The organism is Microbispora sp. ZYX-F-249 (assembly GCF_039649665.1).
GTDB lineage: Bacteria > Actinomycetota > Actinomycetes > Streptosporangiales > Streptosporangiaceae > Microbispora > Microbispora maris.
Window position 1 is genome coordinate 111,489 of sequence record NZ_JBDJAW010000007.1, and the last position, 56,529, is coordinate 168,017.

A 56,529-nucleotide genomic window follows, 5' to 3' on the forward strand; every position below is an offset into this window, starting at 1 on the left:
CTCGGCCCAGCGGACGAGGTCGGCCTTGAGCCGCACCTCGACGCGGTGCAGGTCGATGACGGCCACCTCGACGCCCCACTCGCGGGTGCGGCGGCTGATCCTCGCCGACAGGTCGCGCAGGCTCTCCCCGGTCGGCTGCGCCAGCTCCACCAGGTCGCGCTCCGCGACGTGGGCGCGGATCTCCGCCTCCGTGGCCGCGAGGGTGGCCGGTTCCGACAGGCCGGGGTCCAGGGCGTACGCGGCCGGATCCCGCACGGACGCCAGCCCGGTGCCGTTCACGGTCACCGCGACGCCGTCCGCGGTCACGGCGTCGAGCCACAGCAAATCGAGAAGAGCCGGGCCCAGCGGGACGCGTACGGCGCGGTCGGCACCCGGCAGCACGGCGGCGAGGCCGGGCTCCTTGACCGCGGCGAGGCAGCCGAATCGGAACACCACCAGTCGTTCTCCCTCCTTGACGACGCGGAGCGCGGCGACGGCCGACACGACCAGCAGCACTCCGGCCGCGACCGCCCACGCGGCGAGCGGCGCCTGGGAACCGAGGCCCGCCGGCGTCATCGCGCCCCCTCTCCGTCCCGTCGTCTCCTGTGGCTCCAGTCTTCGAGACGGCGCGGGCCACCACCATCGGGTGCGGCACCCATATCGGGAGAGGTATGACATGTAGACAGGCCCGCGCGATGGGGGGCAGCCCGCATGGACAGCGGCGTACGAGAACGAGCAGGCTGTGAGCCGTGAACGAGCGCACCGACCCCCAGACCGGCCGAGCGGCGGCCCGGGCGCGGCACCCGGCCCGCGCCCTGTTCTGGCGGCTGTTCGCGATCAACGGGCTGGTCTTCACCGTCGGGACGTTCGTGCTCGCGCTCTCCCCCGCCACGGTGTCCTCACCGGTCCTGCTCGCCGAGGTCCCGGTCCTGACCGTGGGGCTGGCCCTGATCATCACGGCCAACGCGCTGCTGATCCGCAAGAGCCTGGCCCCACTCGGCGCCCTCACCACCCTCATGCGGCGGGTCGACCTGCTGAGGGGCGGCGACCGGCTCACCGACAGCGGCAACGGCGATCTCGCCCAGCTGATCGCCACGTTCAACGAGATGCTCGAACGTCTCGAAGCCGAGCGCAGCGCCAGCAGCGCGTACGCGCTGGCCGCGCAGGAGGGGGAACGGCGCAGGATCGCACGCGAGCTGCACGACGAGATCGGCCAGAGCCTCACGGTGGCCCTGCTGTCGCTCAAGCGCGTCGTCGACCGGGCGCCCGAGGAGCTCCGGGAGGAGCTGTGCTCCGCGCAGGAGACGGTCCGGGCCAGCCTGGACGAGGTACGGCAGGTCGCCAGACGGCTGCGGCCCGGAGTCCTGGAGGACCTCGGCCTGCACAGTGCGCTGAGCGCGCTGAGCAGCGATTTCTCGCAGGCGAGCGGGATCGCGATCACCCGTGAGGTGGACCCCGCCCTGCCCGCTCTCAGCGGCGAGGTCGAACTCGTCCTCTACCGGATCGCGCAGGAGGGGTTGACGAACGTGGCCAGGCACTCGCGGGCCCGCCACGCGGAGCTGTCACTGACGCAGAAAAAGGGACAGCTCACGCTGCGCATCGCCGACGACGGGCGCGGGGGCGTCCACAAGGAGGGCGCCGGGATCCGCGGCATGCGCGAGCGCGCCCTTCTCATCGGCGCCCGGCTGACCGTCGACTCCCCGCCCGGCGGCGGCACCGACGTACGTCTGGTCGTACCCCCACACGCGGTGAAGGAGAGCTGATCCGTGGGAACCCCCAGAACCCGCATCCTGCTGGCCGACGACCACGCGCTGGTCCGGCGCGGGCTGCGGCTGATCCTCGACGCGGAGCCCGATCTCGAGGTGGTCGCCGAGGCCGCCGACGGCGCCGAGGCGGTCGAGGCCGTCCGAGCGGCGGAGATCGACCTCGCCATCCTCGACATCGCGATGCCCCGGATGACCGGGATCCAGGCGGCGCGCGAGATCTCACGGCTCGCGCCCCACGTCCGGATACTGATCCTGTCGATGTACGACAACGAGCAGTACTTCTTCGAGGCGCTCAAGGCCGGCGCGTCGGGCTACGTGCTCAAGTCGGTCGCCGACCAGGACCTCCTGGAGGCCTGCCGGGCGGCGATGCGCGGGGAGCCCTTCCTCTACCCGGGCGCGGTCACCGCCCTCATCCGCGACTACCTCCAGCGTGCCCGGCAGGGCGAGCGCATGCCGGACAGCATCCTGACGCCGCGGGAGGAGGAGATCGTCAAGCTCATCGCCGAGGGCAACTCGGCCAAGGAGATCGCGGAGACGCTCTTCATCAGCGTGAAGACCGTGGACAGGCACCGCGCGAACATCCTGCAGAAGCTCGGCATGCGCGACCGGCTCGAACTGACCCGTTACGCCATCCGCGCCGGCCTCGTCGAACCCTGACCGGGGCCTGCCGCGATGTCAGAGGTTGACCACGACCGTGCCGGCCGCACGGTCGTGCAGGCCGCGCCGGTCGCGGTCCCAGATCAGCGCGGGCACGGCGAGGCACAGCAGCAGCGTGCGGACCAGCACGCCGAGGAGGCGCGGCCGCCCGCCGTCGAGCCCGGCCACGCGGATGCCGAACAGGCGCATCCCCAGTGTCATGCCGATCGTGCCGAGGAGCAGGACGTACTCCGCGGCGAAGACCCCGAGGCCGACCGCGCCGAGGTCGTTGCCCTGCACGCGCAGCAGGCCCCCGGCGATGGCCCAGGTGCACACCAGCCAGTCGACGACGACGGCGCCGATCCTGCGCCCCCACCCGGCGACCGCCCCGGGACCCTGCTCGGGCAGGCCGAGGCGCTCCCCCGGGTAGCCCAGGTCCACCCCGGCGGCCCGCGGGCCCCCGAGCCAGGTCTGCGTCCAACGCGGCTGCCGGTCACTCATGGTTTCCCAGCGTATCGGGGAGGGTCACCGGTCTGGCGTCCGGCCGCGAAGCCGGAGATCATGGGCAGGCCATCGCATGAAATCCCGGTATGGTGAGTCGCTTCCGACCTGAGCGTTTTGGAGGGAACCGTGCGGCCGGCGGACCCCGATGACATCGACGCGCGCTTCGAGGCGCTGGTCGCGCAGTTCGACGAGGACGAGATCCGGCGGATGACCGCCGCGGCCGGGACCGCCGCGTTCTCGCCGGCACGGCGGCGCCGTCCGGCCGCGCTGGCGGTGATCGCGGGCCTGGTCGTGCTTCTGGGACTCGTCGTCGTCCTGCGGCCCGACGTCCTGGAAAGGCTCGGCGTCGTCCGCCCGTCCGCCGGAGGCGGTGAGGACGTGGTCGTCTCCGGCCCGGTGGTCGCCCGGCCCGGGCCCGTGCTCACGCCGATCCCGGACGGCGAGGAGGGCCTGTTCGACCACGGGCCGGTCCCGGCGCCGTCCGCCGGCCCCTTCGCCGGCACCCCCGCCACCGGGTACGCCGACGGCGAGCAGGGACTGGTCATGCCCGCGGCGCAGGCGATCGGCGGGCTCACCGAGGAGGAGGTCGGCCGGGCCCTGCTGCGCGTACGGCGGCTGCTGTCGGCCGCGCACCTCGACCCGGCCACGGTGCGGGGCGAGCGCCCGGAGGCGTTCGCCCGCCTGCTGCATCCCCGGCAACGCGAGGCGTTCCTGCGCCGCCTCGACGACGGCGGCCCCACCGGCACCCGGTCCTGGTTGTTCAGCCTCGCCCCAGGCGCGGCCGAGCCGGTCGGAGACGTCGTGAAGGTCTCCGGCGAGACGACGCTCGCCAAGAGGGCCGGCGGAGGCGTCACGATCACGGCGGACTACCTGTTCGTCCACCCGGTCAGCCGCCCCGGCGCGCCCCTGGTCGTGGCGAGGGTGGTCGAGCACCACAGGAGCGAGTTCTCCGCGTACCGGGAGGACGGCAAGCTCGTCGTCTGGCTGGCCACGGATAATTCGGCCCTCTTCGGCGCCAATTGCGACGCGCATGACGGTTTCGTGCATCCGCGATTCCCCGGCGACCCCCAGGGAGCGCGGCCGTCCGGCGAGCCCGTCGATCCCTACGACCGCGTCTCCGGCCTCTCCGGCGTTTCCGGCGGACCGCGCTGTCCGGCCGCGTTGGGCACCTGACCTGCGGGAAAGCCGTACGATGGGAAGCGGGGAACGGCGGGCCGACGTTATCGCCGCGACCGCCCGGGTAGCGCTTTCCCTTAACACGCGCGAAACAGTCGAGACACGGGGCGGAAACGGCACCGGCCTACTTTCGGGTTGCTAGCCCATGCCCCTGGGAGGTTCGAGAGTGTTCAACTCCGCCGATGACGTCCTCAAGTTCATCCGGGACGAGGGTGTGCAGTTCGTCGACGTCAGGTTCACGGACCTGCCGGGGACGACGCACCACTTCACCTTCCCGTCCGAGAACTTCGGCCCGAATGTCTTCACCGACGGCCTCATGTTCGACGGCTCGTCGATCCGCGGGTTCCAGGCCATCCACGAGTCGGACATGCTCCTGCTGCCCGACCCGACGACGGCCGTGCTCGACCCGTTCCGTCAGCACAAGACGCTGAACATCAACTTCTTCGTGCACGACCCGCTGACCGGCGAAGCCTACAGCCGCGACCCGCGCAACGTCGCCCGCAAGGCCGAGGAGTACCTCAAGGGCACCGGCATCGCGGACACCGTGTTCTTCGGCCCCGAGGCCGAGTTCTACATCTTCGACGACGTCCGCTTCGAGACCCGCGCCAACGCCGGCTACTACTACATCGACTCCATCGAGGGCGCCTGGAACACCGGCAAGGCCTCCGAGGGCGGCAACCTGGGATACAAGCCCCGGTACAAGGGCGGCTACTTCCCGGTCCCGCCGATGGACCACTTCACCGACCTGCGCTCGCAGATGGTCCGCAACCTCATCGACGCCGGCATCGAGACCGAGATGCAGCACCACGAGGTGGGCACCGCCGGCCAGGCCGAGATCGACTTCAGGTTCGGCACGCTGCTCGAGACGGCCGACAAGCTGATGCTGTACAAGTACATCATCAAGAGCACGGCCATCCAGGCGGGCCGTACGGTCACGTTCATGCCCAAGCCGATCTTCGGTGACAACGGCTCCGGCATGCACTGCCACCAGTCGCTCTGGAAGGACGGCGAGCCGCTGTTCTACGACGAGGTCGGGTACGCCGGTCTGTCGGACATGGCCCGCTACTACATCGGCGGCCTGCTCAAGCACGCCCCGTCGCTGCTGGCCTTCACCAACCCGACGGTGAACTCCTACCACCGCCTGGTCCCCGGCTACGAGGCCCCGGTCAACCTGGTCTACTCCCAGCGCAACCGCTCGGCCTGCGTCCGCATCCCGATCACGGGCTCGAACCCGAAGGCCAAGCGCATCGAGTTCCGCGTGCCGGACCCGTCCTGCAACCCGTACTTCGCCTTCGCCGCCATGCTCATGGCCGGCATCGACGGCATCCGCAACAAGATCGAGCCGCCGGAGCCGGTCGACAAGGACCTGTACGAGCTGCCGCCGGAGGAGGCCCGCAACATCCCGCAGGTGCCGGGCTCGCTGGAGAAGGTGCTCGACGCCCTCGAGGCCGACCACGACTACCTGCTCGAGGGCGGCGTGTTCACGCCGGACCTCATCGAGACCTGGATCGCCTACAAGCGCGAGAACGAGGTCGACCCGATCCGTCTCCGCCCGCACCCGCACGAGTTCGAGCTCTACTACGACGTGTAACCGGCGACCGCGCGGTGCGCCGCACGTCGTGGAATCGGAAGCCCGTGGGAAGGTCCTGCACCTTGCCGCGGGCTTTCCGCATTGCGCGCTCAAGGCGGCCCGAAGCCGGGCCGCACGCGCCGCCGTCACGGCACGCCGCCGCCTCCCGCCGGCGCTCCCGGCGGTCGGCTGACACCACTCCGGACGGCTGGCGCGGACGAGTCGAAGCGAGGGCACTCCGTTCCGAAGTGACGTCCGAACCTACGCATGGGTTATGGGTGATCGGGGTGGGGTGACCACGGAGAGAGGCGCACTGGCGCACTATCACTTGCTACATCGCTGGGTCGAAACCGGTCTCGTGGCGTCCCACGCGTCGATCACAATGGTCTTGAATTCCTCGGCGGCCAGCGCGTAACCGCGGTTCGGAGCATCCCTCGACCCTGCAAGAAACATTCCGGCGACCTTGCCCCCGGGAACGACCAGTGGCGCACCGCTGAGACCTGGGGCGATGTCGGCACTGGAGAGTTCGAGGATGTTCCTGTCGACTTTGCGTTTCTCGTAGATGTCCAGGCTGCTTGCCAAGATGTGTCGTTCGATCTTCATCTGCTGTACCACCTCACGCCCTGTGCCCTTCGGATAGGCGAGCGCGTAAGCATTGCCGGGCGGCGCGTCGGCGATGATGAGCGGGGGCGCGGACAGATCCGGTACGTACAGGACCGCGACGTCAACACTCGGATCGAAAGCGACGACCCGTGCCGGAAAGGCCTCACCATCGTCGGTGGTGACGCTGAGGGATCTGGTGATGCCGGCTACCACGTGCGCCGCCGTCACCACCCGCTGGGGGACGTATACGAAGCCCGTCCCTTCGATCCTCTTGAAGCACGCCGGCGCTCGTCCCGAGACGCGCACTACGCTCTGCTTTTTGCTGACGATCTCAGGAGGGAGTGTGGCCGCGCCGGCCGGCGCCGAAGCGCGGATGGGCGGCGGCGAGGAGGGGATTGTGATCGAGCACCCGCCGAGGACAAGAAGAATCGGCAAGCACAGCCAGCGCGTCATGCCTTCCATTTCTTGGAAACCCCCTGATAGATCCCCTGTCCCGGCCAAGGTCACTCTCCGGGATAGTCCATCCGATCAAGCTATCGAGGTCTGATGACGGTCATGTCACGTCGCGATGCGTCTACTCAAAGACTTTGGGCGTCAGGCAGTTCCTCTCAGGATGTTCAACCGGACAAACAGAGGTGTGAACAGTTCGGCGTGCTCGGAAGCCGAGTTCGAAACGATGGCCTTTCGCATGCGCTTCCTCCCCGACGGCATCGGGTGTGTGTAGGAGCCACACGTTCGCGTAGGGCTATTTTGTGCGGGTGAGCAGGAGACGATACGTCGCCAGGGGCGTGCCCGGCGGCTACCGGATCTGGGACAACAAGGCCCGCCGCTGGTGGGGTGACCTCTATGAGCTCTGCCCCGACGACCTTCTGAACGAATTGAACGGCAGCAAGAACAGCGAGAAGATCACGGCACTGCTTCAGCGATACCGTGTTCAGAAGCGGTAGCGGGCAAACTGTGTACGGCAGCGAAGGACGTCCCCTCCCACAGGCATACACGGCCGAGCCGCACCCACTCGGAGGGCCCTCTACGTCGTGACCGGCTCCGGTTCGCAAGCAGGGCGTGCACCAGTGCTCAGGTTCGACGGTCCTGCCGACCTAATTCTGGTGCCATGCATGATCTGGCCGGTTAGGTTGAGGGGTCCGCGAGAAGGCTGGCCGAGGAATTGGACGAGTTCAACGCACACATCGTCGGGACCATCGACGTCGTGCGAGAGTTCCGGCCCGGCCAGGAGAAAGGGTGAGACGACGTCAAGGTCGTGGACGGCGCCAGGTCGGCCGGTACGGGCGCGTCCTCCCCATGACCAACCGCGCGGCAACCCTGCGCCCCCGGCGCCGGTTGGGCCAGGCAGTGGTCGCGAGGTCGGCCTGCGCGCCGTCGTCGCCGCTCGGGAGGGCTTCGAGACGGCCCCGGTCTGCTCCCCTGTCTCACTGCTCGAAGGTCGGCCGGGCGTCCTCTCTGATGACCTCCACCATGTCGTCGAACTCCGGCAGGCCACCGGCGGGAGCGCGGACGGCAGCGGTTTGAGACGGTTTGGGTGCCGTTATGGTCGCGGCCGCACCCCACGACTGGATTTCGGTTCTGACGCCACTCCTGCTGAAGGGCCTTCTCTGCCCTTGGCTGGTCCAGCTTGAAGTGACCAAGTAGGGAAGGCCCCGCCTGTCGAAGGTGATGCTCCACCTCAGGACCAGATTCGCGTAAGCGGGGTCGGGTCCTTTCCCCGCCACCTCCCGGAACGTGGGTGAGAGCCGGTAGAGCTCGGCGAACGTGGTGGTGCCGTCGTAGAAGCCGGTCACCTTGAGGTCCGGGGTTTTGCCGGCGGGATTCGGCAGGTTGAACTTCCGCCTGTCCGCATGAGCGATCAGCGCCCTGAGCGTCGCGATCTCGAAGATGTTGACGACCTGGTCGCCGAAGGCCGTGGCTCCGGCGGTGCGCTTGCCGCGCGCCGCCCAGGTCTTTCCCTTGGGCAGGCCCGCGGTCCACAGGCGCCCCGTGCTGTAGAACCGGCCGTCCGTGTTGACCCAGCGATGCGGCTGAGTCTGCGCGATCAGGCTCTGCGAGACCAGATCGCCTTCGGCGGCACGTTCCTTCGCCAGCGGAAGATCATAACGGTTGAATTGCACCTGGCGGGTGATTCCCGCAGCGGCGACGCCACGCCTGCCGAGAAGCAGCGTTCCGTTCTGCAGCACGTTGAAGCGGTACGGATTGGATTGGTGACCGTCATATTTGCTCCTGGCCCCGAGAAAAGCGCCTCCGTACTCTGTGAACCTGACGCTCGCGCCCCTGGCCAGCTGGTTCTGCACGGCTCGGACCACATCGGGGACGGCGGCTTCGGCCACGGCCGGGACGGAGAGCGTCGCCGCCGAACCGACGAGTACAGCGGATAGGAGAGCTGGTAATCGGCGCATGAACATATTCCTTCGACAAATCGGACCATAACGATCTTCAGTGGTCCCGCAGCGTAGCATTTCGGCAGGCGAGCACGACTCGGTTACGCCGGATTTCCTCCGGCCGCCCATCCACGGCCACGTGCCCGCCGATGTGCGACCACCGCTCCGGCGCGAGCCGAATGTTCAGCGGGCCCTTTCCCTGAGCCGCCGCTCGAACTTTTCGGGGTCGAGATAGTACTCATACATTTCGGTCGTGGTCTTGACGACGACGGGATCCCCGATGGGCGCGGGCCAGATCTGCAGGTAGTGGTCGTCGGCGGCGTCCTGCGTGCCCTCGGAATCCAGGCCCTTGACGTGATACCGGATGCGATAAGCCCCCGGCCCTGCCGGGAGAGCGGGCAGGGGGTGCATGACATGCTCGTCGAAGCTGAACCCGGTCAACTCCAATCGGCCCGATCCGGACACGTAGCTGACCTCCACGATGTCCTCATAACCCTCTCGGTCCGCCCCCGGATCCCGGTCGGCGACCGTCACGGTGAAATCGGCCGGCCCCCACTGGTGGGTGATGCGCAGGGTGACGCAGCTCTTCTCGACCTCGATGATCCCGGCGGAGTGGGCCGGTGTCTCCACGTCTTCGATGGATTCCCCGTCCGCCAGGTAGGCGGTACCGCAGTCCTCCACCTCGACCTGCAGGCGTACGGTTCGCTGGTGATCGTCGCGCATGAGCGGGATCGTAGACACCGCCACCGACAAGATCGGTCGTGGAGAGGTAACCGGTTGACGTGCGGCACTTCCGGCGGGCGGGTGCGTGTCACGGCTCCCGGTGACGGCGGAAGCGTCACTTCGTCAGGGCGGGGGTTCTGCGCAGCAGGAGCGTCAGAGCGCCGGTGGCGGCGAGCAGGAGCACGGCGAGCGCGACGACGCCCGACCACCCGGCGTCCGTCCAGGCGCGGCCCGCGAGGCTGCCGAAGACGGAGGACCCGAGGTAGTAGGTGAACAGGTAGAGCGAGGCGGCCTGCCCCGTGGACGCCCCGCCCGCGTACGCCCGGGCCGGGACCCATCCGCTGGCCACCCCGTGGACGGCGAAGAACCCCGCGGTGAAGAGCGCGAGGCCGGCGACCACGACCGGCAACGAGGACGGCAGCGTGGCCAGGACGCCGGCCACGGCCAGCAGGCAGCCCAGCGGCGTCACGGTCCGGCGTCCGTGGGCGTCGGCCAGCCGGCCGAAGACCGCGGAGCTGAAGGAGCCCACAGGGTAGACGAGGAACATCAGGCCGGCGGCGCCGAGACCCAGGTGGAACGGCGCGCCCGCGAGCCGGAAGCCCAGGGTGTTGAACACCGCGACCAGGGCCCCCATCGAGCAGCCGCCGATGCCGTACAACGCCAGCAGCCCGCGGTCCGACAGCGCGCGCAGGCTCCCGCGCAGGAGTGCACGGACGCCGGCCGGAGCCGCGACGAAGCGCCGGGAGGCCGGAAGCAGCACCCGTACGGTCAGGGCGCACAGGAGGCCGAGGACGGCGGCCGCGGCCAGGGCCCAGCGCCAGCCGGCGGCCTGGGCGACGCCGCCGGTCAGGAGGCGGCCGGCCATCCCTCCGAGTGCCGTGCCGCCGACGTACAGACCGGCGGCGCGGGCGTGCGTGGACGGGTGCAGTTCCTCGCGCAGGTAGGCGGTGGCGACGGCGGGGAGCCCGGCCAGCGTGACGCCCTGGAGCAGCCGCAGGACCATGAGCGCCGGCCAGCCGGGCGCCAGCGCGCACGCCGCCGCGACGACGGCGGACACCGTCAGCGACAGGTGGATCAGCCGGGTGCGTCCGACGACGTCGGACAGCGGACCCGCCACCAGCAGCGCGACGCCGAGCCCGAGCGTGGTGAGCGACACGCTCAGCGTGCTCTCCGCGGTGGACACCCCGAACTGCGCGGCGAGCTCGGGCAGGATCGCCTGCGTGCTGTAGAGCAGCGCGAAGGTCGCGACCCCGGCGGCGAACAGCGCCACGACGACGCGCCGGTACCCGGTGGTCCCCGGCAGGTGTCCTTCCACCGCAGCGGTCTCAAGAACAGCGGTCACCCCCACGACTGTGCACTCCCTGGGGATATGCGTCCAATGCGATGGAAGGCCGGATTCGATGCGTCATGCGTATGATGCGGGCATGCTGCTCCGGGACCTGTCCTGGCTGGTCGCCCTCGCCGACCACCAGCACGTGACCGACACCGCCGCCGTCCTCCGTACCAGCCAGCCGACGCTCTCCCGCGCCCTCGCCCGGGTGGAGGCCGAGCTCGGCACCCGGGTGTTCGAACGCGCGCCCGACGGCGTGCACCTGACGCCCAACGGGGCGGTCGTGGTGGCGGCCGCGCGCGACCTCACCGCACGCTACGAGCAGCTCCTCGCCGACCTCCGGAGCCTGCTCGACCCGGACACCGGCGTGGTGCGCCTGGCCTTCCTCGACTCCATCGCCACCTCTCTGGTCCCCCGGCTGCTGCGCTCCTTCCACGAGTACGCGCCCCGGATGCGGATCCTGTTGCGCCAGGAGCCGGCGCACGAGATCGTGCGGGACCTGCGCACGGGGGCCGCCGATCTCGCGATCGTGTCCCCGCGCCCGTCGGGGGACTTCGGCTGGCACCCGCTGCAGGAGGAGCGGCTGGTGCTCGTCGTGCCGCCGAGCCACCGGCTGCGCGACCGGAAGGAGGTGGAGCTGCGGGAGCTGGCGGACGAGGAGCTCGTCACCACGCCGGTCGGCTTCGGCTACCGGGCCCTGGTCGACGCGCTGCTGCGCGACGCCGGGGTGTCCCCCGCGGTCTCCTTCGAGAGCCAGGACCTCGCGACCATCGAAGGCCTGGTCGCGGCCGGGCTCGGCGTGGCCGTCGTCCCCGAGCCCTTCGCCGGTCAGTCCGGGACCGTCGGCGTCCGCATCGCGGCCGGGGCCGCCCGGCGCACCATCGGTCTCACGTGGCGTACCGACCACGCCCTGGCCGCCCCCGCCGTCCGGTTCCGGGACTTCGTCGTGGCGCCCGCCCTACCATGACCGGATGCGCGAGGCCGGCTCGAAGCCGTACTGGAACACCAACGTCGCCCGGCATCCGGGCATCCTCCGCGCCGTACCGGAGGGGTGCGGCGACGCGCTGGACGTCGGCTGCGGCGACGGCCTGCTCGCGCGGAGGCTCACCGGCCGGGCCAAGCGCGTCACCGGCCTCGACAGGTCACCGGAGATGATCGCCCGCGCCCGCGAGCTGTCCGCCGGGCGGCCGGAGCTCACCTTCGTCGAGGGCGACTTCCTCACCGCCGCCCTGCTCGTCAGGGGCTACGACTTCATCTGCTCGGTGTCCGCGATCCACCACATGGACTTCGACGCCGCCCTCACCCGGATGCGCGAACTGCTGCGGCCCGGCGGCACGCTGGTGGTGGTCGGGCTGGCTCGTGAGGCGTCCCCGGCCGAGTGGGCGGCGACGATCGCGGCCGCCCCGGTCGTACGGATCACCAAGGTGCTGCGCCGCGCGCGGGAGCCCGAGGGGATGCCGGTGGCCGTACCGCGGATGAGCTACGGGCAGGTGCGGGCCGCGGCACGGCGGTTGCTGCCCGGCGTGCGCTACCGCCGGCACGTGCTCCGCCGATACTCCCTCACCTGGACGAAGCCCGAGTAGGCGACACCGCGAGCCGGCCGTCACGGTCGCACGGGACGCTCCGGCTCACCGGTCAGCGCCCCGCCTCGCCCGTGCGCAGGAACTCGGGCCGCGAGCGGTCCCAGCCCGGCACGTCCAGCGCGTTGAGCGCCGCGACGATCCGCTTCTCCTCGTAGACGAAGTGCGTCTCCATCAGCGCGGCCAGGCTGTCCAGCTCGCGGCGGACCTCCGCCGGGTCCGCCGCCTGGTCCAGCCGGCCGACCAGGTCCCGAAGGCGCCGCAGGCAGTCATCCACCAGGCGGTGGTCGCGGCGCAGTTCCTCCAGCACCGGGCGCAGCTCGGGGAACCGCCGGGCGAGTTCGGGGAACGCCCCGTCGTCCTCACCGGTGTGGTGGCGGTCCAGCGCCGAGCAGAAGGCGAGGCAGTGGGCCCGCAGTTCGCGGGGGCGGGCGCCTCCGGCGAGGTGGGCGTCGATGTCCTCGCGCAGCGCCGCGAGCTCCTCGCGGAGCCAGATGTGCACGTCGATCAACTGGTTGCCGAACGCCCTCAGGCGTCCATGCGATGTCGTCAAGGTCGTCCCTTGTACCGGCGCCTCCATGCCCTCGGCGGTCTCCTTGCCGGGTGCACCGCGACGCTGGGAGAGGGTCTATCACCAGGCCGCCCGACGCGTCAACGGTGCGGGGACCGGCGGTAGCGGACCTCGGTCAGCGGAAAGCCGTCCGACTCGTCCCGCTGCACGGCCCCGTCGGGGCGCCAGCCGCCGCGCTCGTAGAACCGCCGGGCCCGGCTGTTCCCCTCGACGACCCAGAGAATGGCCTGCTCGTACCCGGCGGCGGCGAGGCCGTCCAGCGCGGCGGACATGAGCCGCCCGCCGACCCCGGCGCCCCACACCTCGGGCACCAGGTAGATCGCCGAAACCTCCGCCACCGAGGCGGGGTCGACGTCGTCGTCCCGGCCGGGGCCGAACGCGGCGAATCCGGCGACGGAGCCGTCCACCTCCGCGACGAGGACCTCCGTACGCCGCGGGGACTCACCCAGGAGCCGCTCCCACACCGGCAGGCGCATGGCGGGGGTGAGGCCGTCGAGATGGGCCTGGGGCATCAGCCCGGGGTAGGCGGCCTGCCACGACCGTACGTGTACGGCGGCGATCGCCCCGGCGTCCGCCGGTTCGGCGCGTCTGATGATGATGCACGCTCCTTATCCGCTTTCGGCCGCCGGTCCCGGCACCGGGTAATACGTCTCGCGGCACGGCCGGGCGAGCGACGGCTCTCCATAATGCGCCGCATCGTACGCAAAGGGCGAATCGTTATTGCTAAAAGCCTTTTGCGCGCACTTTGCTCTGGTTTACCCTCGTCGTCCGTGAAACTCGCCATCATCGCGCTCGCCGGTTCGGTGACGCTGGGGCTCGTCCCTGCCGTCTCCTCCCCTGCCGCCGCCCACCCCATCAAGAACAGCACCCTCACCGGCAACCGCCTGTACAAGGCGGGGCCTCTGCCGACCACCTCCTGCCGGGAACGTCCGGTGAAGAAGAACGACTCGGCGTCGGCCAAGAGCTATCTCGCCGGTGTGCTCAAATGTGTCGACCGCACCTGGACCGCCCAATTGCGTGAGGCGGGCCTGAAGCGGTCCCGGATGAAGCTCACCTACGCCGACAAAGTGCCGGCGAAGTTCTGCGGCCTGAAGTGGCGCAAGGACGATTTCAACGCCTACTACTGTGACGAGACCCATACGCTCCTGATCGTGCTCTCGAAGGAGCTCCTGGAGGATCCGGGGGACCTCTTCCTGTTCAACCTGGTGGCGACGTACTACGGGGAGCACGTGCAGAACTCCGCCGGCATCTACCGGGCCTGGATCAACCTCGACTCCCGGAACAAGGCCGAGCTCGCCGAGCAGAACCGGCGCTACAACCTGCAGGCCTACTGCTTCGGCGGAGCCTTCATCCACAGCGTCTGGAAGTCCCTCCACCGCGGCCCCGAGGACTGGGACGACCTGCTCTACTACCTGCGCGGGTGGGCGGGCAAGGACGGCGGCAGCAGGAAGTCGATCACCTACTGGGCCGGCGCCGGGTTCAAGTCCGGCGACCCCGGCTCCTGCAACACCTGGGCCGCGCCGTCCTCGAAGGTGGCGTGACGCGTGCTGCGGCATCGGCCGACCGGGCCGGCAGCCGGTCCGGTCAGCCGGTGCGACTCGATCGCCGGCCCGTCGTGACCTGACATTTCGCGGCGCTGTTCTGTCGTATCGGTGAGAACCCGGACTTGCACACCGAATCGAAGGGATGGGTGACGATGCCCACGCGACGCGAGGAAGACGAAGCCACGATCAGGCGGCAGATCGGCAGGATCGTCGAGGGGATCCGGGCCGGGGATCTCGAGGGCCTGCGGCGGCTCTACGCGACGGACGTCGTGTCCTTCGACGTCGAGCCGCCGCTGCAGCACGTGGGGATAGACGCGAAGTTGAAGAACTGGGCCAACGTGTTCGGGTTCTTCCAGGAGGTGGATTACGAGGTTCGCGACCTGACCCTCACGGTGGGCGATGAGGTGGCGTTCGGTCACTGCTTCGGCCGGCTCAGCGGCACGCTGAGGAACGGGACCGCGACGAGCGGCATGTGGGTCCGGGGCACTTTCTGCTTCCGGAAGACCGACGGCGAATGGTTGATCGCGCACGACCAGGTCTCCGTGCCGCTCGACATGGCGAGCGGCCGGGGAGTGACCGACCTCGAGCCCTGACGCGGGCGGTGCCGCCGGTGACGCCTCGGTCCGCGCTGACCGCGGCGGCACCGGAGCCGCGTATCCATGGCAGACGGACCGGGTTCCCGCCGCCGCCCGTCAGGAGGGGGTCGAGCCGGAGGTCCGCGCGCGAAGGCCGCTCACGCGGCGCAGGATGTCCCACCAGAACGGCGCGCCGAACAGCAGGGCCACCAGGGTGATGAGGAATCCCGGCCAGTGGCCCGGCGACGTGAGCCGGCCCCACCAGTCCCCGCCGCGCCAGGCCCAGGCCGGGCCACCGGAGGCGTCCATCGTGACGCTCACCGGGGCGTGCGTGAAGATCTGCACGAACGCCGGAGTGCTCAGCACGTCGGTGACGCACGCGTAGGGGTCCCGGCCCGGCTCGCACTGCTCGCGCAGGGGCTCCAGCGCCTGCGTGCCGGACTGGCCGAACGCGGTCACCGCGCTGCGGTAGGCGTTGTCACGCAGCAGGCTCTTGCCGTACTCCAGGGAGTCCATGCTGAACACCAGCGTCACGACGAGGCCGAGCGCGACGAGGACCCAGCGGACGTAGCGGCGGTAGAGCAGGCTGAGCCGCTCCATCTCGCCGTCGAACCAGTCCTCCACGCCCCGCCGGAACGCCTCCAGGTCGTGACTGGCCCTGTCCCACACGGCCTTGAGCGGCCGGGAGAAGGGGCTCTTGAGCGCGTCGAGGTCCCGCATGAGGGTCTCCACGCCGCCGTGCTCGGTGGCGATCTCCAGGACGGCGACGGCGAAGCGCGCGGGCGGGATGTCGGCGATGCTCGTCCGCCCGCGCTTGGCGTGGTCGATCTCCTGCAGGCGCTCGTGGAGCAGCTCGGCCATCGACTTGCCCTGGCCGGGCGGAAGCACGGCCGACACGTCCGCGGCGAGGACGGCCGCCTCCACGGGATCGGCCTGCTCCGCCGGATGCGCGGGGTCGACCCGCGCGTCCGAGGGGACCGGGTCCGCCGCCATCTGCTCGGCGGCCACGGAGCCCGCGGCGGCGGCGAGCGGCGGGCTCTCCACGGGCGGCGGCTGGCGGCTGAAGGCGGGCCGCGGGTCCCGGCCGAACGGCAGCCGCGCGAACACCCCCATGACACTGGCGGGCAGGCGCGAGCGGCCCTCCTCCGGCGTGACCGCCTGCGTCGGCCGCGGCCTCGCCCCGCGCCCGAACCTCTTCAGCACGTCGAGGACGCGGTCGAGCCGGGAGGTCCCGTCCGACGTCTCCGCGCCGTCGAGGGTGTCGCGCAGGTACGCCCACAGGAACTTGCTGCGGATACCGAGCAGCCTGACGATGCCCTCGTTGACGCCGCTGACGAGAAGCGACAGCAGCAGGAAGGCCAGGACCAGCCCGATGGCCAGATCGGCGTAATACGAGATCAAAGAGATCACCCGTACCGTTGATACAGCGTGCCCCCTGCAAGGGCAATGCTTTCCGCGACCCTCAATCTTGATCAAACGGCCCGGGCGCGATTGGACAAATGGATAAGATCAGATAAAACCACGTCCCTTTGGAGTACGGCAATGGCCGACGAGACGTCCCCTCCCACGAGGCTCAACACCTCGGTGCCCCATCCCGCCCGGGTGTACGACTACTGGCTGGGCGGCAAGGACAACTTCGCGGCCGACCGCGAGGTCGCGGAAGCGGTCAAGTCCGCTTCCCCCGGGGTCGTCCAGGGAGTCCGGGACAACCGCGCTTTCCTCGGCCGGGCCGTACGGTTCCTCGCGGAGGAGGGCATCACCCAGTTTCTGGACATCGGCACCGGCATCCCGACCCGGGGCAACACCCACGAGGTCGCCCAGGCCGTGAATCCGGCGGCCAGGGTCGTCTACGTCGACAACGATCCCATCGTGATGGTCCACGCCCGCGCGCTGCTGCGCAGCGCGCCGGAGGGCAGGACCGCCTACGTCGAGGCCGATCTGCGCGATCCGGACGCCATCCTGGAGCATCCGGACACGCTGGCGACGCTCGACTTCGGCCGGCCGATCGGCCTGGTGATCGTGGGCACGCTGATGTACATCAAGGACGAGGACGACCCGTTCGGCGTCGTCAAGCGCTACACCGACGCGCTCGTGCCCGGCAGCTACCTCGCCGTCTCCCACGTCACCGGCGACTTCGCCCCCGAGAGCCTGACGGCCTTCGCCGAGGCGTACAACGCCGGGTCCGTACCGCTCGTCCTGCGGACCGGCGCCGAGATCAGCCGGTTCTTCGAGGGCTTCGAGCTCGTGGAACCCGGCCTGGCCGCGCTCGGCGAGTGGCGTCCGGCCCCGGACGACGTCCCTCTCCCTGCCGACCACGTGCACGGCGCGTACGGGGTCGTGGGCCGCAAGCTCTGACCGGCCCACTCCCCCGCGCTCAATCCTCGTAGAAGACGCGCTCGACCACGGTCCTGGCCCGCCGGGTGGCGCGCCGGTAGTCCTCGATGAAGTCCTCGGTGCCCTCCGGCGGATAGCCGAGGGCCCGCGCGAGCAGCACGCGCTCCTTCACCGGGGTGGGGATGCTGTCGGCCGCCCGGCCGCGCACCAGCATGAGGGCGTCGCGGATGCGCGAGGCGAACAGCCACGCCTCCGCCAGCACCGCCTCGTCGGCCGGGTCGAGCAGGCCCTCTCCCGCCGCCGCGCGCAGCGCGTCCAGGGTGCGCGTGGTGCGCAGCGCCGGTACGGCTCCCGCGTGCCGCAGCTGGATCAGCTGGGCCACCCACTCCACGTCGCTCAGCCCGCCCCTGCCGAGCTTGGTGTGCAGGGCCGGGTCGGCCCCGCGCGGCAGCCGCTCGGCCTCCATCCGGGCCTTGAGCTTGCGGATCTCGCGTACGGCGTCGGCGGAGATGCCCTCGGCCGGGTAGCGCAGCGGCTCGACGAGCGCGACGAACTCGCGGCCGAGCTCGGCGTCGCCCGCGCAGAACCGGGCCCGCAGCAGCGCCTGGGCCTCCCAGTGCGAGGCCCAGCGGTCGTAGTAGGCCCGGTAGGAGGCGATCGTCCGCACGAGCGGCCCCTGCCGCCCCTCCGGCCGCAGGCTCGCGTCGATCTGCAGCGGCGGATCCGGGGCCGGCAGCGCGAGCAGCCTGCGCGTCTCCTCGGCGACCGCGTGCGCGGCGTCGGTCGCGTCCCGCTCGGCCACCCCCGGCAGCGGCGCGTGCACGAACATGACGTCGGCGTCGCTGGCGTAGGAGCTCTCCAGGCCGCCGAGGCGGCCCATCGCGATCACCGCGATCCGGGTCGGGAACGCGGCCCGCCGCTCCAGCGTGACCTTGTTGATCGCCGTCTCCAGCGCCGCCTGGATCGTGACGTCGTTGAGGGACGAGAGCGCCTGGCCGACCGCCTCGATGTCGATCAGCCCGGACAGGTCGGCGCAGGCCGTGCGGAGCAGTTCCCTGCGGCGCAGGGCCCGGACGGCGGCGACGGCGGTCTCGGCGCTCCCCGCGTGGCGGCCCACCGCGGCGGCGGCCTCCGCGGCGAGCGTCGCGGCGGGCCGTACGGCCAGCTCGGCGGGAGAGCCCAGCATCGCGACGGCCTCGGGCGCGTGCAGCAGCAGCCCGGTGACGTAGCGGCTGGTGCCGAGCAGGTGGGCGAGCCGCTCGGCCACGGCGGTCTCGTCGCGCAGCAGGCGCAGATACCAGGGCGTGGTGCCGAGCTTGTCGCTCACCTGGCGGAAGCCGAGCAGGCCGGCGTCGGGGTCGGGGGCGTCGGCGAACCAGCCGAGCATGACCGGCAGCAGCGTCCGCTGGATGGCCGCGCGGCGGGAGACGCCGCTGGTGAGCGCGGCGATGTGGCGCAGCGCGCCCTCGGGGTCGGCGTATCCGAGGGCCTCCAGCCGCGCGGTGGCCGCGGCCGTGGACAGGCGGGCCTCGGTCTCCGGCAGCCGGGCGACGGCCTGCAGCAGCGGCCGGTAGAACAGCTTCTCGTGGAGCCGCCGCACCTCCAGCGCGTGCCGCCGCCAGGTGGTGGTGAACTCCCCCACCGGGTCGGTGGTCATGCCCAGCCCCCTGCCGAGCCGCCGCAGGTCGGCGGTGTCCGACGGCACCACGTGGGTGCGGCGCAGCCGGTGGAGCTGGAGCATGTGCTCGACCTGGCGCAGGAAGGTGTAGGCCTCGGCGAGCGACTTTGCGTCGTCGCGGCCGACGTAGCCGCCTCTGGAGAGCGCGGCGAGGGCCGACAGCGTGGCCCGGCGGCGCAGCAGCGGGTCGGACCGGCCGTGCACGAGCTGCAGGAGCTGGACGGCGAACTCGATGTCCCGCAGGCCGCCCGGCCCGAGCTTGATCTGCCGGTCGGCCTCGCCCGCGGGCACGTGCGCCTCCACGCGGCGCCGCATGGACTGCACGTCCTCGACGAACTTGGGCCGGGCCGCGGCCTGCCACACCAGCTCGTTGACCGCGGCCACGTACTGCTGGCCGAGCTCCAGGTCGCCGGCGACCGGTCGTGCCTTGAGCAGCGCCTGGAACTCCCAGGTCTTGGCCCACCGCCGGTAGTAGGCCAGGTGGCTCTCCATGCTGCGCACGAGCGGGCCCATCTTGCCCTCGGGGCGCAGGTTGGCGTCCACCTCCCACAGCGCGCCCTCGGGGGTGCTCGCCGAGCAGGCCCGCATCATGCCCTGCGCCAGGCGCGTGGCGGTCTGCAGCGCCTTGGTCTCGTCCACGCCCTCCTTGGGCTCGGCCACGAAGACGACGTCGACGTCGGAGATGTAGTTCAGTTCGCGGGCGCCGCACTTGCCCATGCCGATCACGGCCAGCCGTACGTCGCCCGCGTCGGCCACCTCGGCCCTGGCGATCGCGAGTGCGGCCTCCAGCGCGGCCGAAGCCAGGTCGGCCAGCGCGGCGGCGACCTCGGCGAGCGTGCACTCGCCGGTCACGTCCCGCGTGGCCAGGTGCAGCAGGCGGCCGCGGTAGGCGACGCGCAGCGCGTCCATCGCCGGGCCCGGCTCGGTGGCCGTGGTCCCCCCGGTCGCGTCCGCGGCCACCGGCTCGGCGTCGTCCGGGTCCGCGCCGACCGCGAGCAGCATCTCCTCACGCAGCTCGCCGGTCGCGGGCCACCGGGTCCACCCCGTCGAGGCCAGGCACTCGGGGTGCCGTACGACGTGCTCGCCGAGCGCCGCGCTGAGCCCGAACACGCCGAGCAGCCTGCGGCGCAGGTCCGGGTCCGCGCGGAACGCCCCGAGCACGCTCGGGTCCCGCTCGACCAGCCGGCTCAGCGTGGTGAGCGCCAGGTCCGGGTCGGCGGCCCGGACGAGGTCGTCGAGCAGCGCGAAGTCGCCGACCGCCTCGGGACCGAGCTCGTCGAGCAGCCTCTCGGCCCGCGCGCCGTCGGCGAATCCGAGCGCCGCCAGGCGCCCTGCCGTCGTCTGTATCCGAGGCGCGGCGTTCACCGTTCCTTCCTCCACCCCGACGTCGATCACGTCGGCCCCCCGAGACAAACCCTCCCAGTAACGGTACACATGGGATGGAAGCCTCCTCGCAGAGATCGGTCCCCTCCGGGGAGCCGATCTTGACCGTCCGGCCCGGCGCGTGCCGGGCTCAGGCGCACACGCTAACCCTCAGGGTTGTGCGCGTCCTTAGCGGTTTCTCTGCGTAATCATCCCATCACGCGTTTTGGCCGCGCACCCGCGCACCGGCGCGCCGTCGGCCCAGGGAGGTCAGGACCGGGCGACCAGGGCCGCGAACGCCTCGGCCAGCGGCCTCCACGTGCGTCTCAGCTCGTCCTCGGCCGACTCGACCCGCGCGTTCAGCTCCGCGGCCCGCTCCGGCGGCAGCGCGCCGCCGGCGGTCCAGGAGGCGAAGATCGCGGGCGTGGCCTCGGGGTGGAACTGCACGGCCCAGGCGCGGTCGCCGAGCCGGTACGCCTGGTTGGCGTACATCGTGCCGGCGGCCAGCCGTACCGCGCCCGCGGGCAGGGACGTCATGGCGTCGTAGTGGTACTGGACGGCCCTGACCCGGCCACCGGGAAGCCCGGACAGCCCGGACAGTACGGACAGCCCGGGCAGCGCGGACAGCAGCGGGTCGGCGGCGGCCGCGGGCAGCGGCTCGATCTCCCCCAGCCCGATCTCCAGGCCCGCCGCGCCGCGCTCGACCGTGCCGCCGCAGGCCATCGTCATGAGCTGGGCGCCGAGGCAGACGCCGAGCGTCGGCACGCCCTCGTCCACGGCGCGCGCGAGCAGGTCCCTGGTGGCCGGGAGCCAGCCGTACCCCTCGTCGTCCCACGCCGCCGCGGAGCCGCCGAGGACCAGCAGCCCGGCGGGGGCACGGCCGGGCACCGGCTCCCCCTTGTACGGCCGGACGACCTCCGCCTCGACACCCGCGGCCTCCAGCCAGCCGGCGAAGAAGCCCAGGCCGGCGTCGGCCTCGTGCTCGATGACGATCAGACGTTCACCCATGGGGCAGAGCTTAAAGACGCATATCGGGACAGGCGATACCTGAGAGGGTCGTACCGTACAGTCCCCCCATGAACATCGACGAGGTCGCCGTCCCCGGCGGACGGCTGCGGATCGCCCGGTTCGGCGGCGGTCCCCGCGTGATCATCGCGGCGCACGGCATCACCGCCTCCCTCATGGCGTGGCGGGGTGTGGCCGAGGCGCTGCCGCCCGGCTGGTCGCTGGTCGCCGTGGACCTGCGCGGGCGCGGCCACAGCGCCGGCCTGCCCGGCCCGTACGGCCTGGACCGGCACGCCGAGGACCTGGAACGGGTGGCGGAGCACGTCGGCGCGGACGGCACGAGCGTGCTCACCGGCCACTCGATGGGCGCCTACGTCGCGGCCCTGCACGGCGCGCGGCGGCGCTACGCCCGGGTGGTGCTCGTGGACGGCGGCCTGCCGCTGCCGCTGCCGGACGGCGCCGACCCCGACGAGGTGCTGGAGGCGACGCTCGGCCCGGCCATCGCCCGGCTCTCCCAGACCTATCCGAGCGTGGAGGCCTACCTCGGCTTCTTCCGCGCCCATCCCGCGCTCGCCCGGGACTGGTCCCCGCTCGTCGAGGAGTACGTCCGCTACGACGCCACCGGGCCGGACGGAGCCGTCCGCTCACGCGCCCGCGAGGACGCCGTACGGCAGGACGGCCGCTGGCTGCTCACCGAGCACGAGGCGATCATGGCGGCCCTGAAGGCCGTGGAACCGGCTCCGCTCCTGCTCCGCGCGCCGCGAGGCCTGCTCAACCAGGACGTCGGGATGCTCCCGGACGACCTCACTGCGCGGTGGGCGGCGGAACTGCCCGGCCTGCGCGACGAGGTCGTGCCGGACTGCAACCACTACACGATCCTGTTCGACCCCCGCTGCGCCGCGGTGGTGGCCGCCCGCCTCACCGGATGAGAACCGCCGGGCGGTCACGGGTCACCCGCGGCCGCCCGTGGCGAAGTCACCGGGCGAATTCACTGGGCGAAATCACCGGGCGGGATCACTGGTGTCGGATCACTGGCGGGGCAGGATCCAGGTGGCCCTGGCGGCGGCGACGAGCGTGCCGTCCACCTCGTAGACCGCGCTCGTGCCGAACAGCTTGCGGCCGTCGCGGCCCTCGGCCCGGGCCACGACCGAATACCTGCCCATCGGGTAGACCCGGCGGAAGACCTGCCCGGTCAGCCGCCCGAGCAGCGGCGGCTGGATCGGCTCGCGGTCCGGGAAGCTGCGGTAGTGGGCCCATCCGGTGGCGCAGTCCAGCGCCGCCCAGACGATCGAGTCGGGCACCACGCCCTGCTCGTCGGTCACGTTGAACGGCACCCGCCAGCCGGCGGCCACGAGCTCGGCGCCCGCCGCCGGGTCCTCCACCGCGCCCTCGACCGGGTCCTGCACGGGGCCGGGGAAGATCCGCAGCCCGTCACCCGGCTCGCGCAGCCCGCAGGCGAAGCAGCCCGCGATGGCGTGGCCGTTCCTGCCCGGGAAACCCGCCTCCGCGCGGGCCGCGTCGGTGAACCGCACGAACGGCGGCGGCGTCAGCGTCTCGGCGACGGGGATCGCCTCGACGAGATGGCTGTCGCCCGCGCTGAGGACGACGGCGTTGCCGACGTGTTCGACCGCCAGGGCGGTCTCCAGCGGGACCGGTCTGCGGAGGGTGACCTCCACCGGACAGTCGTGACCGCCCCCGGTCAGCGTGCCGGCGAGGGTGCCCGCGATCCATCCGCCGTTGGCGGTGCCCTCCGGTCCCCGGAAACGCTTCGGTACGGTCAGAACGGTCTGCAGCCCCGCAGCCGCCGTCATATGGCCACGTCCTCCCTGAGTCACGCCTTGATACGGCTCACCGTAACAGTCGTAACAAGTGAGCCGATTTTACTGTTCCGGTGCAGGGACCAGCTAAACAAGGGCGAGTGTCAGGAAGATTTGCAGTCTGTAACGCCGCGGTGACGGATGACCTCCGTCACCGCACGGGCGTCACAGCACGGGCAGGTAGCGGCCGAGCTCGTACTCGGTCACCTGGCGGCGGTAATCCTGCCACTCCGCGCGCTTGTTGCGCAGGAAGTAGTCGAAGACGTGCTCGCCCAGCGTCTCGGCGACCAGCTCGCTGCGCTCCATCGCCGTGATCGCCTCGTCCAGCGACTGGGGCAGCGGCTGGATGCCGAGCGCCCGCCGCTCCGCGCTGGTCAGCGCCCACACGTCGTCCTCGGCGCCCGGCGGCATCTCGTACCCCTCCTCGATGCCCTTGAGCCCGGCGGCCAGGATGACGGCGAAGGCGAGGTACGGGTTGCAGGAGGAGTCGACCGACCGGAACTCGATGCGGGTGGAACCGCCCTTGTGCGGCTTGTACATGGGCACGCGCACGAGCGCGGAGCGGTTGTTGTGCCCCCAGCAGATGTACGCGGGGGCCTCGCCGCCGGCGCCGGCGATGGCCTCCGCGCCGCCCCACAGCCGCTTGTAGGAGTTGACCCACTGGTTGCAGACCGCGGTGATCTCCGCGGCGTGCCTGAGCAGGCCGCCGATGAACGACCGGCCGATCTTGGAGAGCTGGTAGTCGGCGCCGGGCTCGTAGAAGGCGTTGCGGTCGCCCTCGAACAGCGACATGTGCGTGTGCATGCCGGACCCGGGGAAGTCGGTGAACGGCTTGGGCATGAACGAGGCCCACACGCCCTGCTCCAGCGCCACCTCCTTCATCACGAGGCGGAACGTCATGATGTTGTCGGCCGTGGTCAGCGCGTCCGCGTAGCGCAGGTCGATCTCCTGCTGACCCGGCGCGCCCTCGTGGTGGCTGTACTCCACCGAGATGCCCATCGACTCCAGCATCATGATCGCGTTGCGGCGGAAGTCGTGGCCCGCGCTGTGCGGGGTGTGGTCGAAGTAGCCGCCCTCGTCGATCGGCTCGGGCCGCTCGCCCTTCTCCGGCCGGTTGCGCAGCAGGAAGAACTCCACCTCGGGGTGGGTGTAGAACGTGAAGCCCATGTCGGCCGCCTTGGCGAGCGTCCGCTTGAGCACGAAGCGCGGGTCGGCGTGCGACGGCGAGCCGTCCGGCATCAGGATGTCGCAGAACATGCGGGCGGCGCCCGGCGACTCGCTGCGCCACGGCAGTATCTGGAACGTCGACGGGTCGGGCTTGGCCAGCATGTCCGACTCGTAGACCCGCGAGAAGCCCTCGATCGCCGAGCCGTCGAAGCCGATGCCCTCGGCGAAGGCGCCCTCCAGCTCGGCCGGCGCTATGGCCACCGACTTCAGGAAGCCGAGCACGTCGGTGAACCACAGCCGGATGAACCGGATGTCTCGCTCTTCGAGCGTGCGGAGGACGAATTCCTGCTGGCGGTCCAAGGCGTACCTCACGGAGTTACAGGTCTGGTCGCCTACCAGTCTGCCTTGTGAGTGTTTCACAGGGGTTACGAGGAGGTGTGAGCCGGCCGTCCTGCGGATCACCACGGCGGGGGACGTGCCGCGCCGTCGCCACGCCGGCGGCGGGCACGGGAGCGACGTGACTAAGATCACACCGAACCAAACCCGCGGCCGGGGCGTCGTTGCTGTTGATCCGGCGTTGATCGGGCGTCGACTTGCGCGCCTTACCGTCCCCCCATGCCGGTGCAGAACCCGAAGGAGCCCCCGTCCGTGGCACGACCGCTGCTCGACACCGCGGAACCCCGGCGCGGCCCATCGGAGGAGGCGGCGCCCGGGTCCCCCCGCGCCGTGACCCGCCCCCGGGACGGCGTCGCGCCCGGCCGGGGGCCGGAGGCGGGCGCGGAGGGCGGCGTCGCGCCCGGCCGGGGGCCGGAGGCGGGCGCGGAGGGCGGCGTCGCGCCCGGCCGGGGGCCGGAGGCGGGCGCCGAGGGCGGCGTCGCGCACCCGCGCGCCGTCGACCGGCTGCGGCGGCTGCGCGCGCTCGACTGGCCGGGCCGGGTGCGGACGCTCGGGCCCACCGTCGCGGTGGCGATCGCCGGCGTGGCGATCTGCCTGGAACTGGCCGACATCTGGGTGACCGCACAGTTGCCGGACTCCCCCTCCACCCCGCTGCCGTTCGCGCCCGAGGACATCGCGGGCACCACGTTCCCGATCTTCGGCGCGCTGCTGGTGATCTCGCGGCCCCGGCTGCTGCTCGGCTGGCTGCTGTGCCTGGGCGGTCTGGGCTCGGCCGCCAACATCCTCGCCGCCAACCTGGCGGCCCTGCTCGTCCAGGACGGCGGCCATCCCCTGGTCCACCCGCTCTGGGTCTTCGCCGACGGCGTGTGGAACCTCACGACGTACGCGCTCGGGGTGCTGCTGCCGCTGCTGTATCCCACCGGGCGCATCCTGTCCAAGCGGTGGTGCGTGCCGGGGGGCGTGACCGCCACCGCCCTCGCCCTCGACTGGCTGTGCTCGCTGATCGCCCCGTCGAGCGTGCGCACCGGGTACAACGCGCTGGAGGTGGCGGCTTTCGCGCCGTACTACCAGGGCACCCGGCAGGTGCTGCACACGGTCGTCGCGGTGGGCATGGCGCTGGCGTTCTCCTCGCTCGTCGTCCGCTTCAACCGGGCGGACGGGATCGAGCGCCGCCAGATCCTGTGGCCGCTCGTGGCCATCGCCGGGGTGGTGGTCCCCTGGGTGATCGGCCCTCCGGTCTGGTGGACGGCCTCGCTCACCCTCCCCCTGGTGCCGGCCGCGATCGCGGTCGCCGTGCTGCGCTACCGGCTCTACGGCATCGACACGCTGATCAGCAGGACCCTGGTCGGCGCGGGCCTGGTCGGCGTCGTGGCCGCCGTCTACGTGCTCGTCGGGGCGGGCTCCAGCCTGATCCTGTCCGGCGTCGACCGGTTCGCCGGCCTGGCCGCGGCCCTGTTCGCCGGGGCGTTCTTCCACCCCATCCGCAACGTGCTGCAGCGCCTCGTCGACCGCGCGCTGTACGGCACGGGCGGCGACCCGCTCGCGCTCGCCGCCGGGCTGCGGCGGCGGCTGCAGCACGCCGACCCCGCGCACGCCCTGCTGGCCGCCCTGGAGGTGCTGCGCGAGGGCCTGTCGGTCACGGGCATCACGGTGGAGGTCGACGGGAACGTCACGACGTGCGGCCGGCCCGGGCCGGCCGCACGGGAGATGCCCCTGGTCTGGCACGGCGAGCCGGTCGGCCGCCTGCTGATCGGACCGCCGGGCGGGCGCCGCTTCCCCGCCGCCCACGACGAGCGTGTGATCGCGGTGCTCGCGCCGTACGTCGCCGACGCCGCCCACACGGTGTCGCTCACCACCGCGCTGCAGCGCTCCCGCGAGCGCATCCTGACGGCGCGGGAGGAGGAGCGGCGGCGGCTGCGCCGCGACCTGCACGACGGGCTCGGGCAGACGCTGGCCTCGATGGCGATGGCGATCAACATGGCGCGCCACACCCTGGAACGGTCCCCGGACACGGCCGACGCCCTGCTCCGGGACCTGCGGGAGGGCATGAACGGCGTCACCGCCGACGTCCGCCAGCTCGTGTACGGCCTGCGTCCCCCCGCCCTCGACGACCTCGGGCTGGCGGGAGCCGTGCGGGCCCTGGCGGAGGAGGCGCGTCCCGGGCTGGCGGCCGGCGAGGAGTCGGTGGCCGAGGTCGAGGTGACCGGCGACATGACGGGGCTGCCCGCCGCCGTGGAGGTGGCGGCCTACCGGATCGTCCAGGAGGCCCTGACGAACGTGCGCAAGCACGCGCGGGCCCGCCGCGTGCGGGTGGTCCTGCACCGGAACGGCGAGCTGCGGGTGACCGTGGCCGACGACGGCGTGGGGCTCCCGCCGGGCCGCAGGTCGGGCGTGGGGATGAGCTCGATGACCGAGCGGGCGGCCGAGCTGGGCGGCACCTGCGCCGTCACCTCGGAACCCGGCCGCGGGACGACGGTCACGGCCCGGCTGCCCGCCGTACCCGCCCTGCCGGACCTGAGGTGATCAGCAGACCGCGGCCAGCGACTCGCCGACCGGGGTCCGCCGGTAGAGCACCTCGCGGCCGAGCCGCCGCCGCACCACCAGGCCCGCGTCGGCCAGCACGGCGAGGTGCTGGCTGACCGCGCCCGGCGTGAGGCCGAGCCGCCGGGCGAGCCCGGTGGTCGAGCCGGGCTCGGCCAGCGCGGCGAGCACCTGCGCCCGGGTGCGGCCGATGAGCGCGGCCAGCGCCTCCGGGGTGCAGGGCGTGCCGTCCGACCACAGCGTCCCGACGCCCCGCGCCGGGTAGCACAGCATCGGCCGGTACGGCTCGTACATCACCGAGACGTCCGGCCAGCCGAAGGCGCTCGGCACGAGGACGAGGCCGTGCCCGCCGAGGTCGCCGTCGTAGGCGCAACTCTTGGCCGTGACGAGCCGGTCGCCGTGCCAGGCGACGGCCGGGTGCAGGTCGGCGAACAGCTCCCGCACTCCCCCTGCCGCCAGGGTGCGGGCCCGCCCCATGACGTCGGCCTCGAGCAGCGCGCGGATCCCGGGCCAGAACTCCTCGAACGCGACCGTCCAGTACTCCATCAGCCGGTCGGCCGCCCGCCGCACGCCCCGCGCCGGGTCGTCGGTGAACCGCCGCAGCGCCGCGGGATCGGGCGTCTCCACCCAGGCCGCCTCCTCGTACGCCGTGCCGGGCGGCGTGCCGCGCACCCGCTCCAGTTCGGCGGCGAAATCCGGCAACGGCGTGTCGGGCGGCGGAGTGAGGAAGTCGGGCATGTAGCCGCTCACCGGGACCAGCGCGAACAGGTCGGTCAGATCCACCTCGCGCAGGCGCGGCCGTACGGCCCGCAGCCACGGCAGGTGCAGCGAGTGACGGCCCGGGGCGCGCAGCACCCGGAGGCTCGCCACCAGCTCCCACATCGGGGAGAACGCGAAACGCAGCCGCGCCACGTCGTCGGGCGTGAAACGCCACTCCACCGGCACGGCCCGCTCCCCCCGATGTTTAAGCCAGGGCTAAAAGATTGGCACGGCCCGCCCCCGGTGTCCAAGGGTGGACACCCGTGACCACTGTGATCAGCAGGACCGGCTTCATCCAGTCGAAGGTCGGCGGCCTGCCCCGGCCGTTCTGGGTGCTGTTCGGCGGATCGTTCGTCAACCGGCTCGGCACGATGGTGGAGCCGTTCATCGGCATCTACCTGACCCAGGCGCGCGGCGTCTCCCTCGCCACCGCGGGACTCGTCATGACCATGTTCGGCGTGGGGTCCCTGCTGTCGCAGCCGATCGCCGGATGGCTGGCCGACCGCCTCGGGCGCCGGGTCACGCTGACGGGCGGCATGGTCGCCACCGCCGTCACCATGGTCGCGCTCGGCTACACCACCAGCGTGCCGGGGCTCGTCGTGGGCATGCTCGTGCTGGGCATCGTGGTGGACGCCTATCGCCCGGCCTCGCAGGCGATCGTCGCCGACCTGGTGCCGCCGGAGGACCGCCCCCGGGCGTTCGGGCTGCTGTTCTGGGCCATCAACCTCGGTTTCTCGGTCGCAATGGTGGCCGGGGGCTGGCTCGCCCGTTCGGGCTTCACGGTGCTGTTCTGGGTGGACGCCGTCACCTGCCTGATCTTCGGCCTGCTCGTCTGGCGGGCGATCCCGGAGACCCGCCCGGCCCGCGAGGACGCCGAGCCCGGCGGGTTCGCCGACGTGCTGCGCGACCGGCTCATGCTGGTCTTCGTGCTGGGCAACCTGGCGTACGCGCTGGTCTACCTTCAGGGGTACAGCACGCTGCCCCTCGCCATGACCGGGCAGGGGCTGTCCACGAGCGCGTACGGCATGGCGATGGCCGTCAACGGCCTGCTGATCGTGCTCGTCCAGCCGCTCACCAACGCGTGGCTGGCCAGGTTCGACCCGTCCAGGGTGCTCGCGGCGGGGTTCGCGCTCGTGGGGCTCGGGTTCGCGCTGACCTCTCTTGTGTCGTCGGCCGCGGGGCACGCGACGACCGTGGCCGTCTGGACGCTCGGCGAGGTGCTCACGGCCGGGATCCCGGGGGCGATCGTCGCGGCGCTCGCACCGCCCCACCTGCGGGGACGCTACTCGGGCCTGTACGGCCTGTCCTGGTCGGCCGGAGCCCTGCTCGCGCCCCTGGTGGGCACCCGGCTGCTGGCCGCCGCCCCCGGCCTGGTGTGGCCCCTGTTCGGCGGCCTCGGCCTGCTCGCGGCCGCGGGCCAGCTCCTCATCGGCCGCGCCGTCCGCCGCCGCTCCGCCCCACCACTGCCGTGATCTTGCAGTTTGTCGCACAGAAACCGCTGACGTGCGCGTTTATCGTCGGTGATCATGCAATTTCTCGCACAAAGCCCAGCCGACATGCGCCCTCTTAGTTCGTGATCTTGCACTTGCAAGATCACGAATAGTGTTCTCCGAGGTCAGAGACGGCACACAAGAATACGTGCAAGATCACGCAAGGAAAAGACGCAGGTAGGCCGCTCATCTGCGACAAACTGCAAGATCACGGGAGAGGGGTGGGGTGGGTGGGGATTGCTGGCAGGGGGGATCGGGACGGGACATAATCCATCTCAGGATGGACGAGAACCCCCCAGCCTTTCCCGCGCGGGCGGTGGCCTGGGCGATGGCGGCCGCGGCGCTGCTCCTGACCCTCCTGGGAGTGCTGGTCCAGGCCGGCCTCCCCGCGCAGTGGCAGCCGAAGCCCCCGCTCACGCCGGACTTCGGCGTCGCGCTCACGTTCCCCGTCACGGGAGCGTTCCTGGTGTCCCAGCGGCCCCGGCTCAGCCTCGCGTGGCTGATCTGCGCGGGCGGGCTGCTCGGCTCGGGAAACGTCGCCTTCACCGCGCTCTCCTTCCACTGGGCATGGCAGGGCGAGATGGGAGCGGCCAACGCGGGCCGCGTGATCGCCATCGTGTGCTGGGCGGTGGCGGGGCTCATGCTGGCGATCCTGCTCCCGCTCTGCTCGCCCAACGGACGGCTCCCCTCGCGCCGCTGGCTCTGGGTGGTCGTGCTGGGCGCCGCCGCCACGGTCACCGAGGTCGTCCTGGCCCTGCTGCGGCCCGACCCCGCCCGCGCGGCGTACGCCTGGCCCGAGGTGATCCACAATCCGCTGGAGGTCAGGGCCCTCGTCCCCTACTACACGACGGCGTGGACGGTGCTCGACTACACGGTCCGGACTTGTGTGGTCGCGGCGTTCGCCTCGCTCGTGCTGCGGCTGCGGCGCGCCGATCCCGTGACGCGGCGGCAGATCGCGTGGCCCCTCACCGCCTTCGCGGGGTATGTCGCGCTGTACCTGATGGGCGAGTCGTGGTGGGTGCCCGCGACGCTGTGGACGGCGCTCATCCCGTTCGCGATCCTCTTCGCGGCGCTGCGCTACCGGCTGTACGGCATCGACACGGTGATCAGCCGGACCTTCGTCACCGCCGGGCTCCTGGTCGTGGTCAGTGCCGTCTACTTCGGCGCGGGGGCGGTCTCCAGCCTGGTCGTCTCCGGATACCACCAGGTGGCCGGGCTCGCGGCGGCGCTGTTCGCGGGCGGGTTCTTCCAGCCGCTGCGCCGCGCTCTGCTGCGCGTGGCCGACCGCGCGCTGTACGGCAGGGTGGGCGATCCCGCGCTGCTCGCCGAACGACTGACGCAGGAGGTGCGGCGGGCCGACCCCGCCGACGCGCTGGCGTCGGTGGTGACGGTCGTGCGCGAGGGCCTGGCCGTGGAGGGGGTCGCCGTCGAGATCGCCGACGGCAGGCCCCGCTACGTGGAGAGCGGCCATGTGGGGCCGACGCCGCGCGAGGTGCCGCTGGTCTGGCACGGCGAGCCGGTGGGCCGGCTGCTCCTCGGCCCGCCGGGTGCCCGGCGGTTCGCCGCCGCCCACGACGAGCGGGTGCTCGGCACGCTGCTGCCCTACGTGGCCGATGTCGCCCACGCCGTACGGATGGCCGCCGACCTCCAGCGCTCGCGCGAGCGCATCCTCGCCGCCCGCGAGGAGGAGCGCCGGCGGCTGCGCCGCGACCTGCACGACGGGCTCGGCCAGACGCTCGGGGCGATGGCGATGACGATCAACATGGCCAGGGTCAACCTGGCCAAGTCCCCGGCCACGGCCGACGACCTGCTGCGGGACCTGCGGAGCGGCATGGACGCGGTGGCCGGCGACATCCGCGAGCTCGTGTACGGCCTGCGGCCCCCGGCCCTCGACGACCTGGGGCTGGCGGGAGCCGTACGGGCACTGGCGGAGGAGACCCTGCCCGCGGGGACGGACGGCGTCGAGGACGTCTCGGTGCGGGTGGAGGGCGATCTCACCGGGCTCCCGGCCGCCGTGGAGGTCGCGGTCTACCGCATCGTGCAGGAGGCGCTGAACAACGTGCGCCGTCATGCCCGGGCCACCCGGGTCAAAGTGGGCGTCACCCGCGCCCCGGCCGGGGACGGCGGCGAGCTGCGGGTGCGGGTCGCCGACGACGGCATCGGCCCGCCCGCCCGGCTGCGCGCGGGAGTGGGCATGTCCTCGATGCGCGAGCGCGCGGCCGAGCTGGGCGGAAGCTGCGTGGTCACCGCGCCGGAGACCGGCGGCACCGTCGTCGAGGCCCGGTTCCCCCTCGCCGCCTGACAACCGCAGGACCATCGCGGGCGGCCCCTCCCCGGCGAGGCCGCGGACGCGTCGCGAACCGGCCCGCGAGCGCGTGGCGCCCCAGCCCGGGCGCGCGTCACGAACCCGCCCGCGGACGTGTGACGAACCGCCCGGGGACGCGTCGCGAACCGGCCTGCGGGCGCCGCGAGCCGCGACCGGCGCCGGGTCCGCGACCGGCGGTCATGACCCGGCCGCCCGCCTCGTGACCCAACCGAGAGGCGGCCGGCACGCCCGGGGCGGTCAGTGCCCTTACGCTTACCGTGCGATGGTGACTTTTCGTGCTCTTGGGCCGTTCGAGGCGATTGCCGATGGCGAGACGCTCGACCTCGGCGGGCAGCGGCAGCAGGCCGTGCTCGCCCGGTTGCTCGTGGCCGGAGGGCGCGCCGTACCGGTGAGCGTGCTGATCGACGAGCTGTGGCCGGGCGGGCCGCCCGCCCAGGCGCTGTCCACGATCCAGGGGTACGTCTCCCGCCTGCGGCGGGCCCTCGAACCCCACCGCGCGCCGCGCGAGGAGGCGGGCGTCCTGGTGTCCGCCCCGCCCGGTTACGCGCTGCGGGCGAAGGTCGAGGACGTGGACTCCTGGCGCTTCGAGCACCTGGTCAAGAGCGACCACGACGGCCCTGCCGCGACGCTGGAGCGGATGGAGACGGCCCTCTCCCTGTGGCGCGGGCCGGCGCTGGCCGGGTTCCAGGAGCTCATGTGGGCGCAGACCGAGGCCACACGGCTGGACGAGCTTCGCCTGCTCGCCGTGGAGCGCCGCGCGGACGCCGCGCTGCGGCTGGGCCGCACCGGCCCGATGATCCCCGACCTGGAGGCGCACGCCTCGGCGTACCCGTTGCGGGAGGAGGCCTGGCGGCTTCTCGCGCTCGCGCTCTACCGCGCGGGACGGCAGGGCGACGCGCTCGGCGCGCTGCGGCGCGCCAGGGAGGCGCTGCGCGACGAGCTCGGGCTCGACCTCGGCCCCACCCTGCAGCGGCTGGAGCAGGACATCCTCGTCCAGGCCGGGCATCTGGACGCCCCGGCCCCGGCCGCCGGCGGACAGGTCGTGGGGGGCTCCGCGCCCGCGCCGTCCGGCCCGGCCGCGCCCGAAGGGCTGTCCGCCGGCCCGGGGGCGCTGCGCGTGGTGATCGCCGACGACCAGGCCCTGGTGCGCACCGGTCTCAAGGTCATCCTCGACAGCGAGCCGGGGCTCGACCTCGTCGGGGAGGCGGAGAACGGCGAGCAGGCGATCTCGCTCGTCCAGTCGGCACGGCCCGACGTGGTGCTCATGGACATCCAGATGCCGCGGCTGGACGGGCTGGCGGCGGCCCGGCGGATCCTCGCGGCGGAGGCGCCGCCGAAGGTGATCATGATGACCACGTTCGGCACCGACGAGAACCTCTACGCGGCGCTGCGGGCCGGCGTGAGCGGCTTCGTGCTGAAGACCTCCGCCCCCGAGCAGCTCATCGCGGCGATCCGCGCCGCCGTCGCGGGTGACGCGCTGCTCGACCCGGCGGTCACCACGCATCTCATCGCGGCCTTCGCCGGGCGGCGGGACCCGGCGGCCCCGGAGGGCCTGTCCGACTCCGACATCGACCTGATCAAGCTCGTCGCCCGGGGCTTCACCAACCGGCAGATCGCGATGACGCTGGCCGTGCCGGAACAGGAGGTCGCCGACGAGGTCACGGCGCTGCTGCGCGGCCTGGGCCTGGTCGACCGCGCCCAGCTCGTGGTCCTGGCGTACGAAAGAGGGCTGGTCAGCCCCGGGTCACCGGGCGACTGAGCCTTATCGTCGCTTTGACGACAAATAATCGGACACCTTAGGGTGGGACCGTGGCTCAACTGCGTATCGCTCTCGCCCAGACCAATCCGGTCGTCGGTGACATCGCCGGCAACGCCGACATGCTCGTCGAGTGGACCCGCAGGGCCGCCGGCCGCGGCGCGCACCTCGTGGTGTTCCCCGAGATGTTCCTGACCGGCTACCCGGCCGAGGACCTGGTGCTCCGGTCCTCGTTCGTGGAGGCGTCGATCACGGCGCTGTCGAAGGCGGCCGCGCGCCTCGCCGGCGAGGGCCTCGGGGACATCCCCGTGGTGGTGGGCTACCTCGACCGCGCCGACCTCGCCCCGCGCGTCGGCCAGCCCAAGGGCGCCCCGCTCGACGCGGTCGCCCTGCTGCACGAGGGCCGGGTGGTGACGAAGTCGGCCAAGCACCACCTGCCGAACTACGGGGTGTTCGACGAGTACCGCTACTTCGTGCGCGGCGACCGCCTGCCGATCTTCCGCCTGCACGGCGTGGACGTCGCCGTGGCCGTGTGCGAGGACCTGTGGCAGGACGGCGGTCCCGTCTCCGTGGTCGCCGAGGCCGGCGCCGGGCTGCTCGTCGTCCCCAACGGCTCGCCGTACGAGACGAACAAGGACGACGTGCGGCTGGAGCTGTGCGCGCGGCGGGCCCGCGAGGCGGGCTGCGCGCTGGCGTACGTGAACATGGTCGGCGGCCAGGACGAGCTGGTCTTCGACGGCGACTCTCTCGTCGTGGACGCCTCCGGGGAACTGGTCGCCCGCGCGCCGCAGTTCGAGGAGGACCTGTTCGTCACCGACCTGGAGCTCCCGGAGGGCACGGGCGAGCTCGGCGAGTCCCGCCACGACGCGCACGACGGCACGGTCATCACGGTCGAGCGGGTGCTGCTGTCCGCCGCGCCCGTCGAGCCGTACGAGCCGGAGACGCCGGTCGTCGCCGAGCGGCTGGACGACCTGGCGGAGATCTACCAGGCGCTCGTGCTCGGCGTGCGCGACTACGTGCGCAAGAACGGCTTCCGGTCGGTCATCCTCGGTCTGTCCGGCGGCATCGACTCCGCCCTCGTCGCCACGATCGCCGCCGACGCCGTCGGGCCCGAGCGGGTCCATGTGGTGCTCATGCCCTCGCGCTACTCCTCGGACCACTCGATCACCGACGCGGAGGAGCTGGTGCGCCGCCAGGGGGTCAACGCGCAGGTCGTCCCGATCGCCGACATCGTCTCGGCGTTCGAGAAGGAGATCGAGCTGCACGGCCTGGCGGCCGAGAACCTGCAGGCCCGCGTGCGCGGCATGCTGCTGATGAGCCTGTCGAACGAGCACGGGCACCTGGTGCTGACCACCGGCAACAAGAGCGAGCTGGCGACCGGCTACTCCACGTTGTACGGCGACTCGGCGGGCGGGTTCGCCCCCATCAAGGACGTCCTCAAGAGCGTGGTCTGGAAGCTCGCGGAGTGGCGCAACGCCCAGCCCGGGCAGCCCCCGATCCCGGAGAACTCCATCACCAAGGAGCCGAGCGCGGAGCTGCGGCCCGACCAGCGCGACACCGACTCCCTCCCGCCGTACGACGTGCTCGACCGGCTGCTGCGCGACTACGTCGAGCGGGACATGGGCCGGGACGAGCTGGTCGCCGCCGGCCACGACCCCGAGCTGGTCACGAAGATCATCCGCCTGGTGGACCTCGCGGAGTACAAGCGCCGCCAGTACCCGCCGGGTCCCAAGATCACGCCGAAGAACTTCGGCCGCGACCGCCGCCTGCCCATCACGACCCGCTGGCGCGAGCGGCTCTAGGGAGGTGTCCGCGAGCCGGGCCCGGGCCGCGAACACCGTGACCCGACCGCGAACACCGTGACCCGGCCGCGAACGCCGTGACCCGGCCGCGAACACCGTGACCGGTGCCGGGCAGGCGTCCGGCACCGGTCACGGCGTCACGTCAGGGCGTCGCCGGCGACATCCGCCGACGGGGTGAGGGGCCCGGTTACGGCTCGGGAGTGGAGGGCCGGGGCCGGAAGCCCTTGAGCGCCTCGTCGACGATCCGCTCGGGCAGGTCGGCCTGGTGGTCGCCGGAGTGAGACCACTTCGTGGACCAGATCATGGCCCCGCTGAGCAGCGCCAGCGCCATGTCGACGTCGAGGTCCGCGCGCAGTTCGCCGGTCTCCATGCCTCGGCGCAGGACGGCCGCCACGACCGCCCTGCGCGGCTCCACGGCCAGCTCGCGGAACCGCTCCGCCAGCCGGGGATGCCGCTCGGAGTCGCTCATGGCGATGTTCATGATGCAGCGGGTGCGGTGGTGGCGGGACTCCTCCTGGATCACCCGGAGATAGGTCACCAGGTCGTCCCGCACGGTTCCGCCCTGCGGCAGCGGGATCGGCGGCTTGAGCGTCGCCAGGGCGTCCACCACCAGGTCCTCCTTGTTGGACCACCGGCGATAGATCGTGGTCTTCCCGACACCGGCGCGGCCGGCGATCGACTCGATGGACAGCTCCGAAACCCCGATGCCCTCACCGAGCAGTTCGAGAGTGGCCTCGATGATCGACCGATCCGCCTTCTCGCTGCGCGGGCGGCCCGCCGGGCGGGCCACCCCTTCAGCCGTCTGCTGCGTCTTCATGGCGAGTTCACACTACCGCCGTCTCCTTTTCGGTCTCAGCCGTGGGGACCACGGCCTCGACCGAAGCCTTGCCCGGCATCCAGCGGGCCACCACGAGGGTGCCGACGAGGGCGACGAAGGCCGATCCGAGGGCCGCCCAGTGGACGCCGGTGACGAACGCGGCGTTCGCGGCGTCGAGCAGGCTCGCGCCCCGCGCGCCCAGGTTGCCGGCGACGCCGGCCGCACCCGAGATGGACTCGATCACGACGTGGCGCAGCTGCTCCGGCAGGGCGGTGACCTTGTCCTCCATGTCGCTGCGGTAGCTGGCGGACAGGACCGCGCCGAGGATGGCGATGCCCAGTGTGCCGCCGACCTGCCGGACGACGTTGCTCATCGAGGAGCCCACACCGGCCTTCTCCCGCGGCAGCGCGTTCATGATGGCCGTGGTCGCCGGGGGCATGATGTTGGCCATCGCCGCACCCTGGACGAAGCCGAGGGCCAGCAGGATCCAGATCGGCGTGTCCACCTCCACCAGGGCGTACGCCGCGAGGACCAGCGTGATGACGAGCATCGCGACCGTGCCGACGGCCCGCGCGCCGTACTTCTGCACCATGCGCGCGCTCTGCGGCGCGAAGATCAGCTGGGCGGCCGCGAACGGCAGCACGAGCGCACCCGACTGCAGCGGCGAGTAGCCCCGGACGATCTGCCAGTAGAAGGCCAGGAAGAACATCACACCCATGGCCGCGAAGAACACGAGGCCGACGGTGGCGATCGCGGTGGAGAAGCCGGCGTTGCGGAAGTTGCGCACGTCGAAGGCGGGGTGGTCGATCCGGCTCTCGTACCAGACGAACGCGGCGAGGATCGCCAGACCCAGCAGCGTCGGCACGATGACCGAGACGTCGGCGACGGTGCCGAGGTCGCTGATGCGGACGATGCCGTAGACGAGGCTGATCAGGCCGAGAATGGACAGCAGCACGCCGACCGGGTCGAGGCCGGCCTTGTTGGGGTCCTTGGAGTCGGGCACGATCGTGGCGATCAGCGCGAGACCGACGAGCACGATGGGCACGTTGACAAGGAAGACCGAACCCCACCAGAAGTGCTCGAGCAGCACGCCCCCCGTGATCGGGCCGATCGCCACGGCGATGCCGACGCCGCCGGCCCAGATGCCGATCGCCTTGCCCCGCTCGTGGATCGGGAAGACGTTCGAGATGACCGCCAGCGTCGCCGGCATGATGGCGGCGCCGCCGAGGCCCATCAGCGCCCTCGCCGCGATGAGCTGCATCGGGTCCTGGGCGTAGGCGCTGGCGAGGGAGGCCAGCCCGAACAGGACCATGCCGGTCATGAGCATCCGCTTACGCCCGTAGCGGTCGCCCAGCACCCCGAAGGTGAACAGCAGGCCGGCGAACACCAGCGTGTAGGAGTTCATCGCCCATTCGAGCTCGCTCTGCGTCGCGCCCAGGCCGTGAACGGGATCGGCGATCGTCTTGATCGCCACGTTGAGGATGGTGTTGTCGAGGACGACTGCCAGCAGGCTGAACACCATCACGCCGAGGACCTGCCATCGGCGTGGGTGACCGTTGTGTGCTTCCACAAATCCCCCATGATTTCGATACGATCGAGTTTCGCAACGCAAGCGTAGCGCCAGGCATTCCGATACGCAACGGGCTCGTTTCATAATCCCGGCGGTGCCGCCATATCCGCTGGTCGATCGGGCGGAGGACGGATCCGGCCGTGACCCGCGCGCTCGGGCCGCGCACGGCCACACAGGGTCGGGCAGGGTCGGGCAGGGTCGGGCAGGGTCGGGCAGGGTCACACCGGCGCCGCGGGGACGTCGCGGCGCGGCGCGCACCCCCTGTACATCCGCGCGGGGACCGGTTCTATTCCCGGTTGGGGGCGTGTCCCATCTCGGGGCGTACGGCGCACTTGGGGAGACCCGGCGGGAGAAGGGCCGGTTCTTCCACTCCCCGGCCTGTCCTACTCCCCGGCCGGGGCGGACGCGGAGGGTTCGGGTACGGGGGTCGCCGGCCCCGGAGTCGCGGGCACGGGGGTCGCCTGCACTGGGGTCGCCGGCACGGGGGTCACCGGCACGGGGACGGTCCCTTCCGCCTCGGCGGCGGCCGGAGCCTTCCGCCATACGAGCCCGGCGAGCAGGGCCAGCGCGAGGCCGACCGCCCCGGCCACGGCGAAGGCCCAGGCGGGGCCGTGGGAGTCCAGGAGCCCGCCGGCGAGGGGCCCGGCCAGGGCGCCGCCGATCGTCAGCGAGGTGCCGTGCAGGCCCATCGCCTCCCCCCGGGCCGCCGCCGGGACGCGCCGGTTGACGGCGTCCACGGTGGACGACAGCGCCGGTGCGCACAGCAGCCCGCCCGGCACCAGCGCCAGGCACAGCCAGCCCCAGCCCCCGCCGACCAGGCCCACCGGCGCGGTCAGCACGCACAGCCCGCCCGCGAGCAGCGCGGGCGACAGCCCCCGGGGCAGCGCGCCGTACACGAATCCGCCCACGAGCGAGAAGCCGCACCACAACGCGATGACCAGCCCGGTCCAGGCGGTCGCGCCGCCGGCCTTGAGCATCGCCACGACGCTCAGCTCGGTCGCGGTGAGCACGAAGGTCAGCCCGGACACCAGGCCGAGCAGGGCGAGCAGACCGGGCCGCAGCCACTGCCGCCGGGGGACCGCGATCGCCTGGCCCGCGTTCTCCTCGGCCGACCGCGTGGGCGGGTCGAGCAGGTACAGCGCCACTCCCGAGCCCACGAGACCGGCGGCCACGCCGTACATCGTCGCGGTGCTGCCGAACGCGGTCACGCTCGCCACGGCGAGGGCGGGACCCACCATGTACGACAACTCCACGCCCATCGAGTCGAGGGCGAAGCCGGTCTGGTGGTTCTCCACCGGCACCATCGCGGCGATGCACTGCCGGACGGCCCCGAACACGGGCTGGCTGAACAGCCCCCCGATCAGCGCCCCCGGCAGCAGCACGGCGTACGGCATCGACGGCGCGGCGCACCACACGCACAGTTGCACGACGGTCGTCACGGCCATCACCGGGCGCAGCCCGCGGCGGTCGACCAAGCGCCCGACGAGCGGCGAGCCGACCGCGGCGCCCGCCATCGAGGCGGTGCCGACCAGTCCCGCCTGGAGGAACCCCAGATGCTGGCTGTTCACCACGTGCAGGGTCAGCGTCATTCCGGTGCCGGTCAGGGGGATTCTCGCGATCATGCCGACCAGCAGCAACGCCCGCACGCCCGGCAGGGCGAGCACCCGCCGGTAACGATCAAAAGCCATTGTGGTTCCTTACCTCCGCACGGCATTGTGCCGGGCGCCTCCGACATCCCCGCCGCCGGGTCGCCCCATTTGCCCCATTTGCCGCATGAGTCGCACGGGCGGATTACCCCGCCCACTCGGGGTGTTCCAAGCCATGGCGACATGCAATGATCTGACTGTCCGGGGACGCCACAGGGGCGCCACGAGGCCTGGAGGTAGCCATGTCCTCTGTTTCCGTTGTGTCCACGCCCGCCCTCTACGGCGGCGCCGTGGGGCGCAGGGTCACCGTCCGCGACATCGCGGCCGCCAAGGAGCGCCACGAGAAGTGGCCGATGGTGACGGCGTACGACGCCATGACCGCCAAGGTGTTCGACGAGGCCGGCATCCCGGTGATGCTCGTCGGCGACTCGGCCGCCATGGTCGTCTACGGCTACGACTCGACGCTGCCCGTCACGGTCGACGACCTCATCCCGCTCACCGCCGCGGTCGTGCGCGGCTCGTCGCGGGCGATGGTCGTGGCCGACCTGCCGTTCGGCTCCTACCAGGCCTCACCCCAGCAGGCCCTGGAGACCGCGGCCCGCTTCGTGAAGGAGGCCGGCGCGCACGCCGTCAAGCTGGAGGGCGGCCACCGGGTCCTCCCGCAGGTGGAGATGCTCGTGTCGGCCGGAATCCCGGTCATGGCCCACCTCGGCCTGACCCCCCAGTCGGTCAACGCCTTCGGCGGCTACCGGGTGCAGGGCCGCGGCCAGGCGGGTGACGAGCTCATGGCCGACGCCAAGGCGCTGGAGCACGCGGGCGCCTTCGCCGTCGTGCTGGAGTGCGTCCCCGCCGACCTCGCCCAGCGGGTCACCACGTCGCTGAGCATCCCCACGATCGGGATCGGGGCCGGGCCGGACACCGACGCGCAGGTCCTCGTCTGGCAGGACCTGATGGGCCTGACCCCGCGGCCCGCGAAGTTCGTGAAGAAGTACTTCGACCTGGCCGGGGAGATGGACCGGGCGATCCGGGCGTACGCCGACGAGGTCGTCTCCGGCGCCTTCCCCAGGCCCGAGCACAGCTACCGCTGACGCCCCGCCCGGGCGGCCGTGGCACCCGCCGCGGCCGCCCTTCCCATGGAGGCGGGTCAGATCGCGTCGAGCGCCTGGGCGAAGTCGGCCCACAGGTCCTCGGCGTGCTCGATGCCCACGGCCACCCGGACCGTTCCCTCGCCGATGCCCGCGGCGGCCAGGCCCGCGGCGCTCACCGTACGGTGCGACGTCGTGGCCGGGTGGAGGATCAGCGTCTCCACGCCGCCGAGCGAGGGCGCGAGCAGCGCGAGCCGGACGTTGCGCATGAACGCCTCGCCCGCCGGACGCCCTCCCGTCAGGTCGAAGGAGAACACGCCGCCGAAGTCGGGCAGGAGCTTGGCGGCCAGCTCGTGCGACGGGTGGGAGGCCAGGCCCGGCCAGTGGACGGCGGCCACGGCCGGGTGCCCGGCGAGCCGCGTCGCGAGCACGCGGGCGTTGGCGCAGTGGCGCTCCATCCGCAGCGGCAGCGTCTGCATCCCCCGCAGGGTCAGCCACGCGGCGAACGGGTCGGCCGTCGCGCCGAGCTCCACCGCGTACGACCACACCCTGCGGTGCAGGTCCTCCGAGGCGAACACCGCGATCCCGCCGACGACGTCGGTGTGCCCGGACAGATACTTGGTCACCGAATGCACGACGATGTCCGCGCCGTGCTCGATGGGGCGGCACAGGACCGGCGAGGCGAAGGTGTTGTCGACCACGGTGAGGATCCCGGCCTCGCGCGCCGCCGCGCACATCCCCGGCAGGTCGGCCACCTGCGTCATCGGGTTGGCGATGGTCTCCAGATACAGCAGCTTCGTCGCAGGCCGCACGGCGGCCCGTACGGCGGCGGGGTCGTCCTGCGGCACGTGGGTGACCTCGACGCCGAAGCGCTCCGCGAGGCTGTTCAGCGCCTGCGCGGTGGCGCCGTACAGCGCCGACTGGGCGATCACGTGGTCGCCCGACTTCAGCAGGCCGAGGAGCACCGCGTTGATCGCGCCCATGCCCGAGCCGGTGGCCACGGCGGCCACGCCGCCCTCCAGCCCGGCGACCGCCTCCTCCATGGCGCGGACGGTGGGATTGGAGAGCCGGCCGTACACGTACGCCCCGTCGGGCCGCCCCATGCCGTCGGCGAAGACGGCCGGGTCGTCGAAGACGAACCCCGAGGTCTGGTAGATCGGCATGGCGATCGGCCTGCTGCCCTCCGGGGTGGGCCGGGGCAGGTGGACGACGCGCGTTTCCGGATGCAGGGAGCTCATGCCGTCCAGAATGACCCAGAAAAGCCGCTCTTGTCAGATTGGTCCATTGGCGATCGGTTACGCGTCGAGCGGAGGAGGGTTCCTTCTCCACCGCGCATGGTGAGGATGAGGTGGTGGATGTCAGCTTCCTCCTCGTGCACAGTCCCTCCGTCGGCCCCTCGACCTGGGCCCCGGTCGCCGAGACCCTGCGGGCGCGCGGGCACACCGCCGTGGTGCCCCCGCTGACCGACGTGACGACGGGCCCGCCGCCGTACTGGCCGAGGGTGGTGAGCGAGGTGGCGGCGAGCGCGCCGCGCGGGCCGCTCGCCGTCGTGGCGCACAGCAACGCCGGGCTGTTCGTGCCGCTGATCGCGCAGGCCCTCGCCGGGCAGGTCGCCGCGTGCCTGTTCGTCGACGCCGCCCTGCCGCCGCGCAGGGGCGTCTGCCGGGCGGCGGAGCCGGAGCACCTCGCCTTCCTGCGCGGCCTCGCCGACGACGCGGGCGTCCTGCCCCGCTGGACCGACTGGTGGCCCGCGGACGACGTCGCCGCCCTCCTGCCCGACCCGGTGGTCCGGCAGGTGGTCGTGGCCGAGCAGGCGCGGCTGCCCCTCGCGTACTACCTGGAGGAGATCCCGGTGCCGGCCCGGTGGGACCATCTCAGGAGCGGCTACCTGTGGTTCGCGGACGCGTACGCCCCCCTCGCCCACGAGGCCGGGGAGCGGGGCTGGCCGGTGGCCCGCATCCCCGGTGAGCACCTGCACCAGCTCGTGGCCCCCGAGGCGGTGGCCGACTGGCTCGTCGCCACCGCCGTGTGAGGCTCAGACGTCGGTGACCCGGATGCCCGCGTGGGCCTTGTAGCGGCGGTTGATCGAGATCAGGTTCGCCGTGAACGCCTCGACCTGCTGGGCGTTGCGCAGGCGGCCCGCGTAGACGCCGCGGGCGCCGGGGATGCGGCCGGCGAGCGCGCGCACCACGTCGGTGGCCTCGCGGTCGTCGCCGAGCACGAGCACGTCGAGGTCGATCTCCGCCACCGAGGGGTCGAGCAGCAGCACCGCCGACACGTGGTGGAAGGCCGCGACGACCCGGCTGCCGGTCAGCACCGCCGCCGCCTGCTGCGCCGCGCTCCCCTCCTCCACCGGCAGCGCGTACGCCCCCCGCTTGTCGAAGCCGAGCGGGTTGACGCAGTCCACCACGATCTTGCCGGTGAGCGGCTCGCGCAGGGACTCCAGCAGGGCCTTGTGCCCCTCCCAGGGCACCGCGACGATCACGACGTCCGCCTCGGCCGCCACCTCGGCGTTGGCGGCCCCGCGTACGCCGATCTCACGCGCCGCCTCCTCGGCGCGCTCGGCGCTGCGCGAGCCGATCAGCACGGTGTTTCCGGCCATCGAGAACCGGCGGGCCAGCCCCTTGCCCTGGTCGCCGGTCCCACCCAGGATGCCGATGGTCAGCGCGGAGACGTCCGGGAGATCTGCGGTGGTGTGCTCAGCCATGGCTCAGATCATGCCAGCAGGCCGCCGCCGGGAGCGGCCCGGGCCCGATCCGTGGGACCCGATCCGTGGAGACCCGAGAGGCACGGGCGGCCCGGTGCTTCACACGTCCAGACGGCGATACCCGGACACCGCGACGGCGATCAGGACGGCGGTCCACGCCGTGAGGAGCACCGCGCCGTGCACCGGTGTCACCGTGCCCGCTTCGTCGGCCGGTGGGAACCACATGGCGAATCCGGCACTGTCCGGAAGGTATTTCGCCGCGGAGACGTGGTCGCGCAGGAGCGGTCCGGCGATGAAGAGATAGCCCAGCAGGACGACGGCCGCCGCGAGCGTCCGGCGCACGAGGGCGCCGACGGCCGCGCTGATCAGCGTCGTCAGCGTGAGGTACGCGGCCGCACCGCTCAGCGCCCCCGCAGCACGGCCCGCGGTCACGGGCGCGGCGGTGCCGCCGAGCACGGCCGCCGCGATGACCACCCCGGACGCGGCCGCGATCGCCGCGGCGGGAAGCACGACGATCGCCAACGCGAGGTGCTTGGCGGTGAGCTGGAGGGCGCGGCGGGGCATCGCGGTCAGCGTGGTCCGGATCTGCCCGCCGGTGTACTCGGAGCAGGCGGCGAGCACACCGAGGATGACGAAGCCGGCCTGCGTGTAGCCGATCGGAGCCAGTCCGATGTCGGGGACGCTCGTGGTGCCGGTGGAACCGTGGAGACCGGCGGCCGTGTACGCGATCGCGAGGACCGGGTTCACCACCAGAGTGCCTCCCAGCGTCAGCCAGGTCGCCGGAAGGGACACGAGCTTCGACAGCTCCGCCACGAGCGCCTGAACCGCTTCCCTGCCGCGGGTGCGAGTCGCCTGCCTGGGAACGGTCATGCGTCCCTCCGCGTGAACGCGATCGCGGCGATCACGAGCAGCGCCGTCACCCAGGCGGTCATCACCAGGCCGCCGGTCAGCGGACCGATCTCGGCGGTGCTGCCGGCGAGATCACGGATGAACATGCGGACCCCGGCCATGTCCGGCAGGTAGTTCGCCGGCGGCGCGATCCTCGTCAGCAGGTAGGTGACGGAGACGACCGAGGTGTTCGCGACGAGCACCGCGAGCGGAACGACCCCGTGGCGGGTGAGCACGGTGATCCCGGCGGCGAGGAGCGCGGTGTACGTCCAGTAGCAGGCGACACCGGCCAGCCGTGGGACGTCGCCCGCTCCCAGTGCCGGGGCGTGCTCGCCGAGCACCACGCGGACGACGCCCATGGTGGTCCCCGCCGCGATGATCGCGAGCATCGCGGCGCCGATCGCGATCGCGGCCGTTTTCGCGAGCAGGAACCGGAGGCGGGAGGGGACGGCGGTCAGGCTGGTGGTGATCTGCCGCCCGCCTCCGGATTCCGCGCTCTCGGTGACGTACTCGCTGCTGACCGCGACGACGCCGAGGATGATCGCCCCCACCACGCCGAAGGCCAGTTCCTGATAGCCGGTGTCGATCGGAGCGGTCACCGCGGCCCCCCGGTCGATCGCGCCGAGGGCCGAGGACGCGGTGATCGCGGCGACCACGCCCGGCACGAGCACCCCGGCCGCCGTCGCGGCCCACACCGCCGGCAGGGAGGCGAGCTTCGAGGCCTCGGCCGCGAGCGCCTTCACGGCGCACCACCGGTGGTGCGGGCGAAGAACGCGTCCTCGAGGGTGCGGTGGGTGCCGGTGACCTCGCCGAGGGTGCCGTCCGCCACGACCTTGCCCTCGTTGACGATCACGACGTCGTCCACCGTCTCCGCGAGTTCCCCGACCAGGTGGCTGGACAGCAGCACGGTCCCGCCGGACGCGGCGCGTTCACGCAGGAAGGTCCTGATCCACCGGATGCCGTCCGGATCCAGCCCGTTCACCGGCTCGTCCAGCACCAGGATCTCCGGATCGCCGAGCAGCGCCGTCGCCAGCCCGAGCCGGCGCCCCATGCCGAGGGAGTAACCGCCGACCCGCTTCGACGCGGCGTTCGTCAGGCCCACGACCTCGAGCACCTCGTCGATACGCGCACGCGGCAGTCCCGCCGAGCGAGCCACCCAGCGCAGGTGCGCCCGGCCAGTCCGCGCCCGGTGCGCGCCGGAGCCGTCCAGCATGGCCCCGACCATGGACAGCGGGTCACGAAGCTTCGCGAACGGGACGGAACCGATGAGCGCCGTGCCGGAGGTCGCCCGGTCCAGGCCGAGCAGAATGCGCAACGTCGAGCTCTTGCCCGCACCGTTCGGGCCGAGGAATCCCGTCACCCTCCCGGGGCGGGCCCGGAAGCTGATGCCGCTCAGGATCTGCCGGGAACCGCGCCGCTTGACGAGGTGGTCGATCGTAATCATGTCCACAGGTGTACGCGGAGCGTCGTCTCCGGTCATCGGCCCGACGACCGTACTCGTTCCCGCGGCTCGGACCCGGGCCTCTCGGACCCTGGTCCGATGTGCGGATCGAGCAGAGTCCTTAGATTTGGAACATGGAGGCCGATCACGCGTTTCCGAGACATGGGCGGCGAGTCTGGCCACTGGCCGTCGCCGTCAACGTCGTGCTGTTGCTCGCCCTTCTCGCGGTCGGCCGCGGGGGTCTCGCCGCGGTCGTCCTCCCCGTCGTCATCGCCGCGCTGGCGTTGGCGGTCACCGTGTGGGCGGCGTCCGGCGCACGCCGGCAGCGGGTCGCGTACGAAGCGCGGCTCGCGGCGTGGGCCGGCGAACGCGCGGCACAGGCCGAACGACTCCGGATCGCGCGGGAGCTGCACGACATCGTCTCCCACGGCCTCGGCCTGATCACCGTACGGGCGAGCGCGGCACGCTATCCCGGCACCGGCGACGACGCCTCCGCGGCGCTGTCGGACATCGAGCGCATCGGACGGCAGACCACGACGGAGCTACGCCGCATGCTCAACGTGCTGCGTGACTCGGCCGCTGCGGCCGCACCCCTGCGGCCCGCGGACTCCCTCAGGGACCTGCCTGCCATCGTCGAGGACGCCGAGAGGGCGGGCCCGGCCGTCACTGTAGAACTCGGCGAGATCGACGACATCAGCTCCGGGGCACAGCTCGCGGTCTGCTCCGTCGTGCGCGAGGCCCTCACGAACACCGCGCGGCACGCGGGGCCGACCAGCGCGAACGTGTACGTCCATCGCGACGGCGACTGGATCGTCACCAGCGTCTGGGACGAAGGCCCGGTGGACGGATGGACCCCGCACGCGGGAGCCGGGCACGGAATCGAGGGCCTGCGGGAACGCGTCACCGCGATCGGCGGGACCTTCGAAGCCGGGCGCGCCGGGAACGGTTTTCGCGTCACCGCCCGTATTCCCGAGGCTCGGATGCCATGGAAGACCGCGTGACTCCGATTCGCGTCGTCATCGCCGACGATCAGCCCCTGCTGCGCCACAGCCTCGCCGCCGTCATCGACGCCAATCACGACATGACGGTGGCCGGTGAGGCGGGCACCGGCGACGAGGTCGTCAGGCTGAGCGCCGAACTGCGTCCCGACGTCGTGCTCATGGACATCCGGATGCCGGGTGCCGATGGAATCGCGGCCACCCGCCGCGTCATGGCCGACGCGGACGCCGGATCCGTGAAGGTCATCGTGCTCACGATGTTCGAGTTCGACGAGTATGTCCGCGCCGCTCTCCACGCCGGCGCCAGCGGCTTCCTCCTCAAGGATTCCCACCCCGACACGCTCCTTGACGCGATCCGCCGGACTCACCGGGGCGAGTCGCTGTTCGCCCCGCAGGTCCTCGCCCGCATGATCGAGGCCTACATCGCCCAGCCACCGCGCGCGAAGCCCGCGCGCCTGGACGCTCTCACCGAACGGGAGACCGAGGTTCTCGCCCTGGTCGCTCACGGGCTGTCCAACGACGAGATCGCCGCGAGGCTCACGATCTCGATCAAGACCGTCAAGACCCACATCGGCAATCTGCTGAGCAAACTCCGGGCACGCGATCGCGCGCACCTGGTCATCGCGGCCTACGAGGCCGGCCTCGTCCGCGCGGCCCGCTGACGCGCGCGGGCGACCGGCCACCGGCCGGCGGTCCCACCTCCGGGAGACCGCCGGCGGGGACTCGGGGTCAGCAGTTGGGGATGGCGGGGAGGCCGGCGACGCGGGTGGCGAGCCAGGCGACCGCCAGCGGCCCGCCCTCGACCGCGCCGAGCACGTGGCTGCCGGCAGGCAGGCCGGTCCACAGGACGTTCACGCCCCGCGCGCAGTACTCCTTGCGCAGGGTCCTGCCCACCTCGTACGGGATGATCTCGTCGCCCTTGGCGTGGTAGAGGAACAGCGGCACCCGCGGCGCGGACGCGCCGAGGCGGTTCTCGGCGAGGCGGGCCCGCCAGTCCGGCAGGTTCATGACGTCGGCGGTGGTGAAGTCCGCCAGGCGCCGTCCGTCGAACCTGGCGCGCAGGTCGCTCACGCAGTCGTCGCGCGCGTCCCCGAACAGGGCCGCGCCCTCGGGGGTCAGGTAGCTCTCGAGGTTCAGCTCCGGATAGGCGGCGTCCAGCCCGATGCCGGCCGCCGCGGCGAGCCCGAAGTCGCCCGTGCCGTCCAGGTGATCGGCCACCGCCCGCAGGTCGGCGGGCACGCCGCCCGCCGCGACGCCCTTGAGCCGCAGTTCGGGCGCGTACGACGGCTGCAGCTGGGCGGCCCAGGCCGCCGAGGCCCCGCCCTGCGAGTAGCCCATGACCACGACGGGGGCGGTGGCGGACAGGTTCGCGTCCGGCACCCGCGCCGCCGCCCTGATGGAATCGAGCACGGCGTGCCCCTGGGACAGGCCCGCCATGTACGTGTGGTCGCCCGGCGTGCCGAGACCCTCGTAGTCGGTCATCGCGACGGCCCAGCCCTTGAGCAGCATCAGGCTCACGATGGCGAGCTCGGCCTCGGTGCCGTTCGCCATGGCGGCCGACGGCGCGCACCGGTCGCCCATGCCGTGCGTCCCGACGGCGTACCCGGCGATGGGCCGCTTGCCGAGCGGATACGGGGCGTCGGGAACGAGCAGGGTGCCCGAGACGACGTTCGGCTCCCCGGTGGCGGACGTGGACCGGTAGCGGAGATGCCAGGCCTTCACCGGCACCTCCAGCAGCTTGCCGGGGAGGAGATAGACGGTCGTGCGGCCGGCTTCGACGACGTCCCCGGCGGAGGTCGCGTGTGCGGTGCCGATGAGCGCGGGCAGCAGGAGAAGAGCCCCGATCATGGACAGGGTGGCGCGAACACGAAGGTTCATAGAGCCGCCTTCCGGCTGTTGGATCACATTCCAAAATCGGCGCCGTGGGCTGATCGTTACCTGGGGGTAACGGTGTGTCAAGGACCCAATCGGCGGGACTTCACGCGCTTGTGTCAGGCACCATGGCGGTCATGGACGCCGCATCGGTGAACCTGCTGCGCGAGGTGCTCGCCTCCACCGGATGGGTCGAACGCACCCGGGAGCTCGGCCTGGCCCTGCGGGCCACCCGGTCGGCCGGGGGGCTCCTCGTCGTCGGCACCCCCGAGGACGAGCCGTGGCACGTCACCGCCCATCTCGCCGACGAGGCCCGGCTGTCGGGGCTCGCCCAGCTCTCCCCCACGCTCGTCCGCTGGGCGCCGCCGCCCGGCGCGCCCGCCCACCTGCGGGTCGGTATGGAGCGGCTGCGCGGGACCGGCAGGGGCGAGACGCTCTTCGTGGTCGCCGAGCAACGGGCGCCCGTGCCCCTGCTGGAGCGGGTGGACGACGCCCGCCGCAGCGGCGCCACGGTCCTCGCCGTGGACGGCGGCGACCCCGAGCTGGAGTCGCTGGCCCACGACGCGATCGCCGTACCGGCCGGGGAGGCCGCCTTGAGTTTCGACGCGGCGCAGCACCTGGTGAGCAGCGCCGCCGGGGACGTGCGGCGGCTCGGCCTGCGGGAGCGGCTCGCCCGCCTGGCCGACCGGATCACCGGCCCCCAGGTGAGTGACTGAGGTGAGCGACTGCGACTGAGGCCCCCGGCGTCCGCCGGGGGTCAGGACGCGGGCGGACCGAGCGGGGCGCGGCTGAGCTCGCCCACCCGCCGGTCCACCGCCTCGGCCGCCTCGCGCAGCACCTCGATCACCACGGCCTGCATCGGGTCGGGCTCCCCCGACGTCGTACGGCTCACCCTGGTCAGCGCCTCGATCCTGCGGCTGCCCACGCCGCGGATGCCGGTGACGACCACCTCGCCCGGCGGCACGTCGAGCAGCGCCAGCGACGGCACGATCGCCACGCCGTGCCCCGCCGAGACCAGCCCCAGCACGGGCGGGAACTCCGCGATCAGGTGCACGCGGCGCGGGACGAACCCGTGGAGCTGGGCGAGCCGTTCGAGCGCCTGCCCGCACGCCTGGTCGGGCACGCCGGCGACCCACGGCAGGTCGACGAGGTCGGCGACGGTGGCGGGCACCCGGTCCCACGACGGCGGGGCCACGATGCGGTACTCGTCGTCGTGGAGCCGGTGCCGGGACATCGACTGCAGGGACGCGGCGGGCCGGCTCATGTCCCGTTCCGTCACCACCAGGTCCACGCCGCCGAGGCGCAGCTCCTGCACCGCGCCCGGCCCGAACAGCTCGTGGATGACGGGAGTGATCCGCGGGTGCCGTACGGCCAGCTCGCGCAGGGCGGGGACGAGCAGATGCCGGATCACGGTCGGGAACGCCGCGATCGTGACCGGCCCGGACAGCCGCTCGGCGAACCGGTTGAGCTCCTGCCTCGCCTCGGTGAGCTGCTCCTCGATGCGTTCGGCGTACGCCGCCAGCACCCGGCCGGCGGGGGTCAGCGTGACCCTGCGCTGTGATCGGTCGAACAGCGCGAGGCCGACCTCCCGTTCCAGCTGGGCGAGCTGCTGGGAGACGGCCGAGGGCGTGAGGTGCAGCGCCTGGGCGGCTTTCATGACGCCGCCTCTGCGGGACACCTCGTGCAGGATCCGCAGCCGTCGCGGGTCGATATCCATACAGCAGATCTTATGTGTGGATTAAGAATCCTTCACTTGCTCTTCACACTTCGTGGGCAGCATCATCGCACCATGACCACTTCCGGGGACGGCGAGCCGTCCTGATGTCCACGTTCATCACGATCATCGGCACCGCGGGCGCCGTCGTCCTCCTGCTCGCGTACGCGATGGTGTCGTCCGGCAGGATGTCCGGGGAAGGCCTGCCCTACCAGCTGCTCAACTTCGGCGGGGCGGTCACCTTGATGGTCAACAGCGCGTACCACTCCGCCTGGCCCTCCGCGATCCTCAACCTGGTGTGGAGCGGCATCGGCGTGTGGACGCTCGGCCGCTTCGTCGCCCGCCGCGCGGCGGGACGCCGGTCCGCGGACTCGGCCGCGATCGGCTGAACCTCCGGGCACGTCTCGCGGGCGGCGCGCGTGTCCCCGGCCCGGCCGGGCGGACAGGGCGGGCCGGTGCCGGGGAGAAGCCGGCGGGAGCGCCGGGCCGGGGAGGGGTCAGGGGATCAGTCGTCCCATTCCTTGTCCTGCTCGCTCCAGCGCTGGTTGCGCTCGGCCGCCGTCTGCAGGGCCTGGGCGGCGGCGTCGTGGGAGTCGTAGGGGCCGAGCCGGTCCTTGTTCGGGCAGCCCTTCTCGGGCTCGACGGTCATGTGCTTCAGGCAGAACCACCATTGATCGCTCACGCCCATAATCGTGCCCCCTTGACGCGCAACTAGACTTGGCCGCATGACCACGCTGCTCCGCCCCGGGCGGATCTCGCCCACCCGTAAGGTTCCCGCCCACATCCCCCGCCCCGAGTACGTGGGGAAGGCCGAGCCCAAGAAGGGCGACAGCGACGTCAAAACCCCCGAGACCATCGAGAAGATGCGGATCGCGGGCCGGATCGCCGCGCAGGCGCTGGAGGAGGTCGGCAGGCACGTCGCCCCCGGCGTGACGACCGACGAGCTCGACCGGATCGGCCACGAGTTCCTCTGCGATCACGGCGCCTATCCCTCGACGCTCGGCTACCGCGGCTACCCGAAGTCGCTGTGCACCTCGATCAACGAGGTGATCTGCCACGGGATCCCGGACGACACCGTGCTGCGCGACGGTGACATCGTCAACGTGGACATCACCGCCTACATCGGCGGCGTGCACGGCGACACCGACGCCACCTTCCTGGTCGGAGAGGTCGACGAGGAATCCCGCCTGCTGGTCGAGCGGACCCGCGAGGCGATGATGCGGGCGATCAAGGCGGTCGCGCCCGGCCGCCAGCTCAACATCGTCGGCCGGGTCATCGAGGCGTACGCCAAGCGCTTCGGCTACGGCGTCGTCCGCGACTTCACCGGCCACGGCATCGGAGCCTCGTTCCACTCCGGGCTCATCGTCCCCCACTACGACGATCCCTCGCTGTCGGTGACCCTGGTGCCGGGCATGACGTTCACGATCGAGCCCATGCTCACGCTCGGCACGATCGACTACGACATCTGGCCGGACAAGTGGACCGCGGTGACCAAGGACCGCAAGCGGACCGCGCAGTTCGAGCACACCATCGTGGTGACCGAGACGGGTCACGAGATCCTGACCCTGCCCTAGCGGCACCGTGGACGGCGCGGCGCCTCGCCGGTTCCGGCCTGGCGCGCACCGCTCGTCGCGCATCGATCGGCGCCGGCAGAGCCGGCGCGCCGCCTACTCGGCGGCCGTGTCCCGCTTGTTGAGCTTCGCCAGATAGTCGTTGTAGGCGTCCAGCTCCGCGTCCCCGGTGCCGCCGGACTTGGCCGCGGCGGCGTCGGCGCGGCGGTCGGTGCGGCGCGCGACGCGCTCGTCGTCGCGCCACCACTGGAAACCGAGCGCGAGCAGCACGATCAGCGTGGGGATCTCACCGAACGCCCAGGCGATCGCGCCGCCCGACTGCTGGTCGGCCAGTGAGGAGGCGCCCCAGGTGCGCCCGAGCTGTTCGTAGTAGGACGACGCGAGCACCGTGCCCATGCTCATCAGGGCGATTCCGAAGAACGCGTGGAACGGCATGGTCACCATGAGCAGCAGCAGCCGCCCGTAGTGGGGCAGCTTGTGCGGCGCGGGGTCCACTCCGATGATCACCCAGAAGAACAGGGAGCCGCTGAGCAGGAAGTGCACGGTCATCGCGATATGACCGAGGTGCTCCTCCATCGCGGCGGCGAACAGCGGGGTGAAGTACAGGGCGAAGGTCGACACCACGAAGATCGCCGTCGCGATCGCGGGATGGCTGACGAACTTCACGACCCTGCTGTGCAGGATCACCGTGATCCACTCGCGTGGTCCCCGGTCGCCCCGGCGGACGGCGGGCTTGAGCGCGCGCAGCGCCAGCGTCACCGGCGCGCCGAGCACCAGGAAGATCGGGACCAGCATGGACAGGACCATGTGCTCGGTCATGTGCACGCTGAACAGCACCGGCGCGTAGCGCGCCACACCGGTCTGCGTGCTGAGCACGAGGATGACCACGCCGAGATACCAGCTGACCGTGCGGCCCACGGGCCACCGGTCGCCCCGGCGGGTCAGCCGGACGAGCCCCGCGCCGTACAGACCGGCCATGACGGCGGCGAGTACGGCGAAGAACAGGTCGAACCACCACAGCGTCACGAGGTTGCCGAGCGAGATCGGCGGCGGCACGAGGTAGCCGAGCAGCTCGAACGCACGGTCGACCGGGGTGTCGACGGGCGGCGGGGCGGTCCGGGACAGCGCCACGGCGAGGCCGATCGTCGCCCCCATCAGCACGACCTCGCCGAGGGCGAGGCGGAGGAAGGCGTGCGGCTCCCCCGCCGACAGCCGCGGCAGCGTACGGCCTCGGTGACGCCAGCCGAAGAACCCGAGCACGGCGAACGCGACGATCTTGGCCAGCAGGAGCAGGCCGTAGTTCGAGGTGAACAGCTCGCCGACCGAGGTGAGGCGCGAGGCGGCGGCGGCGAGCCCGGAGACGCCGACCCCGGCGAAGCACCACAGAGCCATGCGGGAGAAACGCGCGGCGGCCACGTCCAGGAGGGGCTGCCCGCGCAGCGCGTGGATGCAGACCACCCCGAGGCCGCCCACCCAAAGCGCCAGGAAGAGCAGGTGCATGGCCACCGAGGTGGTGGCCAGCCCGTGGTTGGGCGAAGAGGAGGAGTGCCCGGTGAGGGCCGGCGGCAGGAGCGTCACGAGCGCGAAGACCAGCAGCCCGGCGGCGGCCCCGGCGGTGATCGCACCGCGGGCGAACAACGCGATGGCGACGGCGAACAGCACGACCAGGGTCAGCGCGATGCCCTGCGGCACCTGGCTGGCGTAGCTGGTGAGCTCGTTGCCGGCGAGGACCTCGCCCACCGGCATGCCGAGCGTCTCCGACAGGCTGAAGACCAGCGCCACCGCCGCGGCGACGGCCCAGGCGAGCGCGGACCACGACGCGCCCTTGACGTAGCTCTGCGCGGATTTGCCGAGCAGGCCCTTGTCGCCGGGCAGGAACACCGCGGCCGCGGCCAGCAGCCCGACGGTCAGCACGCCGGAGACGTCCATCGCGAGCTTCGACAGCGGCAGCATCCAGCGCGTGAGAGTGCCCTCGTCGGGCAGGCCGGGAATGATCCGCGGCGTCGCGGCGCCGCCGAGCACCATGGCGACGACGAGTGCGCCGACTGCCGCGCAGAGCGCGGCGGCGGTGAGGCGCGCCGCCCTGCTCACGGCTTCTTCCGCAGGCTCAGGAACATCCCTATGCCGACGCCGGCGATCCCGAAGATCACTGCCCAGATCCAGCCGGGCACACCCGTCCGCCCGGCGCTCCCGGCCTCGGTGGCCTGCGCCGTCGCGGCCGAGGAGGGCGCCGCCGCGGAGGCGGAGTCCCCGGGAGCGGCGGCCGAGGTCGCCGCGCCGAGCGACTGGGCGCCGATCACGGTGAACGGGATCTCGCCCTCCAGCGGGTGTCCGTCGGGCGAGACCACCCGCCAGGCGATCGTGTAGCGGCCGGGGGGCACGGGCTCGGTCACCGCCTGGGTGACCTTGGGCCCGTCCACGGCCGGTGCGCCGCTCTCGTAACGCTTGCCGTCCTCGCCGCGGACGACCACGACCGGAAACTGAACGGAGTCCGCGAATTCGAGCGTGACCTTCTGCAAGGTCTTGACCTGGGCGTTCTTCTGCGGGTCGCTACTCTTGAGCGAGGTGTGCGCCTGGGCCGGCAGGACCGGCGCGGCACACAGCAGGAGAGCCGTCAGGAGCGCGGCGAAGGCGGCGAGGAAGGGTCTCTTCATGACACCCCCAGGCTACCGACGCGGGGCTCCGGTCCGTACCCCAGACCGTCGGTACAGCACGATCACGGAATGAGGGCAGGTCCGGCGGCCGCGGGGGCCTCGGGAGATCGAAAGTCTCCAGGCAGTCCGCGGGAGCGGCCCGGCGCCGCCGATCCGCTCGCGGCGCCGCTCTCGCCCGCGCCTCCGGGCATTCGGGGGTCCGGGGGAAGCGGCACACGACGCGGGCCGGAGGCGAGCGGCCTCCGGCCCGGCGACTCCCTTCGCGCCTGTGCGCCCGATGGTCGGGCGGGCGATCAGAGCCCGGCGCAGGCGAGGGCGCGCTGATAGGCCGCCACGCTCTGCGTGTCGTCGCCGATGCGCCGCCGCATCTCCGCCACGTTCATCCAGTCCTCGGCGGCCTTCAGGGTCTGCGGCGCCTCCTCCAGCCAGCCGGTGACCAGGTCGAGCGCCGCTGCCGCGTCCCCGTCCTGGTGGAGCAGGAAGTACGCCTGGCCGAGCAGGAGGTTGGCGCGGCCCAGAAGGCCGCTGTCGGTGTGCTGAACCTGCGCCAGCGCGTCCCTGAGGTGGTCGACGGCCTTGTCCGGGCGGTCGAGGACGATCTCCGCCATGGCAAGGACGCAGGCGGTCCGCGCCCGGTCGAAGGCGCTGGTGGCGGAGGCCTCGTGCTCCCGCTGGGCCCGCAGGAGCAGCTCTTGTGCCTGCTCCGCCTCCTCGGGACGCACCCGCAGCATCATGGTGGCGTAGGCCTGGCGCAGCCGCGCGAGGTTGCGGGGCTCGCCGTTCTCCGACTGGTGGGCGAGCGCCCGTTCGAGGAGCGTCATGCCCTCCTCGCCCCGGCCGGTCTTCTCCAGCACCTGCGCCGCGTTCCAGCACGACGCCACGGTCGCTCTCGGTGTGCCGAGGGTCTCGGCCGCGGCCAGCAGCTCGTTCGCGAAGTGGCCCGCGCGCAGCAGGTCTCCACGCACCAAGTACGCCGCCAGAAGGGTGGCGCCGAGCTCGACCAGCTCGTCGGTCCAGCCGTTGCGCGCGAACGTGGCGAGCGCCTGCTCGCCCACCTGCACGGCGGCGGAGAAGTCGCCCCGCTCACGGTGGCACCGGCACAGCGCCAGCGCCACGGCTATCTTGCGCTCCTGCGGCGTCGCCTCCGCCTCGGAGCCGTTCAGCTCCTCGAAGACCGCGATCGCCTCGCCCAGCTCTCCGCACGCCTCCAGGGCCAGGGCGTACCCGTAGCGGGCCTCCACCCTGAGCGCGGTGAGACCCAGCAGGTTGTTGTCCGCGAGCAGTTCGGCATACCTGCGGCGGGCCTCGGCGACCTCGCCGTTCTCGAGTGCCATGCGCGCGAAGCTGAGGCCGACCTCGAGGTCCTCCATCTGCTCGGCCGTCACACCGTTCACGAGGTAGGTGAGTGAGCAGTCGAGCTTCTGGGCGAGCAGTTCGAGAACGGCCGGCGTCGGAGTCCTCTTGCCGCTCTCGATGAGCGATACGTAACTGTCGGAAAGTTCAGGATGCGCCAACTGCGCTTGCGAGAGCCCACGCTGCCGTCGTATCGCCTTGATGCGCTGTCCGACCAGATCTTGCGCGGCCATTGGCAACTCCTGAAATATTGTAGGCCTGGCAGTCCGAGTTGAGGGAGATCCATAGTGCGCCGCCCAGCCTCGTATCTACTTACCGCCCTGATTGTGGCCCTTGTGACCTTCGGTGGCAATGCTACGGCCAACAGTGCCGCTCCGTCTCCTCTGCAGCGTGGCTGGGCCGACGGCTCCCTCTGCTGCTGACCCGCGTAGTTGCTGCTGATAGCGGGACGGACCATCCCCGGCGGACGACCCGGCCGCCGGGGAGCGGCCGTCCGCCCGGCCCGGGGCGTACGGCGGACAATCGATCGAGCGGGGAACGGGGCCGGCGTTCTTGACCGGCTCCGTTCACGCTCCGGGTCACGATTTCTGACGGGAGCGCGGTCGGAAGCCGGAATACAGCGGCAGCAATGACGCTTTCCCATTTCCGCATCACGTTGCAAAGCCGCGGTCCGGAAAATGCAATTCACGCGGACGCCGACTCGGCAGGCTTTTTTTGAAATCCCCGCCACACCGATGCCCCCAAGGACGTGGTGAATTTGCGAGGGCGAGCGGATGCCGGGTCGGGCATGACACGGAGCGCGTGACGCCCGGCGCGTGTCAGGCTTCTCCGCC

51 protein-coding genes (1 of these 51 cut by a window edge) are annotated in these 56,529 nt (G+C 72.1%); 23 read left to right on the forward strand and 28 right to left on the reverse strand.

Annotated features, from left to right (window positions below; all coding sequences use genetic code 11):
- A protein-coding gene (locus AAH991_RS11515; protein ID WP_346225755.1) for an SPFH domain-containing protein crosses the window boundary here: on the reverse strand, positions 1-555 show its 5' portion. Its footprint begins 132 nt before the window's first position; 555 of the gene's 687 nt are visible here — the first part of the coding sequence; the start codon lies at positions 553-555; the stop codon falls past the left edge of the window.
- A 173-nt stretch (positions 556-728) separates the two neighbouring features.
- On the opposite strand from AAH991_RS11515, the gene AAH991_RS11520 reads away from it, so the two are divergent.
- A complete protein-coding gene (locus AAH991_RS11520; protein WP_346225756.1) occupies positions 729-1,742 on the forward strand; it encodes a HAMP domain-containing sensor histidine kinase in 1,014 nt (337 codons plus the stop codon).
- 3 nt (positions 1,743-1,745) lie between these two features.
- On the forward strand, positions 1,746-2,402 hold the full coding sequence (locus tag AAH991_RS11525; protein WP_346225757.1) for a response regulator: 657 nt from the start codon (positions 1,746-1,748) through the stop codon (positions 2,400-2,402).
- An 18-nt stretch (positions 2,403-2,420) separates the two neighbouring features.
- Here AAH991_RS11525 and AAH991_RS11530 read toward each other — a convergent pair whose 3' ends face one another.
- Entirely contained in the window at positions 2,421-2,882 is a 462-nt protein-coding gene (locus AAH991_RS11530; protein ID WP_346225758.1) for an RDD family protein, read from the reverse strand.
- Positions 2,883-3,011: 129 nt separating this feature from the next.
- Between AAH991_RS11530 and AAH991_RS11535 the strand changes: the two genes are divergently transcribed.
- Positions 3,012-4,058: a hypothetical protein gene (locus tag AAH991_RS11535; RefSeq protein ID WP_346225759.1), complete on the forward strand. Its 1,047-nt coding sequence runs from the start codon at positions 3,012-3,014 to the stop codon at positions 4,056-4,058.
- 169 nt (positions 4,059-4,227) lie between these two features.
- Complete coding sequence (glnA, locus tag AAH991_RS11540; RefSeq protein WP_346225760.1) at positions 4,228-5,652, forward strand: type I glutamate--ammonia ligase; 1,425 nt, start codon at positions 4,228-4,230, stop codon at positions 5,650-5,652.
- Between the two features lie 303 nt (positions 5,653-5,955).
- Here the strand turns inward: glnA and AAH991_RS11545 are convergent, their stop codons facing one another.
- Positions 5,956-6,687 (reverse strand): trypsin-like peptidase domain-containing protein, encoded by a 732-nt coding sequence (locus AAH991_RS11545; RefSeq protein ID WP_346225761.1) that lies wholly within the window; start codon positions 6,685-6,687, stop codon positions 5,956-5,958.
- Between the two features lie 305 nt (positions 6,688-6,992).
- Between AAH991_RS11545 and AAH991_RS11550 the strand changes: the two genes are divergently transcribed.
- The gene (locus tag AAH991_RS11550) at positions 6,993-7,181 is read left to right on the forward strand and encodes a hypothetical protein (RefSeq protein ID WP_346225762.1); all 189 of its coding nucleotides are present in this window, start codon (positions 6,993-6,995) and stop codon (positions 7,179-7,181) included.
- 480 nt (positions 7,182-7,661) lie between these two features.
- Here AAH991_RS11550 and AAH991_RS11555 read toward each other — a convergent pair whose 3' ends face one another.
- From AAH991_RS11555 to AAH991_RS11565, 3 genes are all read right to left on the reverse strand, one after another.
- Complete coding sequence (locus AAH991_RS11555; protein ID WP_346225763.1) at positions 7,662-8,537, reverse strand: hypothetical protein; 876 nt, start codon at positions 8,535-8,537, stop codon at positions 7,662-7,664.
- A 270-nt stretch (positions 8,538-8,807) separates the two neighbouring features.
- The gene (locus AAH991_RS11560) at positions 8,808-9,347 is read right to left on the reverse strand and encodes a hypothetical protein (RefSeq protein WP_346225764.1); all 540 of its coding nucleotides are present in this window, start codon (positions 9,345-9,347) and stop codon (positions 8,808-8,810) included.
- Between the two features lie 115 nt (positions 9,348-9,462).
- On the reverse strand, positions 9,463-10,689 hold the full coding sequence (locus AAH991_RS11565) for an MFS transporter (RefSeq protein ID WP_346225765.1): 1,227 nt from the start codon (positions 10,687-10,689) through the stop codon (positions 9,463-9,465).
- Between the two features lie 82 nt (positions 10,690-10,771).
- On the opposite strand from AAH991_RS11565, the gene AAH991_RS11570 reads away from it, so the two are divergent.
- Both AAH991_RS11570 and AAH991_RS11575 read left to right on the forward strand, forming a co-directional pair.
- The gene (locus tag AAH991_RS11570; protein WP_346225766.1) at positions 10,772-11,644 is read left to right on the forward strand and encodes a LysR family transcriptional regulator; all 873 of its coding nucleotides are present in this window, start codon (positions 10,772-10,774) and stop codon (positions 11,642-11,644) included.
- A gap of 4 nt (positions 11,645-11,648) precedes the next feature.
- A complete protein-coding gene (locus AAH991_RS11575) occupies positions 11,649-12,260 on the forward strand; it encodes a class I SAM-dependent methyltransferase (protein WP_346225767.1) in 612 nt (203 codons plus the stop codon).
- 52 nt (positions 12,261-12,312) lie between these two features.
- Here AAH991_RS11575 and AAH991_RS11580 read toward each other — a convergent pair whose 3' ends face one another.
- Complete coding sequence (locus AAH991_RS11580; RefSeq protein ID WP_346225768.1) at positions 12,313-12,810, reverse strand: hemerythrin domain-containing protein; 498 nt, start codon at positions 12,808-12,810, stop codon at positions 12,313-12,315.
- Between the two features lie 98 nt (positions 12,811-12,908).
- Positions 12,909-13,340: a GNAT family N-acetyltransferase gene (locus AAH991_RS11585; protein ID WP_346225769.1), complete on the reverse strand. Its 432-nt coding sequence runs from the start codon at positions 13,338-13,340 to the stop codon at positions 12,909-12,911.
- A gap of 258 nt (positions 13,341-13,598) precedes the next feature.
- Between AAH991_RS11585 and AAH991_RS11590 the strand changes: the two genes are divergently transcribed.
- Together AAH991_RS11590 and AAH991_RS11595 are read left to right on the forward strand one after the other, a co-directional pair.
- The gene (locus AAH991_RS11590; RefSeq protein WP_346225770.1) at positions 13,599-14,369 is read left to right on the forward strand and encodes a neutral zinc metallopeptidase; all 771 of its coding nucleotides are present in this window, start codon (positions 13,599-13,601) and stop codon (positions 14,367-14,369) included.
- 155 nt (positions 14,370-14,524) lie between these two features.
- Complete coding sequence (locus AAH991_RS11595; protein ID WP_346225771.1) at positions 14,525-14,965, forward strand: YybH family protein; 441 nt, start codon at positions 14,525-14,527, stop codon at positions 14,963-14,965.
- Positions 14,966-15,064: 99 nt separating this feature from the next.
- Here the strand turns inward: AAH991_RS11595 and AAH991_RS11600 are convergent, their stop codons facing one another.
- Complete coding sequence (locus AAH991_RS11600) at positions 15,065-16,357, reverse strand: hypothetical protein (protein ID WP_346225772.1); 1,293 nt, start codon at positions 16,355-16,357, stop codon at positions 15,065-15,067.
- A gap of 132 nt (positions 16,358-16,489) precedes the next feature.
- Between AAH991_RS11600 and AAH991_RS11605 the strand changes: the two genes are divergently transcribed.
- Positions 16,490-17,302: an SAM-dependent methyltransferase gene (locus AAH991_RS11605; RefSeq protein WP_346225773.1), complete on the forward strand. Its 813-nt coding sequence runs from the start codon at positions 16,490-16,492 to the stop codon at positions 17,300-17,302.
- A 19-nt stretch (positions 17,303-17,321) separates the two neighbouring features.
- Here the strand turns inward: AAH991_RS11605 and AAH991_RS11610 are convergent, their stop codons facing one another.
- Both AAH991_RS11610 and AAH991_RS11615 read right to left on the reverse strand, forming a co-directional pair.
- The gene (locus AAH991_RS11610; protein WP_346225774.1) at positions 17,322-20,324 is read right to left on the reverse strand and encodes a bifunctional [glutamine synthetase] adenylyltransferase/[glutamine synthetase]-adenylyl-L-tyrosine phosphorylase; all 3,003 of its coding nucleotides are present in this window, start codon (positions 20,322-20,324) and stop codon (positions 17,322-17,324) included.
- Positions 20,325-20,591: 267 nt separating this feature from the next.
- Positions 20,592-21,329, reverse strand: coding sequence for a type 1 glutamine amidotransferase (locus tag AAH991_RS11615; RefSeq protein ID WP_346225775.1), 738 nt, complete (start codon positions 21,327-21,329; stop codon positions 20,592-20,594).
- Positions 21,330-21,397: 68 nt separating this feature from the next.
- On the opposite strand from AAH991_RS11615, the gene AAH991_RS11620 reads away from it, so the two are divergent.
- The gene (locus AAH991_RS11620) at positions 21,398-22,255 is read left to right on the forward strand and encodes an alpha/beta hydrolase (RefSeq protein ID WP_346225776.1); all 858 of its coding nucleotides are present in this window, start codon (positions 21,398-21,400) and stop codon (positions 22,253-22,255) included.
- A gap of 99 nt (positions 22,256-22,354) precedes the next feature.
- On the opposite strand, the gene AAH991_RS11625 is transcribed toward AAH991_RS11620, so the two are convergent.
- Together AAH991_RS11625 and glnA2 are read right to left on the reverse strand one after the other, a co-directional pair.
- Entirely contained in the window at positions 22,355-23,137 is a 783-nt protein-coding gene (locus tag AAH991_RS11625; protein WP_346225777.1) for a hypothetical protein, read from the reverse strand.
- A gap of 171 nt (positions 23,138-23,308) precedes the next feature.
- Positions 23,309-24,670, reverse strand: a complete 1,362-nt coding sequence (gene glnA2 / locus AAH991_RS11630) for a gamma-glutamylpolyamine synthetase GlnA2 (RefSeq protein ID WP_346225872.1) — start codon at positions 24,668-24,670, stop codon at positions 23,309-23,311.
- A gap of 255 nt (positions 24,671-24,925) precedes the next feature.
- Here glnA2 and AAH991_RS11635 point away from each other — a divergent pair, with 255 nt between their 5' ends.
- Positions 24,926-27,229, forward strand: a complete 2,304-nt coding sequence (locus AAH991_RS11635; protein WP_346225778.1) for a sensor histidine kinase — start codon at positions 24,926-24,928, stop codon at positions 27,227-27,229.
- Here the strand turns inward: AAH991_RS11635 and AAH991_RS11640 are convergent, their stop codons facing one another.
- Positions 27,230-28,192, reverse strand: a complete 963-nt coding sequence (locus AAH991_RS11640; RefSeq protein ID WP_346225779.1) for an ArsR/SmtB family transcription factor — start codon at positions 28,190-28,192, stop codon at positions 27,230-27,232.
- 77 nt (positions 28,193-28,269) lie between these two features.
- On the opposite strand from AAH991_RS11640, the gene AAH991_RS11645 reads away from it, so the two are divergent.
- The 4 genes from AAH991_RS11645 to AAH991_RS11660 all read left to right on the forward strand — a co-directional run bounded on the left by AAH991_RS11645 (position 28,270) and on the right by AAH991_RS11660 (position 35,380).
- On the forward strand, positions 28,270-29,478 hold the full coding sequence (locus AAH991_RS11645; RefSeq protein ID WP_346225780.1) for an MDR family MFS transporter: 1,209 nt from the start codon (positions 28,270-28,272) through the stop codon (positions 29,476-29,478).
- Positions 29,479-29,776: 298 nt separating this feature from the next.
- Entirely contained in the window at positions 29,777-31,798 is a 2,022-nt protein-coding gene (locus AAH991_RS11650; RefSeq protein ID WP_346225781.1) for a sensor histidine kinase, read from the forward strand.
- 286 nt (positions 31,799-32,084) lie between these two features.
- Positions 32,085-33,581, forward strand: a complete 1,497-nt coding sequence (locus tag AAH991_RS11655) for a BTAD domain-containing putative transcriptional regulator (RefSeq protein ID WP_346225782.1) — start codon at positions 32,085-32,087, stop codon at positions 33,579-33,581.
- 50 nt (positions 33,582-33,631) lie between these two features.
- Positions 33,632-35,380 (forward strand): NAD+ synthase, encoded by a 1,749-nt coding sequence (locus AAH991_RS11660; RefSeq protein WP_346225783.1) that lies wholly within the window; start codon positions 33,632-33,634, stop codon positions 35,378-35,380.
- Positions 35,381-35,567: 187 nt separating this feature from the next.
- Here the strand turns inward: AAH991_RS11660 and AAH991_RS11665 are convergent, their stop codons facing one another.
- The 3 genes from AAH991_RS11665 to AAH991_RS11675 all read right to left on the reverse strand — a co-directional run bounded on the left by AAH991_RS11665 (position 35,568) and on the right by AAH991_RS11675 (position 39,455).
- Positions 35,568-36,197 carry a TetR/AcrR family transcriptional regulator gene (locus tag AAH991_RS11665; protein WP_346225784.1) on the reverse strand — a complete coding sequence of 210 codons (630 nt, stop codon included), beginning with the start codon at positions 36,195-36,197 and terminating at the stop codon, positions 35,568-35,570.
- A 7-nt stretch (positions 36,198-36,204) separates the two neighbouring features.
- Positions 36,205-37,767, reverse strand: a complete 1,563-nt coding sequence (locus AAH991_RS11670; RefSeq protein ID WP_346225785.1) for an MFS transporter — start codon at positions 37,765-37,767, stop codon at positions 36,205-36,207.
- Between the two features lie 383 nt (positions 37,768-38,150).
- Positions 38,151-39,455 carry an MFS transporter gene (locus tag AAH991_RS11675; RefSeq protein WP_346225786.1) on the reverse strand — a complete coding sequence of 435 codons (1,305 nt, stop codon included), beginning with the start codon at positions 39,453-39,455 and terminating at the stop codon, positions 38,151-38,153.
- A 200-nt stretch (positions 39,456-39,655) separates the two neighbouring features.
- Here AAH991_RS11675 and panB point away from each other — a divergent pair, with 200 nt between their 5' ends.
- Positions 39,656-40,501: a 3-methyl-2-oxobutanoate hydroxymethyltransferase gene (gene panB / locus AAH991_RS11680; RefSeq protein ID WP_346225787.1), complete on the forward strand. Its 846-nt coding sequence runs from the start codon at positions 39,656-39,658 to the stop codon at positions 40,499-40,501.
- Between the two features lie 56 nt (positions 40,502-40,557).
- On the opposite strand, the gene AAH991_RS11685 is transcribed toward panB, so the two are convergent.
- Positions 40,558-41,736, reverse strand: a complete 1,179-nt coding sequence (locus AAH991_RS11685; protein WP_346225788.1) for a trans-sulfuration enzyme family protein — start codon at positions 41,734-41,736, stop codon at positions 40,558-40,560.
- Positions 41,737-41,849: 113 nt separating this feature from the next.
- On the opposite strand from AAH991_RS11685, the gene AAH991_RS11690 reads away from it, so the two are divergent.
- On the forward strand, positions 41,850-42,530 hold the full coding sequence (locus tag AAH991_RS11690) for an alpha/beta hydrolase (RefSeq protein ID WP_346225789.1): 681 nt from the start codon (positions 41,850-41,852) through the stop codon (positions 42,528-42,530).
- Positions 42,531-42,533: 3 nt separating this feature from the next.
- Here the strand turns inward: AAH991_RS11690 and npdG are convergent, their stop codons facing one another.
- The 4 genes from npdG to AAH991_RS11710 all read right to left on the reverse strand — a co-directional run bounded on the left by npdG (position 42,534) and on the right by AAH991_RS11710 (position 45,537).
- Positions 42,534-43,205, reverse strand: a complete 672-nt coding sequence (npdG, locus tag AAH991_RS11695; protein WP_346225790.1) for an NADPH-dependent F420 reductase — start codon at positions 43,203-43,205, stop codon at positions 42,534-42,536.
- A gap of 99 nt (positions 43,206-43,304) precedes the next feature.
- The gene (locus AAH991_RS11700; RefSeq protein WP_346225791.1) at positions 43,305-44,075 is read right to left on the reverse strand and encodes a hypothetical protein; all 771 of its coding nucleotides are present in this window, start codon (positions 44,073-44,075) and stop codon (positions 43,305-43,307) included.
- Positions 44,072-44,836 carry an ABC transporter permease gene (locus tag AAH991_RS11705; RefSeq protein WP_346225792.1) on the reverse strand — a complete coding sequence of 255 codons (765 nt, stop codon included), beginning with the start codon at positions 44,834-44,836 and terminating at the stop codon, positions 44,072-44,074. Before AAH991_RS11705 ends, AAH991_RS11700 begins: the two co-directional genes overlap by 4 nt.
- On the reverse strand, positions 44,833-45,537 hold the full coding sequence (locus tag AAH991_RS11710) for an ABC transporter ATP-binding protein (protein WP_346225793.1): 705 nt from the start codon (positions 45,535-45,537) through the stop codon (positions 44,833-44,835). Before AAH991_RS11710 ends, AAH991_RS11705 begins: the two co-directional genes overlap by 4 nt.
- Before the next feature lie 131 nt (positions 45,538-45,668).
- On the opposite strand from AAH991_RS11710, the gene AAH991_RS11715 reads away from it, so the two are divergent.
- Both AAH991_RS11715 and AAH991_RS11720 read left to right on the forward strand, forming a co-directional pair.
- Positions 45,669-46,535 (forward strand): sensor histidine kinase, encoded by an 867-nt coding sequence (locus AAH991_RS11715; RefSeq protein WP_346225794.1) that lies wholly within the window; start codon positions 45,669-45,671, stop codon positions 46,533-46,535.
- Complete coding sequence (locus AAH991_RS11720) at positions 46,532-47,194, forward strand: response regulator (protein WP_428833975.1); 663 nt, start codon at positions 46,532-46,534, stop codon at positions 47,192-47,194. The genes AAH991_RS11715 and AAH991_RS11720 overlap by 4 nt, the downstream gene beginning before the upstream one ends.
- 67 nt (positions 47,195-47,261) lie before the next feature.
- On the opposite strand, the gene AAH991_RS11725 is transcribed toward AAH991_RS11720, so the two are convergent.
- Complete coding sequence (locus tag AAH991_RS11725) at positions 47,262-48,410, reverse strand: lipase family protein (RefSeq protein WP_346225796.1); 1,149 nt, start codon at positions 48,408-48,410, stop codon at positions 47,262-47,264.
- 131 nt (positions 48,411-48,541) lie between these two features.
- Here AAH991_RS11725 and AAH991_RS11730 point away from each other — a divergent pair, with 131 nt between their 5' ends.
- Positions 48,542-49,120, forward strand: a complete 579-nt coding sequence (locus AAH991_RS11730; RefSeq protein ID WP_346225797.1) for a hypothetical protein — start codon at positions 48,542-48,544, stop codon at positions 49,118-49,120.
- A gap of 41 nt (positions 49,121-49,161) precedes the next feature.
- Here the strand turns inward: AAH991_RS11730 and AAH991_RS11735 are convergent, their stop codons facing one another.
- A complete protein-coding gene (locus AAH991_RS11735; protein WP_346225798.1) occupies positions 49,162-50,121 on the reverse strand; it encodes a LysR family transcriptional regulator in 960 nt (319 codons plus the stop codon).
- A 104-nt stretch (positions 50,122-50,225) separates the two neighbouring features.
- On the opposite strand from AAH991_RS11735, the gene AAH991_RS11740 reads away from it, so the two are divergent.
- On the forward strand, positions 50,226-50,507 hold the full coding sequence (locus tag AAH991_RS11740) for a CBU_0592 family membrane protein (protein WP_346225799.1): 282 nt from the start codon (positions 50,226-50,228) through the stop codon (positions 50,505-50,507).
- A 116-nt stretch (positions 50,508-50,623) separates the two neighbouring features.
- Here AAH991_RS11740 and AAH991_RS11745 read toward each other — a convergent pair whose 3' ends face one another.
- Positions 50,624-50,800, reverse strand: coding sequence for a hypothetical protein (locus AAH991_RS11745; RefSeq protein WP_346225800.1), 177 nt, complete (start codon positions 50,798-50,800; stop codon positions 50,624-50,626).
- A gap of 43 nt (positions 50,801-50,843) precedes the next feature.
- On the opposite strand from AAH991_RS11745, the gene map reads away from it, so the two are divergent.
- Complete coding sequence (gene map, locus AAH991_RS11750) at positions 50,844-51,692, forward strand: type I methionyl aminopeptidase (protein ID WP_346225801.1); 849 nt, start codon at positions 50,844-50,846, stop codon at positions 51,690-51,692.
- 93 nt (positions 51,693-51,785) lie between these two features.
- Here map and AAH991_RS11755 read toward each other — a convergent pair whose 3' ends face one another.
- The 3 genes from AAH991_RS11755 to AAH991_RS11765 form a co-directional block, all read right to left on the reverse strand.
- On the reverse strand, positions 51,786-53,780 hold the full coding sequence (locus AAH991_RS11755; RefSeq protein WP_346225802.1) for a bifunctional copper resistance protein CopD/cytochrome c oxidase assembly protein: 1,995 nt from the start codon (positions 53,778-53,780) through the stop codon (positions 51,786-51,788).
- Positions 53,777-54,343, reverse strand: coding sequence for a copper resistance CopC family protein (locus tag AAH991_RS11760; protein ID WP_346225803.1), 567 nt, complete (start codon positions 54,341-54,343; stop codon positions 53,777-53,779). Before AAH991_RS11760 ends, AAH991_RS11755 begins: the two co-directional genes overlap by 4 nt.
- A 293-nt stretch (positions 54,344-54,636) precedes the next feature.
- Complete coding sequence (locus tag AAH991_RS11765; protein WP_346225804.1) at positions 54,637-55,929, reverse strand: helix-turn-helix domain-containing protein; 1,293 nt, start codon at positions 55,927-55,929, stop codon at positions 54,637-54,639.
- Positions 55,930-56,529 lie beyond the last annotated feature (600 nt).

What these genes read in the sequence shown, in the direction of transcription:
- AAH991_RS11530 (WP_346225758.1), bottom strand. Translation starts at nt 2,882, where the DNA reads ATGAGTGACCGGCAGCCGCGTTGGACGCAGACCTGGCTCGGGGGCCCG.
- AAH991_RS11545 (WP_346225761.1), bottom strand. Translation starts at nt 6,687, where the DNA reads ATGACGCGCTGGCTGTGCTTGCCGATTCTTCTTGTCCTCGGCGGGTGC.
- AAH991_RS11560 (WP_346225764.1), bottom strand. Translation starts at nt 9,347, where the DNA reads ATGCGCGACGATCACCAGCGAACCGTACGCCTGCAGGTCGAGGTGGAG.
- AAH991_RS11570 (WP_346225766.1), top strand. Translation starts at nt 10,772, where the DNA reads ATGCTGCTCCGGGACCTGTCCTGGCTGGTCGCCCTCGCCGACCACCAG.
- AAH991_RS11575 (WP_346225767.1), top strand. Translation starts at nt 11,649, where the DNA reads ATGCGCGAGGCCGGCTCGAAGCCGTACTGGAACACCAACGTCGCCCGG.
- AAH991_RS11585 (WP_346225769.1), bottom strand. Translation starts at nt 13,340, where the DNA reads ATGCCCCAGGCCCATCTCGACGGCCTCACCCCCGCCATGCGCCTGCCG.
- AAH991_RS11595 (WP_346225771.1), top strand. Translation starts at nt 14,525, where the DNA reads ATGCCCACGCGACGCGAGGAAGACGAAGCCACGATCAGGCGGCAGATC.
- AAH991_RS11605 (WP_346225773.1), top strand. Translation starts at nt 16,490, where the DNA reads ATGGCCGACGAGACGTCCCCTCCCACGAGGCTCAACACCTCGGTGCCC.
- AAH991_RS11615 (WP_346225775.1), bottom strand. Translation starts at nt 21,329, where the DNA reads ATGGGTGAACGTCTGATCGTCATCGAGCACGAGGCCGACGCCGGCCTG.
- AAH991_RS11620 (WP_346225776.1), top strand. Translation starts at nt 21,398, where the DNA reads ATGAACATCGACGAGGTCGCCGTCCCCGGCGGACGGCTGCGGATCGCC.
- AAH991_RS11625 (WP_346225777.1), bottom strand. Translation starts at nt 23,137, where the DNA reads ATGACGGCGGCTGCGGGGCTGCAGACCGTTCTGACCGTACCGAAGCGT.
- AAH991_RS11635 (WP_346225778.1), top strand. Translation starts at nt 24,926, where the DNA reads ATGCCGGTGCAGAACCCGAAGGAGCCCCCGTCCGTGGCACGACCGCTG.
- AAH991_RS11650 (WP_346225781.1), top strand. Translation starts at nt 29,777, where the DNA reads ATGGACGAGAACCCCCCAGCCTTTCCCGCGCGGGCGGTGGCCTGGGCG.
- AAH991_RS11655 (WP_346225782.1), top strand. Translation starts at nt 32,085, where the DNA reads ATGGTGACTTTTCGTGCTCTTGGGCCGTTCGAGGCGATTGCCGATGGC.
- AAH991_RS11665 (WP_346225784.1), bottom strand. Translation starts at nt 36,197, where the DNA reads ATGAAGACGCAGCAGACGGCTGAAGGGGTGGCCCGCCCGGCGGGCCGC.
- AAH991_RS11675 (WP_346225786.1), bottom strand. Translation starts at nt 39,455, where the DNA reads ATGGCTTTTGATCGTTACCGGCGGGTGCTCGCCCTGCCGGGCGTGCGG.
- panB (WP_346225787.1), top strand. Translation starts at nt 39,656, where the DNA reads ATGTCCTCTGTTTCCGTTGTGTCCACGCCCGCCCTCTACGGCGGCGCC.
- AAH991_RS11685 (WP_346225788.1), bottom strand. Translation starts at nt 41,736, where the DNA reads ATGAGCTCCCTGCATCCGGAAACGCGCGTCGTCCACCTGCCCCGGCCC.
- npdG (WP_346225790.1), bottom strand. Translation starts at nt 43,205, where the DNA reads ATGGCTGAGCACACCACCGCAGATCTCCCGGACGTCTCCGCGCTGACC.
- AAH991_RS11700 (WP_346225791.1), bottom strand. Translation starts at nt 44,075, where the DNA reads ATGACCGTTCCCAGGCAGGCGACTCGCACCCGCGGCAGGGAAGCGGTT.
- AAH991_RS11710 (WP_346225793.1), bottom strand. Translation starts at nt 45,537, where the DNA reads ATGATTACGATCGACCACCTCGTCAAGCGGCGCGGTTCCCGGCAGATC.
- AAH991_RS11715 (WP_346225794.1), top strand. Translation starts at nt 45,669, where the DNA reads ATGGAGGCCGATCACGCGTTTCCGAGACATGGGCGGCGAGTCTGGCCA.
- AAH991_RS11725 (WP_346225796.1), bottom strand. Translation starts at nt 48,410, where the DNA reads ATGAACCTTCGTGTTCGCGCCACCCTGTCCATGATCGGGGCTCTTCTC.
- AAH991_RS11730 (WP_346225797.1), top strand. Translation starts at nt 48,542, where the DNA reads ATGGACGCCGCATCGGTGAACCTGCTGCGCGAGGTGCTCGCCTCCACC.
- AAH991_RS11735 (WP_346225798.1), bottom strand. Translation starts at nt 50,121, where the DNA reads ATGGATATCGACCCGCGACGGCTGCGGATCCTGCACGAGGTGTCCCGC.
- AAH991_RS11740 (WP_346225799.1), top strand. Translation starts at nt 50,226, where the DNA reads ATGTCCACGTTCATCACGATCATCGGCACCGCGGGCGCCGTCGTCCTC.
- map (WP_346225801.1), top strand. Translation starts at nt 50,844, where the DNA reads ATGACCACGCTGCTCCGCCCCGGGCGGATCTCGCCCACCCGTAAGGTT.
- AAH991_RS11760 (WP_346225803.1), bottom strand. Translation starts at nt 54,343, where the DNA reads ATGAAGAGACCCTTCCTCGCCGCCTTCGCCGCGCTCCTGACGGCTCTC.
- AAH991_RS11765 (WP_346225804.1), bottom strand. Translation starts at nt 55,929, where the DNA reads ATGGCCGCGCAAGATCTGGTCGGACAGCGCATCAAGGCGATACGACGG.